Source organism: Streptomyces sp. CB02056, from assembly GCF_001905545.1.
In the GTDB taxonomy this organism is placed as follows: Bacteria; Actinomycetota; Actinomycetes; order Streptomycetales; family Streptomycetaceae; genus Kitasatospora.
This window is the reverse complement of sequence record NZ_LIPD01000012.1, coordinates 221204-277785: the sequence shown is the minus strand read 5'-3', so window position 1 is coordinate 277785 and position 56582 is coordinate 221204. Positions and strand designations below refer to the sequence as shown.

Sequence of the window (56582 nt, the reverse complement as noted above, 5' to 3'; positions counted from 1 at the left end):
CACTTCGTCCACTGGCGTGAGGAGCGGCGCCGCATCGAGGAGCGATTGGACCCGTACACCGGAGAGCCGCTCTCCTGGTCCTTCTGAACCACCCGGTGAACCCCGCACGGGCGGCCGGCCGTCGGACGGAACACAGGGACGTGGTCGGCGGGAGGGGCGCGGGGCGGGACCCGGCCGGTGACGGGCGCGGAGCCGGTCTGGACGGTCGGGCCTGAGGCGCGCCGATTTCGGCTGAACCGGTTCGGCCGTGCGGGCCGTAGCTCCCCACAGGAGTGTCATCGAGCACAGGGGATGCATGGTGGGCGAGGAGCAGCGCGGCGGGCCGGAGCGGAGGCCGGGCGGCTTCCGGCTCCCGGCGGTGAACTGGGCGTTGGCGGCCGAGGCGGACCAGGGGAAGCCGCTGGAGGCGCCCGTGAACGCGGAGACGGCGGCGCCGCCCGCGCAGCCGGGCGCCGGCGCTGGTGCCAGTACCGGTACCGGCGTCAGCGCCGGGGCCACGGGCGCTGCGACGAGCGGGGCGCGGACCGGTCCGAAGCCCGAGGCCGGGTTCAAGCCCGCGAGCCCCGCGCCGACGGTCCCGCCCGCGCGGCTGGGTGCCGGTCCCGAGGCCGGCGCCGGGTCGAAGCCCGTGAGCTCTGCGGCGCCGGTGCCGCCCGCGAGGTCGGGCGCCGAGGCCGGTGTCAGCGCCGGGTCCAAGCCCGCGAGTTCCGTGCCGGTGGTGCCGCCCGCGACGTCGGGTGCCGAGGCCGGGTCCAAGCCCGCGAGCCCCGCGCCGACCGTGAGGCCTGCGCAGCCGGGCGCCGGCGCCAATGGCGGTGCCAGTACCGGTGTCAGTGCCGGGGTCACCGGCGCTGCGACGAACGGGGCACGGCCCGGGCCGAAGTCCGAGGCCGGGCCCAGGTCCGCGAGCGCCGAGACGGCGGTGCTGCCCGTGCAGCCGGGCGTCGGTGTCGGCGCCGGAGTCGGTGTCAGTTCCAGGGCCACGGGCGCCGCGACGAACGGGGCGCGAACCGGACCGAAGCCCGCGTCCGGGCCCAAGCCCACGGTTGGAGCCAGGCCCCCGGCCGGGACCGGTATCGGGCCGGCGCCCCTGCCGTCCCCCGCCAAGGGCCCGACGGCACCCGTCGGCCCGGCGACCCCCGTGGGGCCCGTGGGTCCGGGGGATCCTGGGCCGCGCACCGGCCGGGTCTCCCGTCCGATGATCGCCGCGGCCGTCGCCGTCGGCCTGGTGCTGGTCGGCACCTCCGTGATGGTGACCCAGCGCAGCGGCAGCGACCCGCACGGACCGGCCCAGGCCGACGCCCCGCCCGCCAACGTCCCCGGCTTCGACGAGCACGGTGGCACCGCCGGCGGCGTCGCGCCCGACGGGCAGTCGGGCTCGGCGGCACCGCAGCCGGACGGTTCGGCCGCACCGGCGTCGGGCGACCAGGCGGCCTCGGCCCCGAACGGCACCGGCGGCGGCGCTGGTGGCGGGGCCGGCGGTGGCGGTGCCGGTGCGGCCGCTCCTCCCGGCGGCGGGGCCAACCCCGCTGGGGGCGGCGCGAGTTCGGGCGGTGGGGGCGATCGCGCGCAGGGCGGTGCGGCCGCCGCCTCGGGTGGTTCGGGCGGCGGTGGCCCGGCCGCCGGTGGCACGGGCGGCGGCGGTGCGGCCAACCCGGCGCCGAACCAGCCGGCCCCCAACCAGCCGGCCCCCAACCAGCCGGCTCCGAACAAGCCGGCTCCGAACCCGTCGGCGCCCCAGCAGCCCGCGCCCCCGGCCGCCAAGCCGCCCGCACCGGTCACCGTGATCGCCGGCCCGTACTGCTCGGGCGGCGGCCAGTACAAGACCAACGGCTGGTTCGACCAGGGCAGCAGCGGCTGGCGCAACAACTCCGGCGGCTACAGCGGCGACGGCTGCAACGGCACCTACGCCTCGATGCCGATGTCCGGCAACGCCAACAAGGACGACAACGGCAACTCGGTCGTCTGGACCTTCACCGTGGACAAGGTCACCAGCTGCACCCTGTCGGTCTACATCCCGGCCAGCGGCGACGTGAAGCAGGTCGGCGGCAACCCGAGCACCTACACGGTGCAGAGCGGTGGCGGCCAGGTGGGCTCGTTCACCATCAACCAGACGGCGAGCCGGGGCAGTTGGGTGAACAACGGGCCGTTCGCCTACCGCGGCCCGATCTCCGTCACGCTGCACAGCCGCGGCGTGGACTGGGGCGGCTCCACCGGCGCCCACCACGCCGCCAGTGCCGTCCGCGCCACCTGCACGGCCTGACCCCGGCGCGAACCGGGGCCCGGACCCGTCGAGCCACCGAACCGCTGAGTCACCAAACCACCGAGCGACCGAACCACAACGCCCCACGACGAAGGGAACCCCAGGCATGTCGCGCCCGGTGCTGACGGTCTGCGCGGAGCAGCGGGAACCCGGCTCCTACCGGACGATCGGCGAGGCCCTCCGGGCGGCCGGCGGCGGCGCGGTGATCTCGGTCCGGCCCGGCCGGTACGACGAGAACCTGGTGCTCACCAAGGCGGTGAGCATCACCGCCGCCGACGTCCGGGGGAGTGTGCGGATCAGCCCCCGGCGCGGTTCGGTGGTCCAGGTGCTCACCGAGGCCGTCCGGTTGACCGGTCTGGTGCTCCAGGGGCAGGACGACGAACTGCCCGCCGTCGACGTCCCGCGCGGCCGCCTCACCGTGCGGGACTGCGAGGTGATCGGCAACGCCTGGACCGCCGTGCTCACCCGCGGGCCGGGCGAACTCGCCATGTGCGGCAGCCGGGTCACCAACCCGGCCGGCGCCGGGCTGGTGGAGACCTCCACCGGCTCCAGCGTGATCGAGGACAGCGTCGTCGAGCACCTGGGCACCTCGGCCGTGGTCATCGGCGAGCGGGCCGACCCGACCGTCCGGCGCTGCGTGCTGCGCGACGCGCGCGGCAACGGCCTGTGCGCCAACGGCGAGGCGCGCGGCGTTGTCGAGGACTGCGAGATCTCCGGCACCGACAAGCCCGCCGTCGCCCTGGAGGAGCGGAGCAGCACGCGCCTGCTGCGCACCGCGATCCGGGACAGCGCGCTCGGCGTCTTCGTCGGCTCCGCCGCCCGGGTCGTGCTGGAGGACTGCACCGTCACCGCCGTGCGCGGCCACGGCTACGTCCTCACCGACGGCACCGACCCGCTGCTGCGCCGCTGCCGCGCCGTCCGCCCCCAGGGGTACGGTCTGCACATCGCGGGCCGGGCCCGGGGCACCCTAGAGGACTGCGAGGTCACCGCCCCCGCCGGGGTCGGCGTCCACGTCGGAGGGTCGGCCGGGCCCAGCCTGCTGCGGACGGTGGTGCGCGACGCCGGGACCGACGGTGTCGAACTCACCGGCGGGAGCGCCGCCGAGTTCGACCGCCTGGAGGTCCGCCGCGCGGCCGGCGTCGGCATCGTGGTGCGCGACGGCGCCGACCCGCTGCTGCGCCGCGGCACCGTCACCGCCGCCGGCCGCCACGGGATCGAGGTGCTGGGCGACGGGCGCGGCCGGCTGGAGGACGTCACCGTCGTCGACGCCGGACGGCACGGGGTGCGGATCGCCGACGGAGCCCACACCCACCTCGGCGGCGGCCTGGTGCGCGGCAGCGGGTCCTGCGGGATCTCGGTCGGCGCCGGGGGCGTCGCCATCCTGCGCGACGTCGAGTGCACCGGCAACGCCCTCGACGGCGCCAGCGTCGAACGCGGCGGCGAACTGGCCGCCACCCGCGCCCGGTTGGGGACCAACCGGCGGCACGGGCTGCACCTGCTGCCCGGCTCCCGGGCCACCCTGACCTCCTGTCGGCTCGGCGACAACACCGTGGACGGGCTGCGCTCCGAGTCCGCGGAGCCCGTCCGGCTCACCGACTGCACGGCCGCCGGGAACCAGGGCGCCGGGCTGTGGCAGACCGCGCCGACCGACCGCCTCGTGGTGGAGAACCTCGACAGCCGGGACAACCGCTCGCCGGACGCCCACGGCACGGCGGCCGCCACCACCGTCGCTGCGGACGCCGCCGGCGACGGTACGGAAGCCCCCGCGGAGGAGGCCGTCGGCCCGCAGGCCGTCCTCCGGGCCCTGGTCGGGCTGGAGGGCGTCAAGGAGCAGGTCGCCACCCTGGTCAACCTCGGCAAGCTGACCCGCCGCCGCGAGCAGGCCGGGCTGCCCGCCCTGCCGATGAGCCGGCACCTCGTCTTCGCCGGCCCGCCCGGCACCGGCAAGACCACCGTCGCCCGGCTCTACGGGGCGATCCTCGCCGAACTCGGCGTGCTGCGCAGCGGCCACCTGGTCGAGGTCGCCCGGGCCGACCTGGTCGCCCCGGTCGTCGGCGGGACGGCCCTGAAGACCACCGAGGTGGTCAGGGAGGCCCTCGGCGGGGTGCTGTTCGTCGACGAGGCCTACACCCTGTCGGCCGGCTCCGGCGCGGCCGGCCCGGACTTCGGCCGGGAGGCCGTCGACACTCTGGTGAAGCTGATGGAGGACCACCGCGACGACCTGGTGGTGATCGTCGCCGGGTACGAGGCCGGGATCCGCGGGTTCCTGGCCTCCAACCCCGGCCTGGCCTCCCGGTTCAGCCGCACCGTCGAGTTCCGGAACTACCGCGCCGACGAGCTCGCCACGATCGTCGAGCAGGCCGCCGGCGGACACGGCTACGAGCTCGCCGAGGGCACCCGGGAGGTGCTCGCCGCGCACTTCGACCGGATGCCCAAGGGCGCGGAGTTCGGCAACGGCCGGGCCGCCCGCAAGGTGTTCGAGGAGATGGTCGACCGGCAGGCCTCCCGGCTCGCCGAACTGGAGCACTTCGACAACGCGGCGCTCACCCGGCTGCTGCCCGCCGACGTCGGCGAGGAGTTCTCCCCGGCCGCCGCCGGCGAGGGGCGGGCCGGGGAGCCCGGCCTGCTCGACCGGCTGCGCGCCATGGTCGGCCTCGCCGCCGCCAAGGAGCAGGTCGAGGACCTGGTCAACCTGACCCGCCAGTCCCGGCGCCGGGTCGAGGCCGGGCTGCCCGCCGCCCCCCTCGGCCACCACCTGGTGTTCTCGGGCCCGCCCGGCACCGGCAAGACCACCGTCGCCCGGCTGTACGGCGAACTCCTCGCCGAACTCGGCGTGCTGCCCTCCGGCCGGCTGGTCGAGACCGCCCGCGCCGACCTGGTCGGCCGCTACCTCGGCCACACCGCCCACCTCACCCGGGACGCCTTCGAACGCGCCCGGGGCGGCGTGCTGTTCATCGACGAGGCGTACACCCTGACGCCCCGCGACGGCAGCGGCGGGGACTTCGGGCAGGAGGCGGTGGACACCCTGGTGAAGCTGATGGAGGACCACCGCGACGAGGTCGTGGTGATCGTGGCCGGCTACCGGGAGGAGATGCGCGGCTTCCTCGCCTCCAACCCCGGCCTGGCCTCCCGGTTCTCCCGGGAGGTCACCTTCGAGCACTACGCGGACGAGGAACTCGTCGCCATCGTCCGGGCGCGGGCCGAGACCGCCGGCTACACCTGCACCCCGGAGACCCTGGCCGCACTCGGCACCCTGTTCGGCACCGTCCCGCGCGACCGCTCCTTCGGCAACGGCCGGTTCGCCCGGCAGGTGCTCGAAGCGATGGTCACCCGGCAGGCGGGCCGGCTGTCCCGGGTCGACGTGGTGGACCTGGACGAACTCAGCCTGCTGCTGCCGCAGGACATCCCGGCCGAACGGTTCGGCACCCTCGCGTGACCACGCCGCCGCCCCGCCCCCGGGCGGCGGCCGACCCGGGCTCGGCCGCCGCCGTTGTTATCCTCGGCTGCCGCCCGGACCTGACCGTCGACCAGCCGGCCGAAGACCGGGAAGCCGCCGCCTCCCGTGGCCCTGGCCATCAGTACGGCCACGGCACCGTCGGCCCCGTCGCCGCTGCCACCCCGGCGCTCGTCCTCACCACGCGCCCCGCTCCACCCGACAGCGGCGCCGGCATCGAGGCGGGCCTCCTCGCCCTCACCGTCCTCGCGGCCGTCGCCCTGGCGGCGGTGGCCGCTGCCGTGGCCCCGCGTGCCCGGGGCCGGCGCCCGGGCCGTGCGGAGGCGAGCCGACGGGGCGCCGGTCCCGAGCCGATCGTCCGGCCGGGGCCGAGGGCCTGACGGGAGGAATCCGCTCGTTGTGGTGATCGGCGCCGTGGGACCATCGGGGCCCGTCGGGGACCGGATGCGCCCGGCGGGTGAGGAGCGGCACGGCACGGGAACGGAGGGCCCTGATGGCGGAGCGGCAGTCGCCGACGGCGAGAGAGCTGGTGCTCGGCTTCGTCGCCGCGCTCGACCGGGCGGAGGCGGCGTTGTGCGAGGCGGTTCCCCCGCTGGAGCGGGCGGACATCCTGGCGGCGGCGCGCTCGAGGCGGATCAGCGGTGCTCGGCCATGCCGTCGCCGATGAGGGCGGCGAGTTCCAGGTAGTCGAGGCGGGCCCGGGCGCGGAGGGCGGCGAGGGCGGCCGGGAGGGTGAGGGCGGCGCGGCAGCGGGTGCGGAAGTGGGGGAGGAGGTCGCGGTCGGCGACCGGGCGGTCGGTGGGCGGGGCGGGGGTGAAGGCGGCGACCGCCCCGCGGGCCAGGCCGTGGTGGCCGAGGGCGGCGAGGTGGTCGAGGAGGGCGTCGGCGGTGCGGGCTCCGGTGGCGGAGGCCGGGGCGCAGAGGAGCAGCCGGTCGGCGTGTTCGACGGCGGCGAGCCGGACCTCGGCCGGGGCGCCGGTGGTGTCCGCGAGGATCACCGGGTAGTGGCCGTCGGCCTCGCCGAGGGCCTCCCGCAGGGCGGCCGGGTCCGGCCGTACGGACCGCAGCACCCGGCCGCCCGTGCGGCATTCGCTCCCGGCGGGCCCGGCGGTGGTGAGGACGAGCACCGGGTGGGCCCGGTGTTCCGCGAGCAGGGCGCCGAGGAGGGCGGCGGCCCCCTCGGCGGGGCCGCCCAGGACGGCGATCCGGTGGCGGGTCCGCAGCGTAGCCCGGACGCGGTCGAGCAGGCGCCGCCGTCGTGCCTCCCCGCCGCCGGGTAGGGCGAGCCGCAGGGTGCGCGGGCGGTCGGAGTCGAGGCGCGGTACGGGCGGTGCGGGCAGCGGTGCGGGGGTAGGCGGGCTCGGCGGCAGGAACGGGAGCGGCGCCGCCGAGGACGGTCCGACGGCCGGCTCCCAGGTGGACGGCCGCCGTTCGGCGGGCGGGATCAGGACGGTGCCGAGCGGGTCCAGCGGGCGCGGGGGCAGCCGGGGCAGTGGGGGCAGCAGGGCGACGGGCTCGGGCCAGACGGCCGGCGAGTAGTCGGGTGCGGCCTGGGCGGTGCCGCCCGCGCCCGCGGTGCCGTCGGAGTAAGCCATCGGACGACCTCCCGGTCCCTGGTGCGCCGGACGGGTGCCTCCGGTCCGGCCGACCGTACGGTCTACCCGTACAGCCGGGAGTACGGCTGAAGGCTACCCTCCGGTTCAGCTGAACCGCTGGTGGTGGAGGGCCCGTTGAGCGGAACAGGGCGCACGGCGCGCCCCCTGTCGCTTCGGGAGGCCCGTAACGAGAAAACCCTCCGCCCGACCGGCTACCGATCGGTACCGTCATCGGGTGGCACCCGGCGTCCGCCGAGTGTCACCGAGTCGGAAGGAGCGTGAGTCCCGTGAACGGGACGGGGGAGGGCCGCGGCATGGCCGCGGACGGGCCGGAGGCGCGGGAGTTCGTCGCGGCCCTGGTGCGGGCCGGGGCGCCGAGCGCGGCCGGGCCGGCCGGGCTGGCGGTGCCCGAGGCGGCGGCGGAGCGGGTGATCGCGGTCGCCCGGCGGCTGGCGCTGCGTGCGGCGCCGGAGGAGCGGCCGCGGCCGGAGTCGGGGCTGCTGGGCGTGGCGACGGCGCTGGTGGTGGACGAGCACCCGTCGGCACCGGTGTGGTCGGCGGCGGAGCGTCAGCTGTTGGCGGGCTGGGTCGCGGTGCTGATCGAGCACCGGGGCGAGGACGGGGTGCGGGAGCTGCTCGGGGCGCTTGCCGAGGGCTGACACCGCGGCCCGGTGCGGCGCTCGGCGGGGGGCCGGGCGCCGAACCGGGCGGTGGCGGAAGAAGCCGCAGCTCACGGCCGCTAACGACCGGCCAACAGTCGTCGGCGCCCGCCAACGGTGGCACTCGGGGGCGGCCCGAGTGCCCCGCACGTGGGCGTTGGCGGATCCTTGGTGCGGACTTGGCGGGCTCCGGCAGTGTGCTGGTGCAGCCACCGCCGGGGATCTCCGGCGGTGCCCAGCACGCCCTGCCCGTGCTGCGTCCCCTGCCCGTGCTGCGCCCCCTGCCCGACCTGAGAGGTAGCGCGTGTCGAAGCCGTCCGTCGCCCAGCCCACGTCCGTCACCCCGCCGTCCGAGGGTCCGGCCGCCGCGCCGGAGGGCGCCACCGCCCCGGCCCGCCCGACCCTCGACCCCGACGTGCTCGCCGAGATCCACCGGCTGCACGGCGGCTACCTGCTGCGCGCGCTGCTGCGGGCCACCGGCGGGGACCGCGGCAAGGCCGAGGACATCCTCCAGGAGACCCTGCTGCGCGCCTGGCAGCACCCGGAGGCGCTGGCCGCCGGTGCGGAGGCGGCCCGGCCCTGGCTGTTCACGGTCGCCCGGCGGATCGCGATCGACCACTACCGGATGGCCGCCGCCCGCGCCAAGGAGGTGATCGGCGAGACGGTCGAGGACCGGCCGGTCGCCGACGACCCGTACGAGCAGGTGGTGGTGGCCCGGGACCTCGCGCTGGCACTGCGCCGGGTGCAGAAGCACCACCGCGAGGTGCTGGTCGAACTCCACCTCAAGGACCGCTCGGTGCTGGAGGCCTCGGCCCGGCTGGGGGTGCCGCCGGGGACGGTCAAGTCCCGCAACTTCTACGCGATCCGGGCGCTGCGCCCGGTGCTGGCGACGGAGCACGGGTACGCCCCGACGGTGCGCGGGGCGGCCTCGGCGGCCGGCTGACGGGGCCGTCCGGCTCTGGACGGACAGGAGCACCGGCCGACCGGGGCGCGGCCCCTCGCGCCGACCGTCCGGTTCAGTCGTCCGTCGCCCGCCGGCCGGTGCGGAGGTTGAGCGACTCCTCCAGGCTGGTGGTGAACTCGCTGCAGTGGCCCGCCTGCCGGTCGTGCGAGCGGAAGCGGTCCAGCGCCGTGCGCAGCCGGCCGCGCACCTCCGGTTCCCGTCCCCGGGCCAACAGGTAGGCGGCGTAGGACTGTTCGGCCACCGCGTGCAGGTACAGCAGGCCGGCCTCCTCGCAGGCGGCGAGCAGCCGGTGCCAGGCGAGGTCGGCGGCGTCGTCGCGGACGGTCGGCGCGAGGGCCTGCGCCTCGGTCAGCAGCGACCAGAGGTGGACCTGGGTGACGGGCGTGGCCGGCAGCAGCTCGCGGGCCTCCCGGGACCGGCGCTGGGCGCCCTCCCGGTCCCCGGCGGCCAGGCTCACCCAGCCCTGGTGCACCTTGGCGTCGACCAGCCGGCGGCGGTCGCCGGACTCCAGGGCGAGCGCCGTGGCGGCGGCGGCCAGCCGCTCGGCCTCGGCGGCGTGGCCGAGCATCGCGGTGACCAGCGCCAGCGTGGCGAGCGCTCGGACGTGCGCGGACGCGGCGGCGGGCCCGGTGGCGGACTCGGCCGCTGCGACCGCCTTCCGGGCCGCCTCCGCGGACTCCTGCCGGCGTTCCAGCGCGACCAGGGCCTGCGCCCGGCAGTTGAGCAGCAGCGCGACCGCGACGGGGTCGCCGCACCGTTCGGCCGCGGCCTGCCCCAGCCGGGCGCTGGCGAGCCAGTCGGTGAAGCGGCTGGCGCCGTAGTAGAGCGAGCCGCAGGTCAGCGCGAGCCGCCAGGCCCGGGCCGGGTCGGTGTCGGGGGACGCGACCAGCGCGGAGACCGCCGGCTCCTCGGCGTCGAACCAGTCGAGCGCGGTGCGGATGTCGCCGACGGCCGGGAGGGCCTGCGCCGGACCGGCGGGCGGGGCGGTGTCCTCCTGGCCGGGGTCGAGGAAGGACCCGCAGTGCCCGAGGGCCGTGAGGTAGTGGTCGGCCAGGCGGTCGCGCAGCAGCCGCCGGTGCTGTTCGGGCCGTTCGGCGAGCAGCCCGGCGCCGTACAGCCGGACCAGGTCGGTCCGGGCGTGGCGGCCGGGGGCGGTGCCGGTGAGCAGGTGGTGGGAGGCCAGCTCGCCGAGCACCCGGTGGGCGGTCGCGGTGTCGCTGCCGAGCAGGGCGGCGCCCGCCGGGGTGTCCACCTCGCGGCCGGGGTGGGCGGCCAGGGCGGTGAGCAGTTCGGCCGCGGGTTCGGAGAGCCGGCGGTGGGTCAGCCCGAGCCGGCCCGCGACGGAGAGCGTGCCGTCCGCGTCCAGGACGGCCAGCCTGGTCCGTTCGTCGGCGAGTTCGGCGACCAGCCCGGCGATCGTCCGGTCCGGCCGGTCGGCCAGGCGGGCGGCGGCGATCCGCAGGGCGAGCGGCAGGTGGTCGCAGAGCCCGGCGAGGCGGGCGGCGGCCTCCGGCTCGGCGCGCAGCCGCTCGGGCGTCAGGGCGCGCTCCAGCAGGTGCAGGGCGTCGTCCTCGGGCAGCGCGGCCAGGCGCAGCAGGGTGGCCCCCTCGACGGCGACCAGGCTCTCCAGCGAGCCCCGGCCGGTGACCACGGCGGTGCCGGCCGGGCCGGCGGGCAGCAGGTCGGCGACCTGGTCGGCGTCGGCGGCGTCGTCCAGCAGCACCAGCAGCCGCCGGCCCCGGGTGCGCTCGCGGTAGAGCGCGGCCCGGGCGGCGCGCCCCTCGGGGATGCCGTCCTCCGGTACGCCGAGTGCGCGCAGGAAGCCGGCCAGGACGGCCTCGGGCCGGGCGGGGCCGTCCGGGGCGAGGCCGTGCAGTTCGGCGTGGAGCAGTCCGTCCGGGAAGCGGTCGGCGACCCGGTGCGCCCAGGCGGTGACCAGCGCGCTCTTGCCGACCCCGGCCGGGCCGACCACCAGCACCGGGCCGTCCCCGGCGCGGCCGGTCCCGCAGGCCAGGTCGAGGCGGGCCAGGTCGGTGGTGCGGCCGACGAAGTCCGGGTGGCGGCGGGGGAGTCGGCGCGGCACCGGCGCGGGCTGCGGGGCCGCTCCGGGGGCCGGCGCAGCGGCGGGCGGCGGCTCCGCCGTACGGTCGTCGGCCAGCACCTCGGCGAGCGCCGCGCGCAGCGCCGGGCCGGGGTTGATGCCCAGTTCGTCGTCCAGCCGGACCCGGGCCTGGTGGTAGGCGGTCAGCGCCTCCGCGGACCGGCCCGCCTGGTGCAGGCAGCGCATCAGCATGGCCACCAGCTCCTCGCGCAGCCCGTCCAGCCGCACCCCGTGCTTCAGCAGCGGCACGGCCGAGGCCCCGGCGCCCTGGCCCAGCCGCAGCCCGGCCCAGCAGAGCAGGGCGGCGGTGCGGGACTGCCTCAGCCGGTCCACCGCGGCGTCCCGCAGGGGGGTTTCGGGCAGGTCGGCCAGCGCCTCGCCGCGCCACAGCCGCAGCGCCTCCTCCAGCAGCGCGACCGCCGTGGCGCAGTCGCCGAGCCCGGCCTGCCCCTCGGCCTCGCCGGCGAGCTCCTCGAAGCGCAGCGCGTCCACGGCGTCGGCCGGCCCGGTCAGCAGGTAGCCGGAGTCCCGGGTGTGCAGCTCGAACGGCGTGTCGGCGAGCACCTTCCGCAGCGCGGCGACGTGCCCCTGCACGGCCGCCCGGGCGGTGGGCGGCGGCTGCTCGTCCCAGAGCAGCTCGCACAGCTGGTCCATGGTGACCACGAGCCCCAACCGCAGCGCCAGCATCGCCAGGACGGCCCGCCGCTGGGCACCCGCCACGCTCGCGAAGCCGTCCGCCCCGACCCGCAACTCCACCGGCCCGAGCAGCCGAATCCGCACCGGTACCCCCCACCTCGCCCCAAAACCGCACATCACACCCGAAGCGGCCATCGGCCCTCGGGGTGGAGCAGTGTAGTGCGAGAACCTGTCCGGTCCACGCCGGACGGCTGCTCCCGCCCTCGGACGCCCGCCCGCGCGGGGCGCCCACCCCCGGTCCGACCGGGCTCCACGGGGCACCCCTGAGAGGGATGCCGGTGGGGCCGGTGACGGTTGCACCGGACGGCGGACACGGGGCCGTGCCGCTGTGCCAGGCCCGTCCGGAGCGGCGGCCGCGGGGCCGTGCCGCGGTGGCCGCTCGGCCAGGAGCCGCGGACGCGACGCCGGTGTCGTACCGGCCCGGTACCGTACGGCCGACGTCAAGGGCCCGGTCGGCCCTATCCTCGAACCAGCCGGGGAGTCGACGGATGGTGGGGGAGGGGAACGGGCGCGTGCACATCGATCTGCTCGGGCCGGTGGTGGTGCGGCGGGAGGACGGGACGGCGGTGACGCCCTCGGCCCCCAAGCGCCGGGCGCTGCTGAGCGCGCTCGCCGTACGGCTGAACCGGACGGTGGCCACCGAGGAGCTGATCGAGCTGGTCTGGGAGGGCTGCGCGCCGCCCACCGCGCGGGCCGCCCTGCAGGGCCACGTCGCCGCGGTGCGCCAACTGCTGGACGGCTCCGGGCTGGAGCTGGGCACCCGGGGGGCCGGCTACCTGCTGGCCGGTGAGCCCGACCGGGTCGACGTGCTGCGCTTCGGCCGGCTCTGCGAACAGGCCGGCGTGCTGCTCCCCGAGCCCGCCGCCCCGCTGGACGGTGCCCCGCCGGGGACCGCCCCGCCGGAGCCCGCCCCGATGGAGGCCACGCCGGTGGAGGCCGCGCCGGCGGACGGCGCCCCGCCCCTGCTGCGCGCCGCGCTGGACCTGTGGCGCGGCCCGGCGCTCGCCGACTGCGGCTCCGCCCTGCTGCGCGAGCGGACCCTCCCGTACCTGACCGACCTGCGGCTGCGCGCCCTGGAACGGCTGGCCGACGGCCTGCTCCGGGCCGGCCGGGGCGGCGAACTGGCCGCCGAACTCGCCGAGGCCGCCGACGGCCACCCCGCCCGGCAGACGCTGGCCGCCCGGCTGGTGCGCTGCCTGGAGCAGGACGGGCGGAGCGCCGAGGCGCGGGAGCGCTACGAGCGCGCGGTGGCCCGGCTCTCCCGGCCGCCCGGCCCGGAGCTGCGCCTGGCCGGCGAGCAGCCCGGCGTCCGACCCGCCGCCGACCGCCGGTTCGTCGGCCGGACGGACGAACTCGCCCGTCTGGACCAGGTGGTGCCCGCCGCCCGGGACGGCCGCCCGATCCTGGTCACCGGCCCCGCCGGGGTCGGCAAGACCAGCCTGGTCCGGCAGTGGACGGCCCGGCGCGGCGACGCCTACTTCCCGGACGGCGTCCTCCACGCCGAGCTGCGCGGCTTCGACCCGGACGGGCCGCGCGAACCCGCCGAGGTGCTCGGCGAGTTCCTCACCGCGCTCGGTACGGCCCCGGACGCCCTGCCCCGCGACCCCGAGGACCGCGCCCGCCGCTACCGCGAACTGGTCGGCGGCCGAAGGATGCTGGTCGTGCTGGACGACGCCGCCTCCTACGAGCAGCTCGCCCCGCTGCTGCCCGACCCGCCGGCCACCGACAGCGAGCCCGCCCCGGTCGCGATCGTCACCAGCCGCAGCCGGCTGCGCCACCTGGTGGTCCGCACCGGCGGCATCCCGCTGCCGCTGGGGGTGCTCGGCCCCGAGGAGGCCGCCGCCCTGCTCGCCCGCGTCCTCGGCGAGGACCGTACGGCCGGTGAGCCGGAGGCGGTCGCGGAACTCGCCGAGCGCTGCGACCGCCTGCCGCTCGCGCTGCGCCTGGCCGCCGCCCGTCTGGCCGCCCGGCCCGACTGGTCCGTGGCCGACCTCGCCGCCGAACTCGCCGACGAGCAGACCGGTCCGGCTGCCCTCTCCGGCACCGGCACCGCCGGCGGCCCGCTCGGCCTCACCGCCGCGCTGGACCGGACGTACCGCACACTGGCGCCCGACGCCGCCCGGCTGTTCACCCTGCTCGGCCTGCACCCCGGCGCGGAGCTCGACACCGCCACCGCCGCCGCCCTCGCCGACCTCCCGCCCGCCGCCACCCGCACCCTGCTGACCCGGCTGGACGCCGTCCACCTGCTGGAGGAGAGCGGCCCCGGCCGGTACGCCCGGCGCGAGCTGGTCCGCCGCCACGCCGCCGCGCAGGCCGCCGAACTCACCTGCGACGAACGGTTCCTCGCCCTCGACCGGCTGATCGCCCACTACCTCGACGTCACCGCCGGCTGGACGGCCGGCGGCGCGGCGACCGTGGGCGCGGGGGCCTGGTTCCGCCGCGAGGAGAGCGCCCTGCGCGCGGTGGTGGTCTGCGCCGAGCAGCAGGGACGGCCCGCCGCGGCCTGGCAACTCGCCCACCGGGCCTGCCGGTTGTACGAGACCACCGGCCACGACCGGACGCACTGGCGGGCCGTGGTCGAGGCCGGGCTGCGCGCCGCCCACACCGACCGGGACGAGGCGGCGGTGGCCCGGCTCGCCACCGACCTCGCCGTCCTGCACGTCGACCGCGCGGCCCACCGCACCGCCGCCGACACCCTGGAGCGGGCCGTCGCGGCCGCCGACCGGTCCGGCGACGCGGCGCTGCGCCACCACTGCCGCAGCCGGGTGGCCGCCGCGCTGCTGCGGGCCGGCCGGTACGAGCGGGCGGTGCCCATGCTCGGCGACCTGGTCGCCGCCGCCCGCACCCCGGCCACCGACCACCTGCTGGTCCGCTCGCTCACCGACCTCGCCGACGCGCTGGTCCTGGCCGACGACCCCGGGCCCGCCCTGCGCCACGCCGACGAGGCGGTGCGCGCCGCCACCGCCCGCTCCGGCGGCGCCGAGGCCGTCCTCGCCACCCACAGTCGGGCCCGCGCCCTGCACGCGCTCGGCCGCCGGGACGCCGCGCTCTCCTCGGCCCGGCTCGCCGTCGCCCTAGGCCGCACCGTCGGCGACCCGGCCCTCGAAGCCCGCTCCCACAACCTGCTCGCCGACCTGCTGGACGCCCTCGGGCGCACGGCCGAGGGCGCGGAGGCGAGGCGGCCGGCGTAGCGGCCCGGCGCAGGGGTCTGGGGCGGAGGTCCGGAGTGGCGGTCCGGCATGGACCGCGGCCGGCCGCCGGTGGCGGGAATCCGCTGTTCGACCAGCGGAACCACAGGCGGAACTACCGGCGTCCCACCCCTCGCGGAACCGCCCCCGCCCCGCCGCCCCGCCCGTACCCGTCCCTCCTGACCTGGGCGGATGCCCCGGGAGAGGGCGGAATAGGTGGAACCTGTCCGCCGGGGCATACTTCTGCCTGGAGCGCACCGCAGCGAACCGCCGGAGACGACTCCAGGCAGAAGTGCGGAACTGCGCAGGACCGAGCGAGTGGGGGCGGGGCATGGCGGCCGGGGGCGGCACGGACACGGACGCGAACGAGTTCAGCCGCCTGCTGGCCGGGCACCGGGTGGCGGCGGGCCTGACCCAGGAGGAGCTCGCCGCGGCCGCCGGGGTCAGCCTGCGCGCCCTCGGGGACATGGAACGCGGCCGCACCCGCGGACCGCAGCGGCGCACCGTACGGGCCCTGGCCGAGGCGCTCGGGCTGGACGGCGCGCAGGCGGACCTGCTGGACCGGGCCGCGCAGTCCGGACGCCCGCGCGGGGCGCGGCCGGCCCCGACGCCCGCCGGAGGCCGGGCCCGGCCCGGCCGGCCGGCCCCGCGCGAAGCCTCCGCCGACTCCACCGCCCGCGCAGCCGGCGCCCGCGACGACGCCCCGCCCGCGATCCCCGCCGAGCTCGGCCAGAGCGCCCTCGCGCTGCCCCGCGACATCGCCGACTTCACCGCCCGCGAGGACGCCCTCGCCCTGCTCGCCCGCCTCGCGGAGGACGAGCGCCCGGCCCACCCGCGCGTGGTGCTGGTCAGCGGTCAGCCCGGCCTCGGCAAGACCTCCTTCGCGCTGCACGCCGCCCACGCCCTGGCCGGGCGCTTCCCGGACGGCCAGCTCTCCCTCGACCTCGGCGGCATGTCCCCGCAGCCGCTGCCCGCCCGGGACGCGCTCGGGCAGGTGCTGCGCGCCCTGGGCGTCGCCGACGCCGCGGTGCCCGCCGGGACGGAGGAGCGGGCCGGCCTCTACCGGGCGCTGGTCCGTGAGCGGCGGCTCGTGCTGGTGCTGGACAACGCCGCCGACGAGAGCCAGGTGCGCCCGCTGCTGCCCGGCTCCGGCCCGGCCGTGACCATCGTGACCAGCCGCAACGTGCTGCCCGGCCTGGAGTCGGTGCACCGGCTGAGCCTGGACGTGCTGGCCCCGGCCGAGGCGGCCGGGCTGCTGGCCCGGATCGCCGGCCGCGAGCGGATCGAGGCCGCGCCCGACGCCACCGCCGAGCTGGCCAGGCTCTGCGGCTACCTGCCGCTCGCGCTGCGGATCGCCGGGCAGCGCCTGGTCGCCCGCCCGCAGCAGCCGGTCGCCCACCTGGTGCGCCAGCTCGCCGCCGAGGAGAACCGGCTGGACCTGCTGGAGACCGGCGACCTGGCCGTCCGCCCGGCCTTCGAGCTGTCCTACCGGCGGCTGCCCGCCGAGTCCCAACTCGTCCTCCGCCGCTGCGCGTTGACCGCCGGCCAGGACTTCACCGCGGAGATCGCCGCGGCCTACGCGGGCCGGTCGGCGGCCCGCACCGAACTGGTGCTGGAACAGCTCGTCGACGCCGGACTGATGCAGGCGGCCACCCCGGACCGCTACCGCCTGCACGACCTGGTGCGGCTCTACGCCGGCGAGCGGCTGGCCGCCGACGAGACGGGCCAGGAGCTGGCCGAGGCCCGCACCCGGGCCGGCCGCTGGATCCTCGGCCGGGCGGCCGAGTACGGCCTGCGGTTCGACCCCGACCACGCCACGGACGCGACCGGCACCGGCGGCACCGCCCCCGCGCACCTCACCGAGGCGGCCGCCTGGCTGGAGTACGAGCACCCGGAGTGGCTGGCCGCCCTGCAGCAGGCCCAGCGGGCCGGCCGCCACCGGGAGGTGGTGGACACCGCCGAGGCGATGCACTGGTTCTCCGACCGGCTGCTGAGCTGGGGCATCTGGGCCGAGGTGTTCCAGCTCTCGGCGGACGCCGCCCACGCGATCGGGGACGAGCGGGTCGAGGCGGTGCACGTCAACTACCTGGCCTGGACGTACGTCACCTGCCTGCACCGCTACCAGCGCGGCATCGAACTGGCCACCGAGGGGCTGGAGCTGGCCCGCGCGGTGGGCGACCGGGAGCAGCAGGGCTGGGCGCTGACCTACCTGGCCTCGGGCCTGCGCTACCTCCAGCGGCACCGCGAGGCGACCGACGCCTTCCACCGGGCGGCGGACGCCTTCGCCGAGGTGGCCAACCGCTCCGCGATGATCGGCCGGCTGGTCACCCTGCGGGGTGCCGCCAACTGCCTGCGGGAGTCCGGCCGGGCGGAGGAGGCGGTGGAGTCGCGCCGGCGGGCCCTGGCCGGGGCGCTGGAGCTGGTGGAGCGCTGGTCCTCGCCGCTGATCCACCTGCTGGCGGCCATGACCGCGCACGAACTGGGCCTGGACCGCGCGGCACTGAAGCGCTGGCCGGCCGCCGAGAAGGCCTACCGGCAGGCCCTGGTGCACTTCGAGGCGGTGGGCCGCCCGGACAGCATGACCAAGACGCTGACCGAGCTGGGCACCGCGCTGATCGAGCAGGGCCGCGCGGAGGAGGCCCGCGAACTGCTCACCGAGGCGCTCACCGACCTCAGCGCGGAGGGCCCCCGGGGGGCGGGCGCCCGGCACTGACCGGTTCCCTCCGGGGGCGGTGTCCGGCACTGACCGGGTGCCCTCCGGAGGCCGCGTCCCGTCACGCCGAGCGCCCGCCCCCGGCCGGACCGGAGCGAGCCGGAGGCGGGAGCGGGCGAGGGAGCGGGCCGTACGGCCGGTGTCAGATCCGGGTGTCCTCCACCACCGGCAGCGTGTCGACCGGGGCCGAGCCGACCGGGGCCGAGGCCGGCGCGAAGGCCGTCCGCGGGGCGACGGTGGGCTGCTTGCCGCAGAAGGCCGGCTCCAGGGTGTTCATCAGGCCCTGCGTCACCGCGCCGTTGTTGGAGGCGTTGGCGAAGACCACCACGCTGCGCCGCCCGTCCGGGGTCGTGAAGGACTGGGTGTTGAAGCCCTGCACGATGCCGCCGTGGCCGTACACGTCCCCGCAGGAGAGCGAGATGCGGCGCAGGCCCAGACCGTAGGCGATCTTCGCGGTGGGCGTGGGCAGGGCGGCGGTCATCTGCTGGAGCGAGGCGTCCGAGACGAGCCCGCCCTTGCCGCCGGCCATCAGCGCGGTGAGGAAGCGGTCGAGGTCCCCGGCGTCGGAGATGACGGCCCCGGCGGCCCACACCCAGGAGCCGGTCTGCGCGGTGGAGTCCAGCAGCGGCTTGGTGCGGTCGTCGTTGGTGAGGTAGCCGGTGACGTGGGTGCCGGTGATGCCCTGGTCGGGCACCACGAAGGAGGTCTTGTGCAGGCCGAGCGGCTGGATGATCCGCTCGTTCAGCACCTCCGGGAAGGTCTGGCCGGTGAGGTGCTCGACGGCCAGGCCCATCAGCACGTAGTCGGTGTTGGAGTAGGAGTAGCGGCTGCCGGGGGTCGACTGCAGGCCGTGCCTGACCGACATCGCGACCAGCGCGCGCGGGTCGTACACGGTGCTGCGGATGCGTGCCTCGAACGCGCTGGTGGTCTCCTCGCCAGCCTGCTCCAGCAGGTCGTTGGTGTGGTCGTAGACGCCGGCCCGGTGCTCCATCACCTGGCGGCCCGTCATGGTCCAGCTCTCCGGCAGGGTGTCCGCGGGCAGGTACTCGCGCAGCGGCCGGTCGAGGTCGATCCGGCCCTCCTGCGCCAGCTGCATCACGAGAACGGCGGCGAACATCTTGCTGTTGCTGCCGACCCGGAACCTCCACGAGGAGTTCATCGGGGTCCCGTCCAGGTCGGCCAGGCCGACGTTCACCGAGCGGGTCCGGTCGACGGCGCCGTGGTCGCTGATCACCGCGAAGGCGCCCGGGGCGCCGGCCGCGGTGGTGGCCTGGAGGGCGGTGCGCACACCGGTGAGGTCGGGGGCGGTCGGGTCGGTGGTGTCCTGGCCGGCGGCCGCGGCGGGCAGGGCACCGGTCGCCACCAGGACGGCGCCGGCGGCGGCCACCGCGAGCGGACGCAGAAGGCTGGTCTTCGCCATGTTCCTCGGTTCTCTCGTGAGCTGACGCGGCGTCGGACCACGCCGTTCGAAGATCACTATCACCGGACGGGGCGGTTGCTGGCAATGTGAACCGGTTCGCCCGCATTTCGCGTTGTCAGTGGCGGTTTCGGCGCGTCGGGGCGGTGGCACCGTTCGTTTCCCGCTCCGGGGCCAAGGTTTCACCTGCCGTCGTCTGCCCGCGTCACCCCGGGGGCCCCATGCTGTTCGGGCGCTTCCGCGCACTCCGGTGCGCCCGCCGCGCCGGCCTTCCCCTCACCGACCACGGAGCTTCCCCACGCCCCGGCCGGGCCGGCGGGGCCGGGGCGGCGTCCTGCTGCCCGCCGGGCCGTCTCCTAGCCGAGGAATTGTCATGACTTCGTCCACAAAGCCCCTGAACCCCCGCTCCCGCCGCACCGCGACCGCGATCGGCTCCGCCGTCGCCCTGCTCGCCGCCTCCGCCGGCCTCTGGGCGGCCACCGCCCCCACCGCCCAGGCGGCCGCGCTGCCCACGCCCGACCACATCGTCGTCGTGGTGATGGAGAACCACGCCTACACCCAGGTCATCGGCAGCAGCAGCGCCCCGTACCTCAACAACACCCTGAAGGCGGGCGGCGCCAACCTCACCCAGTCCTTCGGCATCACCCACCCGAGCGAGCCGAACTACTATGCGCTGTTCTCCGGCTCCACCCAGGGCACCGTCGACGACAGCTGTGTGACGGTCGGCGGCTTCCAGGCGGCCAACCTGGCCTCCGAGGTCATCGCCGCCGGCAAGACCTGGGGCAGCTACAACGAGTCCCTGCCCAGCCAGGGCAGCACCGTCTGCAGCAGCGGCAGCTACGCCCAGAAGCACAACCCGTGGTTCGGCTTCGGCAACGTCCCGGTCAGCTCGGCGAAGACCTTCGCCCAGTTCCCGACCGACTACAGCACCCTGCCGAACGTCTCCTTCGTGGTGCCGAACCTCTGCAGCGACATGCACGACTGCTCGGTCGGCACCGGCGACACCTGGATCAAGAACAACCTGGGCGCCTACGCCACCTGGGCGCAGACCCACAACAGCCTGCTGGTCGTCACCTTCGACGAGGACAACAAGCTGTCCGGCAACCGCATCCCGACCCTGGTCTACGGCGCCCACGTGACGCCCGGCAGCAGCAGCGCCACCACCTACAACCACTACAACGTGCTGCGCACCCTGGAGGACCTGGCCGGCACCACCGGCCACGCGGGCAACGCGGCCTCCGCCGCCGACATCACCGGCATCTGGAACTGACCGGCGGCGATCAGCCCTTGACCCCGGTTCGGGTTCGCGCCCGCGCCTGATCCCGAGCCCGGGCCGGTGGCCGTTCGGTCGGCGGCCCGGGCTCGGACGCGGTCGGCCGCCGGGCGCCGTACCGCCGCACGCCGGGCACCGCCGCCGTGCCCGCGCAGACCGCCGTCACCAGCCCCGCCGCCGCCAGCAGCGGCACCCGGTCGCCCCAGGCCCCGGCGGCCAGCGGGGCCAGGACGTAGCCGAGCGGGGCGGCGGCCAGCGAGAGCAGCCAGTCGTACGAGGTGACCCGGGCCAGCGTCCCCGGCGGGAAGTCCTGCTGGACCACCGTCTCCCAGAGCGGGTTGAGGAAGCCCAGCCCGGCCATCGCCACCGCCTGCGCGGCCACCGCGACCGGCGCCGGGGCGGGGAGGGCGAGCGCGAGCAGCGGCAGCCCGTACAGCGCGAGGGCGAGGTTGCCGGCCAGCACCGGACGGCGGGGCCGCAGCCGGGCGGCGGCCAGCGAGCCGACCAGCAGGCCCACCGCGCCAGCCTGGGTCAGCGCCACCCAGGCGCCGTCCCCGCCGAGCCGGGTGGCGGCGATCAGCGGGCCGAGGGTGAGCAGCACGGCGCTCGCGCCGTTCCACACCCCGTGGGCGATCAGGCTGGTCCAGTACCAGTCCCGGGAGCGCACCTCGCTCCAGCCCTCGGCGAGGTCCCGGCGCAGCGAGTGCGGGGCGTCGGGCACGGTGTCGTCGGGTGCGGGGTCGCCGGTCGCGCGGTCGACGCGGAGCCGGGCGAGCAGGGCGGCGCTCAGGACGAAGGAGGCGCCGTCCAGGACGAACGCCCAGCCCGGTCCGGCGGTGTACACCAGCAGTCCGGCGAGTGCCGGGCCGCCGAGCCGGGCGGCGCCGGTCGCGGTGCCGAGCAGGGCGTTGGCCCGCAGCCGCAGCTCGCCGCGGACGGTGGCCGCGACCAGCGGCGAGGCGGTGGGCATGGCGAAGGCGGAGGCGATGCCGCCGACGGCCGAGGCGGCCGCGACGTGCGACAGCCGGGGGTGTCCGTCGAGCAGTTCCAGGCCGACGAGCAGCTGGGCGAGGGCCCGGACGAGGTCGGTGCCGAGGGCGACCAGGCGGGGATCGAAGCGGTCCCCGACCACTCCGCCGACCGGCAGGAGGAGCAGCTTCGGCACCATCGCGCAGCCCAGGACCAGGGCGAGTGCGGCGGCCGAGCCGGTGGCGCGGGTGATGGCGATGGCGAGCGCGGCCGGGACGACGGCGTCGCCGAGCGTGGAGACCGTCCGGCCGATGAAGAGCAGGCGGAAGCCGCTCAGGCTCAAGGGGTGTGCTGTCACGCGCCGCACTGTATTTCGGTGTCGAAATTTCGGCAACGAATATTTCGACGCCGTCGTTTCTGTGGCGGTTTGTAGACTCCTTCCCATGGCCGAGCACCCTTCCGAACAGCACACTCCGCCCCGCGGCCGGACGGGGCCCCACGACCGGACGGAGCCCCGCGACTGGACGGACGGTCACGTCGACCGCTGGCAACCGGTGCTGCCCGACCTCGACCCGGTCATCGAGGCCTCCGTCACCCGGATGTGGCGGCTCACCCGCCACCTCGGCCGGGTCCGCGAACAGGGCGTCGCCGACTACGGCCTGCACAAGCACGAGTTCGACACCCTGCACGTGCTCGCCGGCCGCGGCGGCCACGCCGCCCCCTCCGACCTGCGGGCCGACCTCAACCTCGCCCCGGCCTCGGTCACCGGCCGGCTGGAGACCCTGGAGCGGCGCGGCTTCGTCCTGCGCACGCCGTCCACGGAGGACCGCCGGAAGGTCGACATCGTCCTGACCGAGGCCGGGCGCGCCGCCTGGCGCAAGGCCCTGGACGTGGTGGGCCGGGAGGAGCAGCGGCTGCTGGGGGTGCTGTCCGAGGAGGAGCGGCGCACATTGGCGGACCTGCTGCGGAAGGTGATGCTCGCTCAGGAGACGACGCCGGAAGGCTAGACGGCCGCCACCGCTCCCGTACCGGGGTCGACCCGTGGCGCCCGCCCCTGGTATCGACAGGGGCGGGCGATTCGAACGAGTGCCGGTGCCGGACGGTGTGGGGGCGCGGCCCCGGGACGGGCGGGGCAACCCGTACCGGCGATCACGCCCTGGCAGGACGGCCTGCCGCAGTTCGCGCTGACCGACTACGGGCGCAGCGCCGAGTGCGCGCTGGAGCGCACGTGCTCGGTGTGCGGGCGGTTCATGGAGCGCGGACCGGTCTGGCGGGTGGTCGGCGCCGCCGAGAGCGCGGCGATCGCCGGGGCGCTCGCGGCCGGGCAGCCGTACCGCAACCTCGCGCCCACCATGGAGGGCCCCGGCCACCGGGCCTGCATGCTGTACGCCGCCATGGTCTGCCCGTACCTGGCCCGCTCCAACGCCCGGCGGCGGGCGGGCGGGCGGGCGCGGCGGGTTCGGCGGGCTCGGGGGATCCGGCCGACGAGCTGACCTCGGCCGCCGTCCGGAGTGCGGTGCGCGGCGGCACGGGCGCGGTGGTCGGGTTCGGCGACTACGAGTACGCCGTCACCGGGACCCGGGTGCTGTTCCACTTCCTCGACGTGGTCGAGTTCCTGCCGCACGAGTCGGCCGACGAGCACCTGGCCGAGCTGCGCGCCGAGTTGGCGAAGCCCTCGTGGCGCTGGTGGCCCTCCCCGCTTTCGTGGCCCTCGCGGCCCGGTGGCCCGGTCGGCGGGAGGTGCCGGCCGGGCCGGGACGTGGGCCGGAGGGTCAGAGCGCCCGGTTCTGCGCCCAGTCGTAGAGCCGGTGGGCGCTGTCCCCGAGGCGGGTGGCGTACAGCGTGTTGACCGGGCCGCCCGCGAGCTCCTCGGAGGTGGTGGTGACGCCAACGAGGGTGCCGGTCCCGGTGGCCGGGTCGAACCGGGCGAAGTGGGGGCCGCCGCTGGCCCCGTGCGACATGTCGCAGGACTCGCCCCACAGGACCGGGGCCTGGGGGCCGGGGCGGGCCGGTCCGGCGCAGTGGATCATGCGCGAGCCGGAGTACGTGGCGGCGGGGTTGTTCAGCCGGTCCTTGGGATAGCCGAAGGTGTGGACGAACTCGCCCTCGGCGGGCGGGGTGAAGGCGATCCGCTGGGCACCGGTGACGTCGGCGATCCGCCGCCCCCCGGTCGAGGGGTTCGCCACCAGGACCCCGGTGTCGTAGCCGGCCACGGCGACGTCGTTCGAGGTCGTCCCGCCACGATCGGCGTCCCAGCGGGAGGAGGTGGCCATGGTCCTGATGCTGAAGCCGCCGAGCGGCTTGGTCCCGTTGCGGTAGCCGGGCACGAAGTAGAGGTTGTGGTTCCAGGTGTCGGCGGTCGCGGGGGCCCCGACGCCCCGCAGGCAGTGCGCCGCCGTGAGGAGGGTGCTGCGGTTGGCGCTGTTGACGACGGTCGCGGTGCAACTGCCGTCGTAGCCGTCGGAGAAGGTGAAGAAGAGCCGGCCGACGCTCCGGTCCACCGCTCCGCCGTGGGTCCACACGGCCCCGGGGTCCGGGGTGTCCGCGGGCAGCGGCCGCGGGTCGTCCGGCGTGTTGTCGTCCTCGGGCAGGGGCGTGATCTCGGGGACCAGGGCGCCCGCCAGCTTCATCCGGTCGGGCGTCCAGTAGGCGTCGATCCGGCCGCGCTCCTGCGCGGTCGCGGCGCCGGCGTGCGTCGTGACGGTCTCCCGCTCCGCGGCGAGGGCCGTGTTCGGCAGCAGCACCGCCGCCGTGGTCGCACTCAGCAGGAGGGCGCCCACGGCGGCGAGCCTGCGGGGCATGGCGCGGTCGGTGGTCGGTGTTCCGGGTGTCTTCGGCATGCACGGCACCGTAGGCACGGGATGTCAGGCTCCCGTGTGGATCGGGTCTCGGCCGGCCGTCGAAACGATCAGGTTCCGGTAACGGCGTCCCGGTCCTGTACCGGTGGCCGCCGCGCCGCCTGAGCCGGAATCAGGGCCGGTAGGAGGGAAGGTCCTTGACGGTGGACGCCTGGGTCGGCGCGGCCGAGCCGTCGGCGGGCAGGGTGCTGATGCCGTCCGGGGTGCGGACCGCGATGGTCCTGCCGTCGGGGGACCAGGCCAGGTCGCGGATGACGGTGCCGAAGTCGACTTCGACCTCGACGAGGAGCTTCGCAGGGCGGGGTCAGCAGCGGATGCGGGCCGTGTCACAGCCGTGGAACAGGACGGGCCCGCGCCGTGGCCCGCGCGGGGTGCCGGTTCAGAGGCCGAGGTCGGTGAGGCCCGGGTGGTCGTCGGGGCGGCGGCCGAGCGGCCAGTGGAACAGCCGCTCCGCGGCGGTGATCGGCAGGTCGTTGATCGAGGCGTGCCGCTCGGCCATCAGGCCGTTCCGGTCGAACTCCCAGTTCTCGTTGCCGTAGGAGCGGTACCAGTGGCCGTCGCCGTCGTGCCATTCGTAGGCGAAGCGGACCGCGATGCGGTCCCCGCCGTACGCCCAGAGCTCCTTGATCAGGCGGTAGTCCAGCTCGCGCTGCCACTTGCGGGTGAGGAAGTCGGCGATCCGGTCGCGGCCGGTGAGGAACTCGGAGCGGTTGCGCCAGCGGCTGTCCGGTGTGTAGGCGAGGGCGACCCGTCGGGGGTCGCGGGTGTTCCAGGCGTCCTCGGCGGCCCGGACCTTCCGGTGGGCGGTCTCCTCGGTGAACGGGGGCAGGGGCGGGCGCTGCTCGGTGCCGGTCTCGGGCATGGATGCTCCTCGGAATGGGCGTTCCGTCGGTGAGAACGATCGTTCTCGCTGTTGTGGCTACAGTAGGAGAACCATCGTTCTCACGCAAAGGGCACGGCAGATGGAGCAGGAAGACCCACGGACCCGGATCCTCGACGCGGCCGAGGAGCTGTTCTACGGGCAGGGCGTCCAGTCGGTCGGCATGGACGCCGTCCGGGCCGCCTCCGGCGTGACCATGCGCCGCCTGTACCAGCACTTCCCGTCCAAGGGCGAGCTCGTCGAGGCCTACCTGCTGCGCCGCGACGGCCGCTGGCGGGCGAACCTCGCCGTGTACGTCTCGCGCACCGGAGGCTCCCCGAGGGAGCAGCTGCTCGCGGTCTTCGACTGGCTCGGCCGGTGGTTCGCCGAACCCGGCTTCCGGGGCTGCGCCTTCGTCAACTCGCTCGGCGAACTCGGTGCCGTCAGCCCCGCGGTGGTGGCCGCCGCCCGGCACCACAAGGAGGAGTTCGGCGGCTACCTCGCGGGCCTGGTCGAGGCCGCCGGAGCCCCGCCCGCCACCGCCGTCCACCTGACCCTGCTGGCCGAGGGGGCGATCACCAGCGCGGCCGTCCACGGGGATCCGACGGCCGCCGCCGACGCCAGGGAGGCCGCCCGGCTGCTGCTGGACGCGGCGCCGGCCCGGTAGCGGGAGGACCCGGCGCGGACGCCGACCGTCCGGCCCGCGGCCGTCACCAGGGCTGTGGTGCAGGTGGGTTGTGGCACCGGATGGCACCGGGTGGTGCTGGTGGGGCGTCGTCGGATACGAGCGTTCCGGGCCGAACCGCACCGGGCGCGTGCTTTTCGCTCGAACGCGCGTTTATCGCCCATTGATCGACACCGCCTAGCCTCGGGTGCATGGACGAGAGAACGGCCGAGCGGCCGGGGGCGTTGCCCGAGGGGCGGATGACGGAGCAGGACACCGAGCGGTTCCGGCAGCTGCTGGCGCGGCTGGAGGACTCGCTGGCGGTGGACCGGAAGACGGCGCGGCGCGATGCCTGAGTGCGCCGAGCCGGGCCCGGTGGCGGTGCTGCCGGTGGCGGTCCCGCCGGTCGAGGTCCTGCCGCTCTGGCGGCGGGGCGAGGCCGGGCAGGACCGGAACGCGGACCGGCCCGGGGTGCTGCGGGGGCACCCCGGGCCGGTGGCGGCCGGTCGGTCCGGTCGGTCCGCTCAGGACGGTCAGGCCGGCCGGTCCGGTCAGGACGGGAGGGCCGGCGCGGAGCCGGCGGGCTGACCGGTCAGCTGCAGCCGCAGTCGCAGCAGCAGCCGTCGCAGCAGTCGCACCCGTCGCAGCAGTCCCCGTCACAGCAGTTGCAGCAGTCGCCGCAGCCGGGGTCGCCGCAGTCGCAGCAGTCGTGGCGCTGGCAGAAGCCCTCGCGGCGCTCGCGGCTGAACGGGTCCTCGTGGTCGCAGCAGAGCAGCTGGCAGGTGCAGGCCATCAGGGCCCACATCGCGCACCCGGCGAGCAGGTTGCGGGGGTTCGGCGGCTTCTGGCCGGGCGGGGTGAAGCCCGGGCCCTGCGGCACCCACGGCGGGATCGGCGTCTGGCCCGGGGGCGTCTGCTGTGGCGGCGCCTGGTGCGGGTGCTCGCCCGTGGTGGTGCCCGCAGTGGCGCCCGCGGTGTCCGGGCGGCGGCAGCTCGCCGTGTGCCGGGCGCGCCCGAAGACCCGCTCCACCGCGCGGTCGGTCTCGTGTCCGAGCAGGACGTGCACGAGGGTGCGGTCGGTCAGGTCGACCTCGCGCAGCGCGAGCCGGATGCCGTGGACGGCGTCACGGCAGAGCCGTTCGGCCTCGGCGCGGTCGGTGCCGGTGGCGGTCAGCGGGTTCCAGGCGCCCGAGGCCGCGTCGGCGGCCTGGTCCTCGGCGGCGTCGAGGAGATGGGCGAGCCGGCCGAACAGCCGCCCGGCCTCGGCGAGCGGGGCGGCGTTGCCGGGGCGCCCGGCGATCACGGCGGTGTGCGCGAAGGCGGCCGAGGTGGCGGTCTCGGTGGGCTCGGTGACCAGCAGGACGGAGCCGCCGGGGCGCAGCGAGCGCTCCAACTCGCCCTGCCGGGAGGCGGCGTCGAGCAGTACGGCGGTGTCGAAGCCGACGGCCGAGGCGCTGCCCGCGCTCTGCCGGTCCCAGCGCCGGGTGACGGCACGGGCTCCGGCGGCGACCGGGCGGCGGGCGAAGACGCCGTCGCGGTCCTCGACGTGGTCGCGGATCTTGACCGAGGCGAGCGCCAGCGAGACGGCGGCGGCGAGCCGGGCGCCCTCGCCCTTGGCGACGGAGGCGGTGCGCATGCCGCGCAGCGGGCACGGTCCGGCGGTGCGGCGCCAGGAGGAGTCCTCCCGGGCGGCCTGGGCCTCGACCAGGACGGAGATGATCAGACCGTCGTAGTTGGTCGCCGTCCGGGCGAGCTGTCCGTGGTCGTCCCGCAGCGCGAGGCAGAGCCCGCACAGGTGGGCCATCCAGGAGGTCTGCAGGCGCTCGGACAATCGATGCCTACACGGTCTGATGATGCCGAACACGCTGGTCCCCCTCGCCTTACGGGCCGCCGACCGGCCACGATTCGCCGCACATCATATGATCAGCGCCCCTCCTGGAAGCCGAGGTCCCGTCAAGCCGCCGCCCGACGGCCGGGCGCGCACCCCGCCCGGCGTCCGCGTGCACCTCGCCCTGCCCGGTGTCCGCGCGCACGCCACGCCCCGCCCCGGCGTCCGCGCGCACCTCGCCCCGGCTCGGGGCGCCGCGTGCGCCGGGGCGGGGCTGCCGCCCGAAGGCTTCCGACGACCCGGGGCCCCGGGGCCGACCCCGGTGAGTGGATCTCATATCCGGGATAGCATCGCGAATATGGGAATCGACGCGGCCGCCGACGAGCGGCTGGCACAACGACTCGCCGAGCTGAGGCTGGAACGCGGGTGGACCTTGGAGGAGTTGGCACGGCTGGCGGACGTCAGCCGGTCGACGCTGTCCCGGGTGGAGCGGGCGGAGGTCAGTCCGACGGCCGCGCTGCTCGGGCGGCTCTGCGCCGTGTACGGGCGGACCATGTCCCGGCTGCTCGCCGAGGTGGAGTCCGGTCCGGCCCGGCTGGTGCGGGCCGGGGAGCAGCAGGTGTGGCGGGACGGGACGACGGGGTTCGTCCGCCGGTCGGTCTCGCCGCCGCACGGCTCGCTGCGCGCGGAGATCATCGAGGGCCGGCTGCCGGCCGGCGCGGACATCGCCTACGACCGCGCCTGCACGCCCGGCCGGGAGCACCACCTCTGGCTGCTGGAGGGGAACCTGGAGCTGACCGTGGACGGTGAGCCGCAGCCGCTCGGCCCCGGCGACTGCCTGCGCTACGTCGGCAGCACCAGCCGCTTCCGCAGCCTCGGCCCGGGCGAGGCCCGGTACGCGCTGGTGGTGGTCGAGCCGTGAGCGCCGCCACCGGGCCGATAGCGAAGGAGCCCGAGGAGAGCCCCGGGAACGGCGGGGCGCCCCAGGAACCCGGGAAGCCCGGGGGACCCAAGGAGCGCTTCGACGCCGCCGGGCGCCGGGTGCTGCTGGTCTGCGTCGCGGGCGGCTTCACCACGCTGCTCGACCAGTCCGTCCTCAACACCTCCATCCCCGCCCTGCGCGAGACCCTGCACGCCGGGCCCGCCGACCTCCAGTGGATCGTGGCCGGCTACTCGCTCGCCTTCGGCCTCGCGCTGATCCCCGGCGGGCGGCTGGGCGACGTCAAGGGCCGCAAGTGGTTCTTCGTCACCGGCCTCGCCCTGTTCACCCTGGTCAGCCTGGTCTCCGCGACCGCCACCGAGCCCGGGGTGCTGATCGCCGCCCGGCTGCTCCAGGGCGTGGGCGCCGGCCTGGTCAACTCCCAGATGATCGGCACCCTCCAGGACGTCTTCGACGGGCAGCTGCGGGCCCGCGCCCTTGGCATGTACGCCGTCACCGGCGGCCTCGCCTTCACCCTCGGCCCGCCGATCGGCGGCGCGGTGCTGGCCCTGGCCGGCCCCGAGCACGGCTGGCGGCTGACCTTCCTGCTCAACGTCCCCTTCGGCCTGGCCACCGTCGCCCTGGCGGCCCGCCACCTGCCGAAGCCCCGCCCCAGCGCCCGGAACGCCGACCTCGACGTCCTCGGCCTGCTGCTGGTCGGGGCGCTCACCCTGGCCCTGATGCTGCCCTTCGTCCGGCCGCCCGGCTGGACCGGCTGGCTCGCCTTCGCGGCCGCCGCCCTGCTGCTGCTCGGCGCGCTCGCCTGGTGGCAGCGGCGCTACGCCCGGTCCGGCGGCCACCCGCTGATCCACCCGGCCCTCACCCGCTCCGCGCCGTACGCGCTCGGAACGGCCACCGCGATGGCCCAGTTCGGCTCCTCGCTCGCCGCCTCGCTGGTCCTGACCATGTTCCTCCAGGACGGCCTCGGCCTCTCCCCGATGGGCGCCGCGCTGGTCGCGCTGCCCTCCGCCGTGGCCATGGGCGTGGCCTCCGCGCTCGCCTGGCGGGTCGTCCAGCGCTACGGCCGACGCACCGTCACCGTCGGAATGGTCGGCTCCGCGCTCGCCATGCTGCTCAGCGGACTGCTCGCGCACTGGGCGCCCGCCGCCGTGCTGCCCTGGCTGCTGGCCCTGCTGCAACTGCTCGGCGGCGCCTCGGTGGGCCTGATGGGGTCCACCAACCAGGCCTATGTGCTGCGCCACGCGCCCGCCGAGGCGGCCGGGGTGAGCGGGGCGATCCTGCAGATGGCCCAGCGGATCGCGGCGGCCGTCGCGGTCTCGGCCCTGTCCGGGGTCTACCTGCGGGAGACCGTCGGCGGCGGCGGGCACCGCTCCGCCTACCTGACGGCGAGCGTGGTGTGCGCCGCGGTGGCCGGACTCGCCGTCCTGGCCTCGGTGTTCGCTGGCCGCGCCACGGCCCGCGAGCAGCACGACGGCGGACCGGTCGCGATGAGCCGAGGGCGAACACCGGTCCGCTAGGCGGTGGTCGGCGCGTACCGTGGCGGGCATGACCGACGTACGGACCCGGACCGTGGACCTGCCCGAGGTGACGCTCGCCTACCGCGAGAGCGGACGGCCCGGCGGCCCGCCGCTGGTGCTGCTGCACGCCCTCGGCGAGCGGGCCGCCGACTGGGACACCGTCCTGCCGGAGCTCGCCCCCGGCCACCACGTGTACGCGCTCGACCTGCGCGGCCACGGCGACAGCGCCCGCACCGCCGCCTACGCGCTGGAGGCGATGCGGGACGACGTGCTGGCCTTCCTCGACGCCCTCGGGCTCGCCCGCGTCGACCTGGTCGGCCACTCGATGGGCGGCGCCGTCGCCTACCTGCTCGCCCAGGCCGCGCCGGAGCGGATCGACCGGCTGGTCCTGGAGGAGATCCCCGCGCTGTACCCGCGCCCGGCGAGCGCGCCGGCCGAGGACCCGGACCCGGACGTGCACTTCGACTGGGCGGCGGTCCGGGCGGTCAAGGCCCAGCTCGACGACCCCGACCCGGCCTGGCGGGAGGGGCTGGCCGGGATCACCGCCCGCACCCTGGCCGTCGCCGGCGGCCCGGCCAGCCACGTCCCGCAGGAGCGGATCGCCGAACTCGCCCGGCTGATCCCGGACTGCCGCCTGGTCACCGTCGAGGCCGGGCACCTGGTGCACGGTGCCCGGCCCGCCGGGTTCGTCGCCGCGGTGGCGCCGTTCCTGGCCCGCTGAGCCGCCGGGCCGCTGCCGTCGAGTGAGGCGGACACCGGGTGGGGCGGGCGGCGGATCGGTCAGACGCCGTGCTCGACGGGCAGCCGCCCGTTGCGCACCGCCGTCAGCAGGTCGGCGTGGTCGGCCTCGGTGCGGTCGGCGTAGGCCACCGCGAAGGCGGCGACGGCCTCGTCCAGTGCCTCGCTCTTGCCGCAGTACCCGGCCAGCAGGCCGGGGTCGGCGGTGTGCGAGTGTGCCCGGGCCAGCAGGGCGCCGGTGATCCGGGCGTAGTCGTCCAGCTGGCCAGGCAGCAGCGCCGCCGGGTCGACACTGCCCTTGCGGTTGCGGAACTGCCGCACCTGGTACGGGAGTCCGTCGACCGTGGTCCAGCCCAGCAGGGTGTCGCTGACCACCTGCATGTGCTTCTGGCCGAGCACCACCCGGCGGCCCTCGTGCCCGTCCGCCGCGGGCCGCGGCCCGGCCGGCAGGTACGGCAGCAGCGCCGACGGGCGGGCCTCCTTCACCTGCAGCACCAGCGGCTGGTCCCGGTGGTCGGTGAGCAGTACCACGTACGAGCGGGTGCCCACGCTGCCGGTGCCCACCACCCGGAACGCCACGTCCTGCACCCGGTAGCGGGACAGCAGGGTGCGGACCTCGGCCGGAACCGTCTCGACGTACGGGCCGAGCGCGTGCGCGACGGCGCGGGCGGTCGCGTCGGTCACCTCGGTGAGCACCGGGGGAGCGGCCGTGAACCGCCAACCGCCGTCCGCGGTACGGGCGGTGCTGCGGGCGGCGAACCGGGCGCTGGTGTTGCCGAGCGCCTTCGCGCCGACCTTGCGCAGCACCTCGGCGAGGTCGTGCGCCTCGGCGAAGGAGACCAGCTGCTCGTCCGCGATGGCGTTCCAGGCGTCCAGCCCGGGCAGCTTGGCGAGCGTGCGCACCGTCCGGCGGTAGGAGCCCGCCACGTGCTGGGCGGCCTCGCGCGCGGTGGTCTCGCTCGCCCCGGCCTCCCGGGCGGCCAGCACCAGGCTGGCGGCGAGCCGCTTGAGGTCCCACTCCCAGGGGCCGGGGACGGTCTCGTCGAAGTCGTTGATGTCCAGCACGATCTGGCCGCGCGCGTCGCCGTACAGGCCGAAGTTCGCGGCGTGCGCGTCCCCGCAGAGCTGCGCGCCCACCCCGGTCACCGGGGTGCCCGCGAGGTCGGCGGCCATCAGCCCGGCCGAGCCGCGCAGGAACGCGAACGGGCCGGCGGCCATCCGGCCGACCCGGATCGGCACCAGCCGGGCTATTCGGCCGGCGTTGGAGGCCTCCAGCGCGGTCACGGCCGTCGGCCGGTCGGGTGCGGGCGCGAACTCCGCGTGCCGCTCCCGGGGCACCCGGGTCCGCAGCTCCTTGCCGCGCTCCCGCGCCCGGCCGTCCTGCGCCGGGGCGAACCCGGCCACCGCGAACCCGCGCCGGGTCCGCTCGTCCCGCCCCGCCGCCGACCCCGACCCGGCCGCCTCGGCCCCACCCACGTGCGCCACTGTCCCCGCCCGTCCCTTCCGGTCCTCGCCCCGCCCGCGACCTGCGCGGACGTTTCATCGGGGGGAGTGACGTACGGGGTGGCGCGGTGGTTCCGGGAGGGGAGGGTCCGCTTGCGGGTCGCGGGGGTGGTGCGGGGGCGGCGGGGCGTGCGTGGGGCGCGGGGCCGGGGCGGAGCCCGTGGGGCGCGGGGTAGCGTGGGGCGGGTGAACGATCTCGGGGGGAGCGGTTCCCGGGCGCTTCGGCGCACGCGCCTGGCGGCCGCGTCGGCGGCGGTGCTGACCGTGGCGGCCGGGCTGGGTGTGCGGGCCGTGTTCGGCGGGGACTTCGCCAAGTGCGCCGGGGACGCGCTCTACACCGTCCTCCTGTACGCCCTGCTCGTGCTGGCCGCGCCGAGGCTGCGCCCCGGCCGGGCCGCCGCCGTGGCCGCCGCGCTCAGCTGGGCCGTGGAGCTGTTCCAGCTGACCGGACTGCCGGACGCCTGGGGGCGGCACAGCACCCTGGCCCGGCTGGTGTTGGGCTCGACCTTCAACCCGCCGGACCTGCTCTGGTACCTGGTCGGCGCGGGCTGCGCCGGGGTGCTCCACCGGGTGCTGCGGACCTCCCGGGTCGCGGCACCCGGCGGAGCCGTCTGAACGCGGCTGCCCGGGCCGGGCGAGCGGCCTGACGGACCGTCAGAGCGGGAGCAGGTCCGGCCGCTTGGGCTCGACGTGGTCGCCCGAGGACTCGCCGCGCAGGCGCCGGCCGACCCAGGGCAGCAGGTACTCGCGGGCCCACTGGATGTTCTCCCGCCGCTGGTCGGCGGGGGTGAGCGCCTGGGCGTCCGGCCACGGGGCCTCCGGGTCCTGTGCGGTGCGCAGGCCCAGCGAGCGGGCGGCCAGCAGGGCGACCCGCTGGTGCCCCTCGGGGGACAGGTGCAGGCGGTCCTCGCTCCACGCGCGGCGGTCCTGCACCGCGCGCAGCGACCAAAGGTCGGCCACCTTGCAGCCGTTGCGGTCGGCGACGGCGCGCATGTGCCCGTTGTAGGTGGCGATCTTGCCGCGCAGGTGCTTCAGCAGCGGCACGTCCTTGGTGTCGAAGCCGGTGCAGATCAGCACCGTCCCGGCGCTTTCGGTGAGTTGGACGACGGCGGCCTCGAAGCGCTCGGCCACCTCGTCCGGGTCGGCGCCCGGTCGGAGGATGTCGTTGCCGCCCGCGCAGAAGGTGACCAGGTCGGGCTGGAGGCGCTGGACCTGCGGCACCTGCTCGGCGGTGATCTGGTCCAGCAGCCGGCCGCGCACCGCGAGGTTGGCGTAGCGGAAGGCGCCCGGCGGGCGCCCGTCGGCGAGGATCCCGGCGAGGCGGTCGGCCCAGCCGGCGAACCTGCCGTCGACGCCGGGGTCGTTCAGACCCTCGGTGAAGCTGTCGCCGATGGCGGCATACGAATCGAGGTCAAGGGTCTCCTGGAGATTCGGCATGAAAGAGATAGTTCACCCAATCAAGTGACCTACGCCACCGTAGGTGACTCCGGCGGCACGTGAGATGGACCACGTGCCCCCGTGGGCCCTACGAACCCGGGGGCAGCTCCCATACGGTCACGTCCAGCGTGGTCCGGCCGTCGTTTCCCACGCTGCGCGCCGTGAAGTACCCGACTCGCATCTTCGCCGTCCCGAAACACGCCATGGAACCGGGCCGCACGGTGACGGTCTGCTGCCCGAGGACGGTGTTGAGCTTGTGCCGGCAGTCCTCCCGGCTGGGTGGGTTCGGCCCGGGCCAGGGGATGACCGCCTGGCCCGTGACCTGGTTCTGTTCGCACCCGCCGACGCATTGGAGCCTGAGGTCTCCGGTGGGCGAGGTCCCCGGCGGCACCGAGTCGAGCCCGTATCCCCAGATCATCCGCCCGCTGGTCATGCCGGTGTCGAGGGTGAGCTGTCCCTGCCACTGGACCGGCACGGACACCGGTCCGGACGCGGGTGCCGGGCTCGGGGCCGGGGTCGGCTCCGGAGGCAGCACGGGCTCCGGAGGCGAGGGAGCCGGTGGGGAACCCGGCGACGCGGAGGAGACGGGGGGCGACGGCGATCGGCCGTCCCGGGCCAGGTCCGCGCCCGAGAGCTGCCCCCGGACGAGCAGCAGGCCCGACCCGAGGCCCACCAGTGCCCCGAGGAGCAGCAGGCCGATCCAGAGGGCCCGCCGATCGGGTGGCGGCGGCTGGGGAGGATGGATGTTGGCCACGCCGGCCTGGACCACGTTGCCGTGGATGGTGCTCTCGCCGATCCGGCTCGTGGCGTTCACGTCTCGGTCGTCGTTCCCCAACGCCTGCCCCCGACTGCCGGTCCGCCGTCCACTCGGATGCTGTCTACCCCCGGGGCGTCCGGGCGGAACTCCGGCCGGACTCCGGACGACCCGAGGCGCCGGGCCCGCCGGTGGCGCGGTCCGCCGGCCGACGCCGGAGGGTCGGTGCGCCGGTGCCTGCGCCGGGTGCGCGGGGGCGTGCGACCGCTGGGAGCGCCCACCCGGGTGTGCGAACGGTTCCGTCGGGGCAGCCGCCTTGGGAACGAAGGTGTTCGGCCCCGTGAACCCCGAACTCCGTGCGACGAACTCCCCGCGATCCAAGGATGGTTGAGCCATGCTCACGCAGACCCCGGAGCGCCACGCCCGGCCTCGGCGCTACCTGATGTGCCGGCCGACGCACTTCACCGTGGACTACGCGATCAACCCGTGGATGGACCCCGCCCAGCCCACCGACACCGCGCTCGCCCTGCGCCAGTGGGAGCGGCTCTACTGGACGTACCGCCGGCTCGGCCACACCGTCGAGCTGATCGACCCGGTGCCCGGCCTGCCCGACATGGTGTACGCCGCCAACGGCGCCACCGTCCTGGACGGCCGCGCCCTGGTCGCCACCTTCCGCTACCCGGAGCGGGCCGCCGAGTCGGAGGCCTACCTGGCCTGGTTCCGCGAGCGCGGCTACCGCGAGGTGCGCCGGGCCGGGCACGTCAACGAGGGCGAGGGCGACCACCTGGTGGTGGGCCGCCGGGTGCTCGCCGGGACGGGCTTCCGCACCTCGCGCGCCGCGCACGCCGAGGCCGGGGAGCTGTTCGGCGTCCCGGTGGTCAGCCTGACCCTGGTCGACCCGCGCTTCTACCACCTGGACACCGCGCTGGCGGTGCTCGCCGACGACCACGTCATGTACTACCCGGAGGCCTTCGACGCCGACAGCCGTTCGGTGCTGCGCGCGCTCTACCCGGACGCGATCCTCGCCGACCGGGCCGACGCCGAGGTGTTCGGGCTCAACGCGGTCTCGGACGGCCGCCGGGTGCTGCTGCCGGAGGCCGCCAAGAACCTGGCCGGCCGGCTGACCGAGCACGGCTACCAGCCCGTCCCGGTGGACGTCTCGGAGCTGCTGAAGGGCGGCGGCGGGGCGAAGTGCTGCACCCTGGAGCTCAGGCCGGAGTGACGGTGTCGCCCCCCGGCGCCGCCCCGGATGCCGTCCGGCTCCGGCGCCGCGGTGACCAGCAGCACCTCCAGGGTGCGCGGCCCGTGCACCCCCTCCACCCGGTCCAGCTCGATGTCGCTGGTGGCGGACGGCCCCGAGATCCAGGTCTGCGGCCGCACCGGATCCAGCCGGGGCAGCGCGAGCGGCACCGAGGCGACGACCTGCTCCGGGGCCCGCACCACGCAGACGTGGTGGTCGGGGACGAGCGAGAGCAGCCGTCGCCCCTGGCCCGGTCCGGCGTCCAGCACGATCGTCCCGGTCTCGGCGACGGCCAGCGCGCAGCCGGTCACCACGCTGTCCACGGCGTCCAGCCGGGCGGCGGTCAGCGTCCCGTCGTCCGGGAGGAGTTCGACCCCCTCGGCCTCGGCCGCGGTGAGCCAGCCGGTCGGCAGCCCGGCCGGCACCACGACCGTACGGCTGCCCCGCTCCACCAGCAACCCGGCGATCCGGCGCGGCAGTTCGTCCTCGTGGCAGCGGTGCACCAGGGCCCGGTAGTCGGCCAGGTTGCGGTGCAGCAGGTCGAGCACCGCCGCCGGGTCGTCCGTCGGAACGTGCGCCGTCAGGTAGTCGCGGGGCAGCGGCTGTTCGGCCACCCCGGCGGCGTCGCCGAGGGCAGCCCGGATCCGGCCGAGCACCAACTCCCGGGAGTTCGACGGACGTTCGGGCCGGTCGGGCCGGTCGGATGCGGTCATGTGCGGTTCCTCCGCCACCAGTCGCGGAACGGTTCGGCCGGCACCTCCGGCAGGTCCCGGGTGTCGGTCCAGGCCCGCCCCGGCCCGGGTAGCCGGCGTGGGTGCAGCGACCGGGTGCGCCCGGCCAGCCGCTCGGCGGCGGCGAGCGCCGCCGGGTGGTCCAGCACGAACCCGGCGGCGGCCATCGCGGCCCGCTCCAGCGGGTGCCCGCCCTGCTCGGCGACCCGCTCGCGCAGGTGCACCAGCACCTCGGGGATGTCGATCGCGACCGGGCAGACCTCGTAGCAGGCCCCGCAGAGCGAGGAGGCGTACGGCAGCGAGGCGTCCACCGGGCTCGCGGTGCCGCGCAGTTGGGGCGTCAGGATGGCGCCGATCGGCCCCGGGTAGACCGAGCCGTAGGCGTGCCCGCCGGCCCGCTCGTACACCGGGCAGACGTTGAGGCAGGCCGAGCAGCGGATGCAGCGCAGCGCCTGGCGGCCGACCTGGTCGGCCAGCGCGGTGGTGCGGCCGTTGTCCAGCAGCACCAGGTGGAACTCGGACGGGCCGTCGCCCTCCGTCGTCCCGGTCCAGAGCGAGGTGTACGGGTTCATCCGCTCGGCGGTGGAGGAGCGGGGGAGCAGCTGGAGGAAGACCTCCAGGTCCCGCCAGGTCGGCACGACCTTCTCGATCCCGACCACCGAGATCAGCGTGCGCGGCAGGGTGAGGCACATCCGGCCGTTGCCCTCGGACTCGACCACCACCAGGGTGCCGGTCTCGGCGACCATGAAGTTGGCGCCGGAGACGGCGACTTCGGCGCGCAGGAACTTCTCCCGCAGGTGCAGCCGGGCGGCCTCGGCGAGTTCGGCGGGCGAGTCGGTGAGGCCCCTGGGCGCCGGGCGGCCCCAGGAGGCCATCCGGTCCGCGAAGACCTGCCGGATCTCCGCCCGGTTGCGGTGGATCGCCGGCACCAGGATGTGCGAGGGCCGGTCGTCGCTCAACTGCACGATCAGCTCGGCGAGATCGGTCTCGTAGGCGGTGATCCCCTCGGCCGCCAGCGCCTCGTTGAGCTCGATCTCCTGGGTGGCCATCGACTTGACCTTGACGACCTCGGTCCGCCCGGTGGCCTTGACCAGTCCGGCGACGATCCGGTTGGCCTCCTCGGCGTCGGCGGCCCAGTGCACGGTGCCGCCGGCCGCCGTGACGGACTCCTCCAACTGCACCAGGTAGCGGTCGAGGTGGCGCAGCGTGTGGTCCTTGATCGCCTTCCCGGCGGCGCGCAGCCGGTCCCAGTCGGCGAGTTCGGCGACCGCCCGGGCCCGCTTGTCGCGGATGGTGCGGGTGGCGTGCCGCAGGTTGGCGCGCAGCCGCTCGTCCCGTACGGCCTTGGCGGCGGCCTGCGGGAAGGCGGGCATGCCGAGGAACGTACCGCTCACACGGGCCTCCAGGGGTGCTCCTCGGTACTGGCCAGGATCTCCGCCAGGTGCAGCGGCCGCAGCGGCGCGCCCTGACGGCGCAGGGTGCCGCCGAGGTGCAGCAGGCAGGAGTTGTCGGCGCCGCAGAGCACGCGGGCGCCGGTGCCGAGCGCGTTGGCGATCTTGTCCTCGGCCATGGCCGCCGAGACCGCCGAGTTCTTGACCGCGAAGGTGCCGCCGAAGCCGCAGCACTCCTCGGCCCCGGGCAGCTCGACCAGCTCCAGGCCCTCGACGGCGTCCAGCAGCCGGCGCGGGCGCCCGCCGAGGCCGAGCAGGCGCAGGCCGTGGCAGGAGGGGTGGTAGGTGACGGTGTGCGGGAAGTACGCGCCGACGTCCTCGACGCCGAGCACGTCGGTCAGGAACTCGGTCAGCTCGACCACCCGGGGCACCAGGTCGGTGGCCAGGTCGGCGAGTTCGGTGCCCCGGCCCTCGGTCGCCGCCCTGGCGCCGATCCGGGGGTAGTTGTCCCGGACCATCGCCACGCAGGAGCCCGAGGGCGTCACCACGTGGTCGTACCCGGCGAACGCCTTCGCGGTCCGCCGGACCAGCGGCTCGCAGCCCCTGCGGTAGCCGGTGTTGTACTGCGGCTGCCCGCAGCAGGTCTGCCCGGCGGGGAAGTCCACCGTCACGCCGAGCCGTTCCAGCAGCCGGACGGTGGCCACCGCCGTGGCGGGGAACAGCGCGTCGTTGACGCAGGTGGCGAACAGCGCGACCCGCATCCGGGCTCCCTTCTGCCGAACCGGATCCCCGCCGGACGCCCGAACCGCCGGACGGTCGAACCGCCGGATGCCGAACTGCCGGACGCCGGAAGTCGAACGGCACCGGACCGCTCGTGATCGTACCGAGCGGACCGGTGCCGCGGTGGGACTTCGGCCGTGCGACCTCGACCGGGGACGTCAGCCGCCGGGACTCAGGGGCTCAAGGCCTCAGGCGCCGAGCCAGAGGTCCGGCCCGAACACCTCGTAGTGGATGTCCGCCGCCGGGACGCCCGCGGTCAGCAGCTGCTCGCGGACGGCGCGCAGGAAGGGGAGCGGCCCGCAGAGGTAGGCGGTGGTGCCGGCCGGGACCTCGACGGTGGAGAGGTCCACCAGGCCGGTGCGCTCGGCCGGCCACTCGCCGAGCGGCCGCTCGTAGAAGACGTGCGAGTCCGCGTTCGGCAGGTCGGCGGTGAGCCGTGCCAGCTCGGCCCGGAAGGCGTGGCTCAGCTGGTCGCGGTCGCCGTGGACGGAGACGATCCGCCGGGTGGAGCCGGTGGTGGCGAGGTGGTCGAGCATGGCGGTCATCGGGGTGTTGCCGATGCCGGCGGAGGCGAGCAGCACCGGGCCGTCGCCGTCGGCCAGGGCGATGTCGCCCAGCGGGGGCGCCAGTTCGACGGGGTCGCCGGCCTTCAGGTGGTCGTGCAGGTGGCCGGAGACCTCGCCGCCGTCCTCGCGCTTGACGCTGAAGCGCAGCGCGCCGTCGGCGCCGCCGGAGAGGCTGTACTGGCGGATCTGCCGGGCGCCGTCGGCCAGTTCGGTGCGCACCGAGACGTACTGGCCGGGGCGGAAGGCCGGGACGGGGCGGCCGTCGGCGGGGCGGACCAGGTAGCTGGTGACGGCCTCGGTCTCCTGGTGGCGGGCGATCACGGTGTAGGGGCGCCACAGGTCGGCCGGGTCGCCGCCGGCGGCGGCCTCGGCGCGCAGCCGGTCCTCGACGGCGATCAGCGCGTTGGCCATCAGCCAGTAGACCTCGTCCCAGGCGGCGGCGACCTCGGGGGTGACGGCCTCGCCGAGCACCTCCACGATGGCGGCGAACAGGTGCTCGTGGACGATCTTGTACTGGCTGCTGTCGATGCCGACCGAGACGTGCTTGTGGGCGATGCGGGCGAGCATCGCGTCCGGCCGCTGGTCCGGGTGGGCGATCAGGGCGGTGGCGAAGGCGGCTATCGAGCCGGCCAGCGCCTCGCGCTGGGTGCCGTTGGCCTGGTTGCCCCGGTTGAAGAGGTCGCGCAGCAGCTCCGGGTGCGCGGCGAACAGCCGGTCGTAGAAGCGCGGGGTGATGTCGCCGATGGCGGCGCCCACGACGGGCAGGGTGGCCTCGATGACCTCGGTGGACTTCGCGGACAGCATCAGTCGGGCTCCTAACTGGTATCTGAGATTCGCATTAAAGGCTGTGAAAGAGGCGCGCGGCCCCGGTGGGCCGATCGGCCGGTGGGTCCGGCGGTCTCGGTGGGTCCGGCGGTGCCGGTGACGCCGGTGGGTCAGGCGGTGTCGGCGGGTCTCGCGGTGAGGCTGAGCAGGACCGGCCCGGTGGGGGAGGCCACCAGGTCGTCGATGGAGAGGTGGTCGAGCGCGGCGAAGAACGCCTCCTGGGCGCCCCGCAGTGCTCCGCGCAGCCGGCACGCGGCCCGCAGCGGGCAGGGCGGGTCGTCCTCGCAGCCGACCACGTCGCCGACCCCTTCCAGCTCCCGCAGCAGCAGTCCGAGCGAACCGGTCCGCCCGGCGAAGGTGAGCATCAGCCCGCCGCCGCGACCGCGCCGGGCCTCCACCACCCCCAGGTGCTGCAGCCGGCTGACCACCTTCGCCGCGTGGGTGTACGGCACGCCGACGGACGCGGCCACCTCGCGGGTGGTCGGGTTGTCGCCCTCGCCCAGGACGGCCAGTCGCATGGCGATCCGCAGGGCGATGTCGGTGCTCTTGGTCAGCCTCACGTTCGGAACGCTATCGAATGCGACTCCGCAACTCCAATTTTCTGCACGACGTCGATCGAGACCCCGGTCACGTCGATCCGGAGCCCTCGGCCCGGTCGGGGCCGTGGCGGGTTCGTGCACCCTCGCGCGGCGATCGGATCTGAACATTTGGCGACATTAGTAGTCACTCCCTGACGGAAAGTCAGGGCGGCTTCTACGCTTCCCCCGGCTCCGAACCCACCACAGCACCACCACACGTTCGTCCGTGCCGAGCAGCTGGAGAGACCCGTGAGAACACCCCGCACACCCCGTCGTACCCGGACGGCCGTGGCCGCGATATCCGCGACCACGGCCGCACTGCTGTCGCTGCCCGCGACCGCCGAGGCCGTCACACCGCCGCCGGCCGTCGCCGCGCACCTGGCGGTGGCGCCGTACCCGGCGGGCGTCGCGCTGACGCCGGACGGCGGCCACGCCTATGTGACCAGCCAGAGCAGCGGCGCCGTCAGCGTGCTCGACACCACGAGCAACACCGTGTCCGGCGGCTTCACCGCCGGGTCCGGCTCGTACGCCGTGGCCGTGTCGCCCGACGGGCACCGGGCCTACCTGACCCACCACCTGGACAACACCGTCAGCGTCGTGGACACCGCGACCGACGCCGTCACCGCGACCGTCCCGGTCGGCGCCCAGCCCTGGGGCCTCGCCCTCGCGCCGAACGGCTCCCGCGCCTACGTGAGCAACGCCGCCGCCAACACCGTGAGCGTGCTGGACACGTCGTCCGACACCGTGACCGCGACCGTGCCGGTCGGCGCCGAGCCGCACGGCCTGGCCGTCTCCCCGGACGGCGCCCGGCTGTACGTCGCCGCGTCCGGCGCCAAGGCCGTCACCGTGGTCGACACCGCGAGCGGCACGGTGAGCGGCACCGTCCCGGTCGGCCACGGCGTCTTCGGCCTCGCGCTCAGCCCGGACGGCACCCGGCTGTGGACCGCCGACGGCGACGACGGCACCGCCGCCGTGATCGACACCGCGGCCGGTACGGTCCTCGGCACCGTCGCCGTCGGCTCCGGCCCCTACGCGGTGACCGTCTCCCCGGACGGCACGGCGGCCTACGTCTCCAACTACGCCGACAACACCCTGAGCGTGGTGGACACCGCGAGCCGGACGGTCACCGCGACCGTCCCGGTGGGCGCCAGCCCGTACAGCCTGGCCCTGACCGCCGACGGGCGGCACGGCTACCTCGCCGACTTCACCGGCAGCGCCGTCGACGTGGTGACCTTCCCGCTGCCGGTGCCGGACGTGACCGCGATCAGCCCGAACGGCGGCTCCGGGACGGGCGGCACCGCGGTGACCATCACCGGCACCGACCTGGCCGGCGCCACCGCCGTGACCTTCGGCGCGGCCGGCGCCGCCACCTCGTTCAGCTGCACGAAGACCAGCTGCACCGCGACCGCCCCCGCCACCACTCTCGCCGGAGCCGTGGACGTGCGGGTCACCGGGCCCGGCGGCACCAGCGCGGCCGTCGCCGCCGACCGCTTCACCTACACGGCTCCGGCCGCCCACCTGGGCGTCGCGCTCACCGCGACCCCGGTCACCGGGCTGCTCTCCAGCCGGGTCGACTACACCGTCACCCTCACCGGCCAGGGCCCCGACCCGGTGACCACGGCCACCGTCGCCGCCGACCTGCCCGCCGGGCTGACCACGACCTCCGGCGACTGCACCGTCGCCGCCGGGAAGCTGAACTGCGCGCTGACCGCGCCGCTGGCCAAGGGCGCGAGCACCACCCGGCACTTCTCGGTCGGCGTCGGCCTGCTCACCCTGCTCCGCAGCTGGGACGTCACCGTGGCGCGCACCGCCGGGGCGCCCGCCGACCCGTCGCCCGCCACCAGCCGGGCCACCCGCAGCTGCTCCGCGGTGCTCGGGCTGCTGATCACCTGCAAGTAGCGCACGGGCAGCCGCCCCGGGCCCCGCCGGAACCCTCCGGCGGGGCCCGGGGCGCGAAAAGCCCTGGACCAAGTGTCCGATCCGGACGTACAGTCCAGGCATGTCCTCGGAAAACCCCGACCCCCGCGTACGGACCTGGTCCCCGGTCTGCCGCGCGGTGGCCCTGCTGCTCGGCCCGTACGCCGAGGTCGTACTGCACGACACCGCCACCGACCGGGTCCTCGCCGTCTGGAACCCGATGACCCCCCGGGCCCCCGGCGACCCGTCACTGCTCGGCGAGCTCGACGGGATCGACCCCTCCGCCCCCGACGTCTACGGCCCGTACGCGAAGCTGCTGCCCGACGGACGCCGGCTCTCCTCCGTCAGCGCCGTACTGCGCGACGACGACGGGAAGCCCACCGCGGTGCTCTGCGTCAACCTCGACCGCGGCCCGCTGGAGCAGGCCGCCGCCCTGCTGGCCGGCTTCGCCGCCCCCACCGCGCCGCGCCCCGAACCGCTCTTCGAGCGCGACTGGACCGAGCGGATCAACGACGTGGTCGGCGGGTACGTCCGCGCCCAGGGCCGCCCGCTGGAGCGCTTCACCCGCGAGGACCGGCTCGCCGTCCTGGGCGAACTCGACCGGGCGGGCGTGTTCGCCGTCCGGCGCGCCGTCCCCGTCGTCGCCACCGCGCTGCGGATCTCCCGCTCCAGCGCCTACAGCCTGCTCGCCGAGCTCAAGCAGCACCCTGCGGGCCCCGGCGAGGAGGACCACCAGTGACCCGGCTCCCCGACTTCCGGCTCGAAACCCACTTCTCGCGCTGGGAGTTCACCGCCCGCCACCACCTCACCGCCTCCGACGCGCAGACCATGACGATGGCCGAGCTGCTCGCCCTGGCGGGCCCCGAGGACCGCGAGGCCTGGGACACCCTGGCCCTCGGCTACACCGAGACCTTCGGCGACCCCGGGCTGCGCCGCGCCGTCGCCGGGATGTACGAGCGGGTCGGCGAGGACGACGTGATCTGCTTCGGCGGCGCCCAGGAGGGGCTCAACCTCGCCATGCAGGTCCTGCTCGAACCGGGGGACCACGCGGTGGTGCTGACCCCGAACTACCAGTCCGCCGAGACCGTCCCGCTCTCGCTCTGCGAGGTCACCGGCGTCGCGCTGGACCCGGAGCGGGACTGGGCGCTGGACCTGGACGCGGTCGAGGCGGCGCTGCGGCCGAACACCAGGGTGCTGTCGGTCAACTTCCCGAACAACCCGACCGGCACGGTGATCGACGCCGCCGACTTCGTCCGGCTGGCCGAGCTCTGCGACGAGCGCGGTGTCCGGCTGTTCTCGGACGAGGTCTACCGCGGCCTGGAGCGCGACCCGGCCCGCGCCCTGCCGCAGGCCGCCGACCTCTCCGAGCGGGCCCTCTCGCTCAACGTGACCTCCAAGTCGCTCGGCCTGCCCGGCCTGCGGATCGGCTGGATCGCCTGCCGGGACCAGGAGCTGCGCTCGCGCCTGGAGCGGGCCAAGCACTACACCACGATCTGCAACTCGGCGCCGAGCGAGGTGCTGGCCCGGATCGCGATCACCGCCCGCGACCGCATCCTGGCCCGCAACCGCGCGATCATCGCCGGGAACCTGCCGCTGTTCGACGCCTTCTTCGCCGAGTTCGCCGACCTCTTCGAGTGGCGCGCGCCGGACGGCGGCTGCGTCGCCTTCCCGCGCTACCTGGGCCCGGACGGCGTGGAGGAGTTCTGTACCGCGCTGGTCGAGCAGGCGGGCGTGCTGCTGCTGCCCGCCGGGATCTTCCGCTCGGAGCTGACCCCGACCCCGGCCGACCGGTTCCGGATCGGCCTCGGCCGCCGCGACCCGGGCCCGGGCCTGGCGGCCTTCGCCGACTGGCTCCGCAAGCGCTGAGCGGCGCTTCCCGTGCTGAGCGGTGCTTGCGGAACTGAGCGGTGCTCCCCACGCTGAGCGGCGCTCGCGGTACTGAGCGGCGTCTCCGTACGGCGAAACGGCCGGGGCGCCGGCCACCGAGGGGAGTCGGTGGCCGGCGCCCCGGCCGTCACGGCCGCTGCCCGGGAGCGCTCAGAGCTTCTGCCAGGCCGGCTTGGCCGCGTAGGTGTCGCGGAAGTAGTCGGCGAGCTTGAGGCGGGAGGCGGCCGCCTCGTCCACCACGACGGTGGCGTGCGGGTGCAGCTGCAGCGCCGAGGCGGGGACGACCGCGGAGAGCGGGCCCTCGACGGCGAGCGCGACGGCCTCGGCCTTGGCCTCGCCGGTGGCGAGCAGGACCAGGTGGCGGGCCTCCAGGATGGTGCCGATGCCCTGGGTGATGACGTGGTGCGGGACCTCGTCGAGGCTGTCGAAGAAGCGGGCGTTGTCCTCGCGGGTCTGCCGGGTCAGGGTCTTGATCCGGGTCCGGGAGGAGAGCGAGGAGCAGGGCTCGTTGAAGCCGATGTGGCCGTCCGTGCCGATGCCGAGCAGCTGGAGGTCGACGCCGCCGGCCTCGGCCAGCGCGCGGTCGTAGGCGGTGGCCGCCGCGGCGATGTCGGAGGCGTTGCCGTCCGGGCCCAGGAAGGAGTCCTCGGTCAGGCCGAGCGGCTCCACGACCTCGCGCAGCACCACCGAGCGGTAGGACTCCGGGTGGCCGGCGGGCAGGCCGACGTACTCGTCCAGCTGGCAGATGCGCGCCTCGGCGGCGTCCAGTCGGCCGTCGCGGACCCGCTCGGCCAGGGCCTGGTAGATCGGCAGCGGGGTCGATCCGGTGGCCACGCCGAGCAGGGCGTCGGGCTTGTCGGTCAGCAGATCGGTGATCGCCGCGGCGATGAGTTCGCCGGCCGCACGGGCGTCAGGGACGATCACGATTTCCATACTGGGTCCACCGTTCTGAGGCGAGGCTGAGGTCTAGACCTCCAAGGTCTAGACCAGTTTGCCGTGAAGGGGTGCCCCAGGTCCACCCGGGTCCGCGTTCCGGATGATCTCCGCCACCGCCTCTTCTGCCTGATCGGGACGGCTGCCGCCCGATCGGGACGACCGGGGCCGGTCGTCGGGACGGGATGTCCCGGCGGCCGGCCCCGGTGGTGGTGCCCTCTACTGCTTCCCGCCCCCTGGTCGTCCGGACGGCTGCCCGGTCGTACGGACGGCGTGGGGGTGGCGGGTGCGGTGCCTCGGCGGCCCCGCGATCAGAACGGGCGGGTACAGGTGGTGACCTGCTTGGCGACGTCCAGCGCGGGGCCGGCGGTCGCGCAGATCATGCGGGGGGCGCCGGCGGTCACCCGCGGGGTGACCGCCTTGGCGGAGCCGAACCGGACGGTGGTCGCGGAGGCGACTGCCTCCCAGGGGCTGCCCCAGGCGGCCTGGGTGCGGACCTCGACCCGAACCAGCGTCAACTGGCCCGGGTCCGCGCTGACCTGGGCGACGCCGACGATGCCGGCGCCGTCGGCCTGGTGCGAGATGCAGGGCTGGTTGAGCACCGTGGCGCAGAGCGCGGTGTCGGTGTCGGACGTCGCGGTGGCCGCTATGGCCGGGGCCGCCGTCAGGCCGGCGATCCCTGCCGCCGCCATCACCACAGCTGCGATCCGAGCGCGCATGATACGAACCTCCTTGGAAATTAAGGGAATCTCACTCCTTGAGATGAGTCTTGCACACATCGTGAACGTGTTGTGTGTGCGTTGCGTCACACTCATGGTGACCGTTCAACTACATCCTGCAACCATTCCTCATCTGTTCAGCACACGGACAACTCCAGTCCTGACGGATGATCAGTTCATGGGTGGAAAAGGGCGGTTCCTCACCCGTCTGGGTGGCGGGTTTGCCCCCGGGGCGAATAGGACGGATACCATCGACCCCATCCCACGGAGGTATCGACCCGATCCCACGGAGGTGCCGCGTGGACACGGTCATCGTCCAACTGCCCGGCCCCGGGCCCGGGATGAGGCCCGGTGGGGCCCCCGGCCTGCTGCGGATGGGCCCGGGCGAGACCGCGGTGTTCGGGCGCGGGGAGCCCGGCCGACCGGTCCCCATCCCACTGCCCGACCAGGGCGTCTCCCGCCGGGCGGGGGAGGTGGTCGCGGCCGAGGACTACTGGCGGCTGTCCAACTTCAGCACCTCGGCCACCTACGTGGTGGAGAACCTGGAGGGCGCGGGGGAGCACGTCAAGGTCGCGCCCGGCCGGCTCGGCGCCCCCGTCCCGTTCGAACTCTCCCGGGTGCTGCTGCCCGCGCTCGGCGAGCCCGCGGCCTTCAAGGTCTTCGCCCCGCAGCACGCCTACCTCGACGGGCGGCCCGGCGGCGCCGACGGCGAGCACACCGTCAGCCCGTTCGCCCTGGACCCGACCGCCAAGTACTTCCTGGTCCTGCTCGCGCTCTGCGAGCCCCGGCTGCGCTCGCCCTCCGCCGCCGCCGTCCCCGGGGTGACCGAGGTGCTCGCCCGGCTGCGCGCCCTGCCCGGCTGCCGCGGGCTGAGCCGCTCGGCGGTCAACTACCACATCGACTACCTGGTGGAGGCCAAGCTGCGGCTGCGCGAGCCGTACGAGGAAGGGTCGGCCGGCGGCAAGCGCGAGGAACTGGTGGCGCTGGCGCTGAAGTTCGACCTCGTCCGGGAGGAGCACCTGGCCCTGCTCCCGCCCCGGCGCCCGGTCGCCCGGCCGTGACGCCCGGCGCCCCGTCCGAGCCGTCGCCGCGGTCCGAGCCGGAGCCGGAGCCGTTGCCGCGGTCCGAGCCCGAGCCGGAGCCGGGTTCCGACCCCGGGCCGTCCGGGGGCCCGTCCTTCGCGGTCCCGGAGGGCTACCCGATCGCCGGCTACCGCCTCGGCGCCTTCCTCGGCGCGGGTGCCTGGGGCAGCGTGTACGCCGCCGAGGGCCCCGACGGGAGCCAGGCCGCCGTCAAGATCCTCGGCGCGGCCCGGTTCGCCCCCGGCCAGCGCCGGACCGTGGCCCGGATGGCCCGCAGCGAACAGCGCTTCAGCCGCCGCGCCGATCACCCCCACCTGATCCGAACCCTCGCCGTGGCCACCGTCGAGGACCCGGACCATCCGGCGCTCGACGGTGCCGTCGCCCTGGTGATGGAACGCGCCGCCGGCAGCCTCCAGGACCTGCTGGGCGAGGCCCGCCCCGGTGCGGCGGTGCCCGGCGCCGAGCGGATCCTGGCCGAGGTCTGCGCCGGGCTGAGCCACATGCACCGGGTCGGCTGGGTGCACGGGGACCTGAAACCGGCCAATGTCCTGCTGATGCCCGACGGCACCGCGAAGATCGCCGACTTCGGCCTCACCGCCGAGCTGGAGGGCACCCACGCCTACGCCCCGCCGCTGGGCTCGCCCGACCACGTCCCGCCCGAGTGGTGGTCCGAGCGCACCGGCGCCCGCGGCATCGCGCTGCGCCCCAGCGCCGACGTCTGGGCCTTCGGGGTGATCGCCCACCAGGTGCTCACCGGCGGCCTGCACCCCTTCCTCGGCGCCACCAGCCGGGCCCGCTCGCTGGCCGCCCAGGCGTACGCGCGGGGCGCCGCGCCGCTGCGGCTGCACGAGGCGCTGCCGGTGCGCTGGCGGCCGGTGGTCGCCGCCTGCCTCGCCCCCGGGCGGGAGGAGCGGACCCGGACCGGCCCGGCCGGGCTGGCGGCGCTGGTCGCCCGGGCCGCCGCCGTTCCGGGCCGGGGCCGTCGGGCCGCTGTCCGGGTCGCCGTCCAGGCCGCCGTCCGGTCCGGCGCGGGCCTGCTCGCCTGCGGGCTCGCTGTCCTCGTCCTGGCCGGTGGCCCGGAGTCCGGCGGTCCGGGCGCGGCTGAGCGCGCGGCGCCCCCGCCGCCCGGCGCGATCCCGGCCGGATCGGACGTCCCGGTGGCCTACCGGGGCATGATCGAGACCGCGGCGCGGCGCTGCCCCGAGCCGGAGGTCACCCCGGTGCTGCTGGCCGCCATGCTGAAGGCCGAGAGCGGCTTCGACCCGAAGGCCGCCCGCCCGGAGACCGGCGAGTACGGCATCGCCCTGTGGACGCCCTCCGTCTTCGAGGCCTGGGGCAAGGCCGCCACCCACGCCGGTCCGAAGTCGTACTGGGACCCGGGCGACGCGATCGCCGCGATGGGCAACTACGCCTGCTGGCTCGACCAGCAGATAAAGCGCCACGGCTTCACCCACGACCTGCCCGCCCTGGTCGCGGCGGCCTACCGGACCAGCGACAAGACCGTGGCGACCGCCGGGGGCGTCCCGGAACGGCTTCGGCGACATGTCGACAAAGTGCTTCAGTACCTTCACGGCTACGGTGGGTGACTGCCGAATTGGGATGAGTTATGCCACATCCCTATGTATCCGGCGCGGGCACCCGGGTGACGGGCCTCCGGTCTGGGATCCTCGGCGGCATGATCACGAAGCTCCGCGCGGCTCTCGCGCAATGGACCGTCGTCGTCCCGGTGGTGTCGTTCCTCGTCCTCGCCCTGACCTGGCACAAGGAACTCCCCGGCTGGGTGGTGGCGGTGGTCGCCTGCTTCCTGGTGGGCGCCGTGCTGTCGGCCGTGCACCACGCGGAGGTGATCGCGCACTGGTCGGGGGAGCCCTTCGGGTCACTGGTCCTCGCCGTGGCGGTCACCGTGATCGAGGTCGCGCTGATCGTGACGCTGATGGCCGACGGCGGGGACAAGTCCTCCACCCTGGCCCGGGACACCGTCTTCGCCGCCGTGATGATCACCTGCAACGGCATCCTCGGACTGTCCATCCTGGTCGCCGCCGTCAAGTACCGGACCGCCGTCTTCAACGCCGAGGGCACCGGCGCCGCGCTGGCCTGCATCGCCACCCTCGCGACCCTCAGCCTGGTACTGCCGACCTTCACCACCAGCTCGCCCGGCCCCCAGTTCTCGACCACCCAGCTCACCTTCGCGGCCACCGCCTCACTGGTGGTCTACGGCCTGTTCGTGGCCACCCAGACCGTCCGGCACCGTGACTACTTCCTGCCCGTCACCCCCGAGGGCCGGGTGCTGGCCGAGGAGGAGCACGCCTCACCGCCCACCCTCCGGGCCGCCGGGATCAGCCTGCTGCTGCTCGCCGTCGCCCTGGTGGCGGTGGTGGGCCTGGCCAAGGGCGTGTCGCCGACCATCGAGAAGGCGGTGGACGACGCCGGGCTGCCGCACGCCGTGGTCGGCGTCGTGATCGCCATGATGGTGCTGCTGCCGGAGACCATCGCGGCGCTGCGCGCGGCCGTCCGCAACCGGGTGCAGACCAGCCTCAACCTCGCCCTCGGCTCGGCGCTCGCCAGCATCGGCCTGACCATCCCGGCGGTCGCGATCGCCTCCACCTGGCTCTCCGGCCCGCTCGTCCTCGGCCTCGACCCGGCGCACATGGTGCTGCTGAGCCTGACCATCGTGCTGCTCACCCTCACCGTCATCCCGCGCCGGGCGACCCCGCTGCAGGGCGCGGTGCACCTGGCGGTGCTGGCGGGGTACGTGGTGCTGGCGCTGAACCCGTGAGGGCCCGCCGGCCGTAGTCGACAGTGGAAGCCCCTGCCACGTTCCCCCGTGCGGTCAGGGGCTTCCGCCGTTCCCGGGGCCGGATCGGGTGGTGCCGGTGGTGTCAGTGGTGTCAATGGGATTAGTGGGACTGGTGGTGAACCCGGGAGGCGGTGCCAGCCGTGGTACCGGATGAGGGCCCCGGTCCGCCCCCGTGGTCGGGGCCCTCGTCGAACCCGGCGCGACCGCCGTTGATCCCCCCGAGGGGTCCGCGCCGCGGAACGACGGAGAGCCCCTGGTCCCGCTGCTGCTCGCGGGCCGGGGGCTCGGTTGCGTCCGGGCCCCGGCGTGGCGGGTGGACCCGTACGGCAGGGGTGGCCGGTATTGGCCGGTTCGCGGGGCGGCCTGCGTGTCGGGGCGGCGGGCGGGCGCCGGGGTTCTCTATCGTCCGTCCGGAACCGCCCAGTCCGAGGACTCCGTCGCGCGGACAGCCGATCCGACCCGTGGGAGAGTGCGATGCCCGGCCCAGAGCAGACCGTCCGGCCCGAGGAGACCGTCCGTGGCGGGGAGGCCGTCCAGGACGGGGGGAGCGCCGACGTCATCGTGGTCGGCGCCGGACCGGCCGGCTCCACCGCCGCCGCCCACCTCGCCCGGACCGGACTGGACGTCCTGCTGCTGGAGAAGTCCGCCTTCCCGCGCGAGAAGGTCTGCGGGGACGGCCTCACCCCGCGCGCCGTCAAGCAGTTGACCGACCTCGGCATCGACGTCTCCGAGGAGGCCGGCTGGCTGCACAACCGGGGCCTGCGGCTGATCTCCGGGCACCGCTCGGTGGAGTTCGACTGGCCCGAGCTCTCCGCCTACCCCGGGTACGGACTGGTCCGGCGCCGCGCCGACTTCGACGAACTGCTCGCCCGCAAGGCCGCCTCGCTCGGAGCCCGGGTGGTCGAACGCGCCAATGTGACGGGCCCGACGCTGGACGAGCGGACCGGCCGGATCACCGGCGTCATCGCCAAGCTGGGCGAGGAGCGCCGGCCGGTCGCCTACCGGGCCCCGGTCGTGGTCGCCGCCGACGGCAACTCCACCCGGCTGTCGGTGGCGATGCGGCGCTACCGCCGCACCGACCGCGCGATGGGCGTCGCCTACCGGACGTACTTCACCACCCCGAGGCACGACGACCGCTACCTGGAGGTCTGGCTCGACCTGCGCGACCCCGACGACCGGGCCCGGCGCCAGTTGCCCGGCTACGCCTGGGTGTTCGGCATGGGCGACGGCACTGCCAACGTCGGCCTCGGGGTCCTCGACACCGCCGGGACCGAGGCGGACTGGCGCGAGGTGCTGCGGCGCTGGTGCGACGGCCTGCCCCCGGAGTACGGCTACACCCCCGACGCGGTCACCGAGCCGATCCGCGGTGCCGCCCTGCCGATGGGCCTCAACCGCGCGCCCCACTACGCCGACGGTCTGCTGCTGATCGGCGACGCGGGCGGGACGGTCAGCCCGGGCACCGGCGAGGGCATCGCCTACGCGATGGAGTCAGGCCGCTACGCCGCCGAGACCATCGTCCAGGCCCTCGCCCGCCGCACCGACCGCGGTCGCGAACTCGCCCTGCGCGCCTACCCGCAGGCGCTGCGCTCCGCCTACGCGGGCTACTTCGCGCTCGGCCGCCTGGCCGCCGACCTGCTGGGCCGCCCGAAGCTGCGCGGCGCGGCCGGGGCGGCCGGGCTCGGCCACCCGGCGCTGCTGAAGGCGGCGTTCCGGCTGATGGCCAACCTGACCGAGCCGAACTCCAAGGACGCCCTCGACCGGCTGCTCCACCTGCTCGGGCGGGTCGCCCCGGGGAAGTGACCCGGGCGCGCCGGACCGCTCATCCTCGCGGACGGGCGGTCCCGGTGTCCCGGCTTTGGCCGAATCCGCCGAGTCGAACGCGCAGTCGCACTGATCATGTTGACGAATGATCAGATGATCCGATTGCCTGGTGTCGAACCAGCCACGGAGGGTGAGCAGAACGCTCCTCCGTGGCTCCTTTTTCGACCGCTGACCCGTTCGACGGAGACACCGTGCGCCTTCGCCTTCGCCTGCTCGTCGCGCCGCTCGCCGCGGCCGCCGCCCTCACCGCCGTGACCGTCCCCGCCGCCGTCGCGGCCCCGGCGGCCACCCCCGCCGACCAGTGCTCCGCCGCCTTCCGCCACGACGACGCCCGCCTCGGCCCGGCCGACCTCCCGACCGCCGGGCCGGTCGGCCGCCAGCTCGTCGGCTACCAGCGCACCGGCGGCGCGGGTGAGCAGGACTTCCTGGCCAAGTACTACGACCCGGCCGGCAACGGCGGCAAGGGCGGCTGGATATACCCGCCGGCCGACGGCTACGTCACCCTGCCCGACGGCAGCCCGATCGAGTTCGACCTCACCCTCTACCCGAACCAGAACATCGACCGCTACGGCAGCGAGTACGGCGCCTACCTCGCCCCCGAGGGCCTGCCCTACGCCAGCCGCGCGCTCCCGCCGCAGAGCCTGGACGGCACCCCGCCGGCCGCCTGCAACTACCACGACTACAAGGTGGTCAAGGCCTTCACGGTGCACGCCGGCCCGATCGCTCCCTGGTTCAACCAGCCCGGCTGGGGCCTCCAGTACCAGCTCGACGCCACCCTGCTGCCCGGCGGCCCGGCCAAGCTGAACGTGCTCTGGCTGGTGGAGAACGGCTACCTGGCCCGGATCTGACCGCGCCCCGTCCGCCCGCCCGCTCCGTCCACGAGGGCGGAGCGGGCGGGCGAAGTCGGGCACCGGAATATTCGCTGGCGGGCCCCCGGGAGCGGGGGATAGGAAGACGGGATGACCATCAGCGATCCCGGCACCGCCCAGCGGCTGTTCCGCCCCACCGTCCTCGACCTCGGCGACGCCGTGCTGCGCCCGTGGGGGCCAGGCCTCGACGTGGCCGGCGGAATCGTGCCCGCCCTGCTCGCCGCCGCGGCGGACCCGGCCGTCGCCCGCTGGAACCCGCTCAGCGCCACCGGCCCGGTCGACCCGCAGGCCTACCTGGAGCGCTGCGAGGCAGGCTGGGCCGACGGCAGCGCGGCCTCCTTCGCCGTGATCGACGCCGCCGACGGCAGCCTCTGCGGCAACGCCTACCTGGGGTGGAGCAACCGGGACGACGGCGTGGCCATGGTCGGCTACTGGCTGCTCGCCGCGGCCCGCGGGCGGGGCCTGGCCACCCGGGCCACCACCGCCGTCACCCGCTGGGCAGTGGAGCGCGCCGGCGCCCGCCGGATCGAGCTCTACCACGCCGTCGGCAACGAGGCCTCCTGCCGGGTCGCCGAGCGGGCCGCCTTCCCGTACGAGGGCACCCTGCGCGCCTCCTACACCTACGGCGGGGGCGTCTACACGGACGAGCACCTGCACGCCCGGCTGGCCTCGGACCCGTTCACGGACTGAGCGCCCGGCCGCGGGCCCCCGGCCGGCGGAACGGCTCAGCCCCGGACGGTTCCGCCGCGGACCGCGTACGCGTGGGCGGTGGACTCGGCGAAGCGCTCCTCCTGCATGGCCGTCAGCCGCTGGACGACCAGGACGGCGAGGACGGCGGCGACCACCTCCAGCACGTCGGAGGCCAGCAGCCAGCCGAGGGCGGTCTGGTAGTCGTCCGGGTACTTCGCCGAGTTCAGGTAGTTGGCGCCGAACCGGCCGGTCGCGTTGGCCAGCCAGAAGGTGGCCCACCAGAGGTTGACCAGCGGCTGGGGGTGCGGCAGGCGCACCCCGGAGGCGTCCGGCCGGGCGCTGGCCGTCCAGGTGTCGACCGTGATCCGGAACGGGAACCAGAGGGCGACCACGGGGGTGAACCAGCCGCCGATCGCCCAGCCGCGCTTGAACCGGTGCCCGCTCGGGTCGAAGACCTCCGCGTTCACCCGCACCCGGTGGAACCAGGTGATGAAGGCGACCGCCGAGGCCAGCAGGGTGAGCGTCTGGACCAGGCTGACGTTGTCGTAGAGCAGGGCCGCGTCCGTCAGCGCGGACTCGTCGGCCAGGTCGGAGTCGGCGGCGAACTCCCCCGCCTCCCCGTACAGGCGGAAGCCCGCGGCGAGCGAGGCGAGGGTCGCGGTGCCGCACACGGCGAGCAGGACGGTGGCGGCGGTGGAGCTGGGTCTGGGCGAGCGGTACAGGGCGGGCGAAGGCATCGGGGACGGACTCCTGGACTGGACCAATGTGACGGGGCGACACCCTAGGGCCTGCGGGCAGCCCCGGACCAGCGGCTTTTCGCGGACCGCACCGCACGACGGGCCCCGGCGCGCGGCCGCCGCCCCCGCCCCGGCCCCGGCCCGCGCTCCGGAGCGACGGCGCACGCGCGGAGCGGCGGTCCGGGCGGCGCGAACCGACGGCCGCGCGGCGCCCCGCCGTGGCTCCTTGCCACGGCCCCCCGCCGCGGATCCACGGGGCGCAGGCTGCGCGCGCGGCGGGGGAGCGACCTAACCTGGAGGAGAGCGTTCGGTGCGTCGCCCGCGAACGGAAGCGGTGGTCATGACGGTGGTCTCGGCGGCTCTCTTCGGTACCGACTGGTGGCAGCCCGCGCTGCCCGGCGGTGCCGAGTTGCTGCGCGAGTGCGCGGTACGGGGCTGGACGGTCGTGCTGACCGGCCCCGGGCCGGCCGGGGCGCCGGCACTGGCCGTGGCCGACCCCGGGGGCGACCCGGTGCGGGCCGCGCTGGACCTGGTGGACGGCAGGCCCTCGCACGCCGTGGCCGTCGCCGGGAGCGTGCGCGAGGTCCGGGCGGCGCGGCGGGCCGGGGTGCCGTGCGTCGCCCTGGCGGCCGGCCGGGACACCGGCCCCGAGCTGCGGGCGGCGGGCGCGGCCGAGGTCCACCGCGACGCCGCCGCCCTGTTGAGCGTCCTGGACGACAGCCTGCTCGCCCGCCCCCGGGCGTTCGGGCCCGTCGGCGCCGGAACAGGCGGTGCCCGGAACGGTTAGCGCGAGCCCGTACCGGGCAACCGCCCGGGTGCGAGCACGTCACCCGAAGTGTCGGAGGTGACCGAGATGGACGGACCCGCGTTGAGCGGATGGGAGCGGCGGCTCCTCGAGGAGATCGAGTCCGATCTGCGTCAGGACACACGGCTCGACCGGAAGCTGAGCACCATGGGCGCCGAGCCGCCGAGCCGGGTCCGGGGCGTGCTCCGCGGCATCGGGCGCAGGTTCTCGGCGGGGGTCGTGCTGACCGCCCTGGTGATGACGATGATCTGCCTCGGCGTGGGCCTGCGGACCCCGGCCACCGCCGTACTGGTCGCGCTTGGCGTGGTCTGGGCGGCCACCGTGGCGGCCGCGTTCGCCGCCTCCGAGCTGCTGCGCCGCCGACGCGCCGGCCGCGGCGGCACCGAAGCGGTGGACCCGGCGGAGGTCCGGGAGCGCCGGGAGCGCCGCGAACGGCGGCCCTGGGACCGTCCGGAGGCGTGACACCATGACCACCGACCTGTGGGAGTACCGCCCGGGCTCCCATCCCGCCGCCGACCTCACGCTGGTCGGGTACGAGGTGCTCGCCACCGACGGCCCGGTCGGCCGGGTCGAACAGGACGCCGGGGACCACCTGCTGGTCGACGCCGACCCCTGGGTGCCCGGCACCCGGGTGCTCGTCCCGGCCGGGCTGGTCGCCCGGCTCGACCACCTCGACCGCGCCGTCCACCTCGACTGCCCGCGCGCCAGGCTCAGCTCCGCCCCGCCCGCGGCCGTCGACCTGACCGCCCCGCACCCGCGCTGAGCGACCACGCCATGGGCTGGCCGTCCACCACGCTCACCGGACGCGTGATCGCCTTCCTGGTCGCACCGTACGGGGCCGAACAGGTCGAACTGACCGACCCCTGGCAGGCCGTCGCCGAGTCCGGCGGCACCCCGCGGCTGCTGTCCACCGCCGAGGGCCGGGTCCGCACCGTCCGGCACCACGCCGAGGGCGACACCTTCGCCGTGGACGCCCTGGTCGCCGAGGCCGACCCGGCGGCCTACGACGGGCTGGTCCTCCCCGGCGGCGTCGCCAACCCCGACCGGCTGCGCCTGGACCGCCCGGCGGTCGCCTTCGTGCACGCCTGCTGCGCCGCCGGCCGTCCGGTCGCGGCGATCTGCCACGCGGCCTGGACGCTCATCGAGGCCGACGCCGTCCGCGGCCGCACCCTCACCTCCTGGCCCAGCCTGCGCACCGACCTGGTCAACGCCGGCGCCCACTGGGTGGACGAGCCGGTCCACGTCTGCCACGACGGCCCCGGCCCGCTCGTCACCAGCCGCAAGCCGGGCGACCTGCCGCTGTTCGACGACGCCTTCGTGACGGAGTTCGCCCACGCGGCGGCGAAACGGAGGCGGTGAGCAAGGGGAGCGAGGGCGGGGTCAGTCGCCGCGGAGGCGGAGGAAGGTGGCGGACGGCGGGCGGCCGGTGAGGGTGAACTCGGCGCGGAGCGGGGCGGTCAGCGGGTGGACCTCGCCGTGGTCCGGGTCGGTGGCGGGCGGGCCGAGCAGGGGGCGGGCGAGTTCGGCGACCTCGCGGGACTGGACCGGGGTGAGCCTCGGGGTGGTCAGGAACACCCGGCCGTCGTCCAGCTGGAGGATCAGCGCGTGCGGGTGGGCGGCCGGGCCGGTGACGGCGCGGACGGTGGCGTCGAGGGTGTCGCCGCGGCGGTACTTGACCCAGACCCGGCCCGCGCCGCGCGGGCGGTACGGGGCCGCCGCGGCCTTGCAGACCAGCCCCTCCACCCCGGTGTCGGCGAGCCGCTCCGTCCACTCCAGCGCCTCCGCCCGGTCGGTGGTGGCCATGACCGGCCGGATCGGCGGCGG

At 75.8% G+C, this 56582-nt stretch carries 49 protein-coding genes and 1 pseudogene (2 of these 50 running past the window's edge); 31 read left to right on the top strand and 19 right to left on the bottom strand.

All coding sequences use genetic code 11. The annotated features are described in order from the left end of the window. From AMK13_RS30480 to AMK13_RS30465, 4 genes are all read left to right on the top strand, one after another. Positions 1-87 carry the end of a hypothetical protein gene (locus tag AMK13_RS30480; protein WP_198959472.1) on the top strand. 531 nt of this gene lie to the left of the window's left edge, so only the last 87 of its 618 coding nucleotides appear in the window; its start codon lies beyond the left edge, outside the window; its stop codon occupies positions 85-87. Positions 88-1198: 1111 nt separating this feature from the next. Next, on the top strand, positions 1199-2263 hold the full coding sequence (locus AMK13_RS30475; RefSeq protein ID WP_074004947.1) for a hypothetical protein: 1065 nt from the start codon (positions 1199-1201) through the stop codon (positions 2261-2263). Between the two features lie 106 nt (positions 2264-2369). Next, entirely contained in the window at positions 2370-5699 is a 3330-nt protein-coding gene (locus AMK13_RS30470) for a right-handed parallel beta-helix repeat-containing protein (RefSeq protein ID WP_074004946.1), read from the top strand. Beyond that, positions 5696-6097: a hypothetical protein gene (locus tag AMK13_RS30465; RefSeq protein WP_074004945.1), complete on the top strand. Its 402-nt coding sequence runs from the start codon at positions 5696-5698 to the stop codon at positions 6095-6097. The genes AMK13_RS30470 and AMK13_RS30465 overlap by 4 nt, the downstream gene beginning before the upstream one ends. A gap of 255 nt (positions 6098-6352) precedes the next feature. Here the strand turns inward: AMK13_RS30465 and AMK13_RS46095 are convergent, their stop codons facing one another. Further along, positions 6353-7312 carry a hypothetical protein gene (locus tag AMK13_RS46095; RefSeq protein WP_074004944.1) on the bottom strand — a complete coding sequence of 320 codons (960 nt, stop codon included), beginning with the start codon at positions 7310-7312 and terminating at the stop codon, positions 6353-6355. Positions 7313-7599: 287 nt separating this feature from the next. Between AMK13_RS46095 and AMK13_RS30455 the strand changes: the two genes are divergently transcribed. Together AMK13_RS30455 and AMK13_RS30450 are read left to right on the top strand one after the other, a co-directional pair. Next, on the top strand, positions 7600-7971 hold the full coding sequence (locus AMK13_RS30455; RefSeq protein ID WP_074004943.1) for a hypothetical protein: 372 nt from the start codon (positions 7600-7602) through the stop codon (positions 7969-7971). A 304-nt stretch (positions 7972-8275) separates the two neighbouring features. After that, a complete protein-coding gene (locus AMK13_RS30450; protein WP_074004942.1) occupies positions 8276-8914 on the top strand; it encodes a sigma-70 family RNA polymerase sigma factor in 639 nt (212 codons plus the stop codon). A 73-nt stretch (positions 8915-8987) separates the two neighbouring features. Here the strand turns inward: AMK13_RS30450 and AMK13_RS30445 are convergent, their stop codons facing one another. Next, positions 8988-11816: an AfsR/SARP family transcriptional regulator gene (locus AMK13_RS30445; RefSeq protein WP_074004941.1), complete on the bottom strand. Its 2829-nt coding sequence runs from the start codon at positions 11814-11816 to the stop codon at positions 8988-8990. 428 nt (positions 11817-12244) lie between these two features. On the opposite strand from AMK13_RS30445, the gene AMK13_RS30440 reads away from it, so the two are divergent. Further along, on the top strand, positions 12245-14923 hold the full coding sequence (locus AMK13_RS30440; RefSeq protein ID WP_158077760.1) for an AfsR/SARP family transcriptional regulator: 2679 nt from the start codon (positions 12245-12247) through the stop codon (positions 14921-14923). 328 nt (positions 14924-15251) lie between these two features. Continuing rightward, entirely contained in the window at positions 15252-17633 is a 2382-nt protein-coding gene (locus AMK13_RS30435) for an ATP-binding protein (protein WP_074004939.1), read from the top strand. A gap of 142 nt (positions 17634-17775) precedes the next feature. Here AMK13_RS30435 and AMK13_RS30430 read toward each other — a convergent pair whose 3' ends face one another. Continuing rightward, positions 17776-19053, bottom strand: coding sequence for a serine hydrolase domain-containing protein (locus AMK13_RS30430; RefSeq protein ID WP_074004938.1), 1278 nt, complete (start codon positions 19051-19053; stop codon positions 17776-17778). 370 nt (positions 19054-19423) lie between these two features. Here AMK13_RS30430 and AMK13_RS30425 point away from each other — a divergent pair, with 370 nt between their 5' ends. Continuing rightward, positions 19424-20320, top strand: a complete 897-nt coding sequence (locus tag AMK13_RS30425) for an alkaline phosphatase family protein (RefSeq protein WP_074004937.1) — start codon at positions 19424-19426, stop codon at positions 20318-20320. A 10-nt stretch (positions 20321-20330) separates the two neighbouring features. On the opposite strand, the gene AMK13_RS30420 is transcribed toward AMK13_RS30425, so the two are convergent. Continuing rightward, positions 20331-21650 (bottom strand): MFS transporter, encoded by a 1320-nt coding sequence (locus AMK13_RS30420; RefSeq protein ID WP_074004936.1) that lies wholly within the window; start codon positions 21648-21650, stop codon positions 20331-20333. Positions 21651-21735: 85 nt separating this feature from the next. On the opposite strand from AMK13_RS30420, the gene AMK13_RS30415 reads away from it, so the two are divergent. Beyond that, positions 21736-22299, top strand: coding sequence for a MarR family winged helix-turn-helix transcriptional regulator (locus AMK13_RS30415; protein ID WP_079272614.1), 564 nt, complete (start codon positions 21736-21738; stop codon positions 22297-22299). Between the two features lie 243 nt (positions 22300-22542). Then, on the top strand, positions 22543-22785 hold the full coding sequence (locus AMK13_RS44280; protein WP_074004935.1) for a hypothetical protein: 243 nt from the start codon (positions 22543-22545) through the stop codon (positions 22783-22785). Positions 22786-23064: 279 nt separating this feature from the next. Here the strand turns inward: AMK13_RS44280 and AMK13_RS30405 are convergent, their stop codons facing one another. Together AMK13_RS30405 and AMK13_RS30400 are read right to left on the bottom strand one after the other, a co-directional pair. Then, on the bottom strand, positions 23065-24132 hold the full coding sequence (locus AMK13_RS30405) for a trypsin-like serine peptidase (RefSeq protein WP_074004934.1): 1068 nt from the start codon (positions 24130-24132) through the stop codon (positions 23065-23067). Between the two features lie 397 nt (positions 24133-24529). Then, positions 24530-25012 carry a nuclear transport factor 2 family protein gene (locus AMK13_RS30400; RefSeq protein WP_049657712.1) on the bottom strand — a complete coding sequence of 161 codons (483 nt, stop codon included), beginning with the start codon at positions 25010-25012 and terminating at the stop codon, positions 24530-24532. A gap of 100 nt (positions 25013-25112) precedes the next feature. On the opposite strand from AMK13_RS30400, the gene AMK13_RS30395 reads away from it, so the two are divergent. Both AMK13_RS30395 and AMK13_RS43755 read left to right on the top strand, forming a co-directional pair. Then, positions 25113-25676: a TetR/AcrR family transcriptional regulator gene (locus tag AMK13_RS30395; RefSeq protein WP_049657711.1), complete on the top strand. Its 564-nt coding sequence runs from the start codon at positions 25113-25115 to the stop codon at positions 25674-25676. A gap of 209 nt (positions 25677-25885) precedes the next feature. Continuing rightward, complete coding sequence (locus tag AMK13_RS43755) at positions 25886-26029, top strand: hypothetical protein (RefSeq protein ID WP_158077759.1); 144 nt, start codon at positions 25886-25888, stop codon at positions 26027-26029. A 236-nt stretch (positions 26030-26265) separates the two neighbouring features. Here AMK13_RS43755 and AMK13_RS30385 read toward each other — a convergent pair whose 3' ends face one another. After that, entirely contained in the window at positions 26266-27537 is a 1272-nt protein-coding gene (locus AMK13_RS30385) for a DUF5685 family protein (protein WP_074004932.1), read from the bottom strand. A 322-nt stretch (positions 27538-27859) separates the two neighbouring features. Between AMK13_RS30385 and AMK13_RS30380 the strand changes: the two genes are divergently transcribed. From AMK13_RS30380 to AMK13_RS30370, 3 genes are read left to right on the top strand one after another with little or no spacing between them, the layout of a single operon-like run. Next, positions 27860-28423: a helix-turn-helix domain-containing protein gene (locus tag AMK13_RS30380; RefSeq protein WP_049659259.1), complete on the top strand. Its 564-nt coding sequence runs from the start codon at positions 27860-27862 to the stop codon at positions 28421-28423. Continuing rightward, entirely contained in the window at positions 28420-29958 is a 1539-nt protein-coding gene (locus tag AMK13_RS30375; protein WP_241853093.1) for an MFS transporter, read from the top strand. Before AMK13_RS30380 ends, AMK13_RS30375 begins: the two co-directional genes overlap by 4 nt. A gap of 28 nt (positions 29959-29986) precedes the next feature. Continuing rightward, complete coding sequence (locus AMK13_RS30370; protein WP_049659260.1) at positions 29987-30679, top strand: alpha/beta fold hydrolase; 693 nt, start codon at positions 29987-29989, stop codon at positions 30677-30679. Positions 30680-30738: 59 nt separating this feature from the next. On the opposite strand, the gene AMK13_RS30365 is transcribed toward AMK13_RS30370, so the two are convergent. After that, complete coding sequence (locus AMK13_RS30365; protein WP_198959471.1) at positions 30739-32172, bottom strand: DUF2252 domain-containing protein; 1434 nt, start codon at positions 32170-32172, stop codon at positions 30739-30741. 213 nt (positions 32173-32385) lie between these two features. Here AMK13_RS30365 and AMK13_RS30360 point away from each other — a divergent pair, with 213 nt between their 5' ends. Next, positions 32386-32814: a ribosomal maturation YjgA family protein gene (locus AMK13_RS30360; protein WP_049652467.1), complete on the top strand. Its 429-nt coding sequence runs from the start codon at positions 32386-32388 to the stop codon at positions 32812-32814. A 39-nt stretch (positions 32815-32853) separates the two neighbouring features. On the opposite strand, the gene AMK13_RS30355 is transcribed toward AMK13_RS30360, so the two are convergent. Both AMK13_RS30355 and AMK13_RS30350 read right to left on the bottom strand, forming a co-directional pair. After that, the gene (locus AMK13_RS30355; RefSeq protein ID WP_074004931.1) at positions 32854-33636 is read right to left on the bottom strand and encodes an SGNH/GDSL hydrolase family protein; all 783 of its coding nucleotides are present in this window, start codon (positions 33634-33636) and stop codon (positions 32854-32856) included. An 88-nt stretch (positions 33637-33724) separates the two neighbouring features. Continuing rightward, complete coding sequence (locus tag AMK13_RS30350) at positions 33725-34450, bottom strand: hypothetical protein (protein ID WP_074004930.1); 726 nt, start codon at positions 34448-34450, stop codon at positions 33725-33727. Between the two features lie 334 nt (positions 34451-34784). On the opposite strand from AMK13_RS30350, the gene ddaH reads away from it, so the two are divergent. Continuing rightward, a complete protein-coding gene (gene ddaH / locus AMK13_RS30345) occupies positions 34785-35612 on the top strand; it encodes a dimethylargininase (protein ID WP_049652461.1) in 828 nt (275 codons plus the stop codon). 50 nt (positions 35613-35662) lie between these two features. Here the strand turns inward: ddaH and AMK13_RS30340 are convergent. The 5 genes and pseudogenes from AMK13_RS30340 to AMK13_RS30320 form a co-directional block, all read right to left on the bottom strand. Continuing rightward, positions 35663-36343, bottom strand: a pseudogene (locus AMK13_RS30340) (LutC/YkgG family protein); the annotation flags it as partial. Beyond that, positions 36340-37755, bottom strand: a complete 1416-nt coding sequence (locus AMK13_RS30335; protein WP_074004928.1) for a lactate utilization protein B — start codon at positions 37753-37755, stop codon at positions 36340-36342. The gene AMK13_RS30335 and the pseudogene AMK13_RS30340, both read right to left, overlap by 4 nt. After that, positions 37752-38513, bottom strand: coding sequence for a (Fe-S)-binding protein (locus tag AMK13_RS30330; RefSeq protein WP_074004927.1), 762 nt, complete (start codon positions 38511-38513; stop codon positions 37752-37754). The genes AMK13_RS30335 and AMK13_RS30330 overlap by 4 nt, the downstream gene beginning before the upstream one ends. Before the next feature lie 207 nt (positions 38514-38720). Beyond that, positions 38721-39902 (bottom strand): globin domain-containing protein, encoded by a 1182-nt coding sequence (locus AMK13_RS30325; RefSeq protein ID WP_074004926.1) that lies wholly within the window; start codon positions 39900-39902, stop codon positions 38721-38723. Between the two features lie 131 nt (positions 39903-40033). Beyond that, positions 40034-40483, bottom strand: a complete 450-nt coding sequence (locus AMK13_RS30320) for an RrF2 family transcriptional regulator (RefSeq protein WP_049652449.1) — start codon at positions 40481-40483, stop codon at positions 40034-40036. A 306-nt stretch (positions 40484-40789) separates the two neighbouring features. On the opposite strand from AMK13_RS30320, the gene AMK13_RS30315 reads away from it, so the two are divergent. From AMK13_RS30315 to AMK13_RS30305, 3 genes are all read left to right on the top strand, one after another. Further along, positions 40790-42400 (top strand): beta-propeller fold lactonase family protein, encoded by a 1611-nt coding sequence (locus AMK13_RS30315; RefSeq protein ID WP_074004925.1) that lies wholly within the window; start codon positions 40790-40792, stop codon positions 42398-42400. A 100-nt stretch (positions 42401-42500) separates the two neighbouring features. Beyond that, positions 42501-43157 carry a helix-turn-helix transcriptional regulator gene (locus tag AMK13_RS30310; protein WP_049652446.1) on the top strand — a complete coding sequence of 219 codons (657 nt, stop codon included), beginning with the start codon at positions 42501-42503 and terminating at the stop codon, positions 43155-43157. Further along, a complete protein-coding gene (locus AMK13_RS30305; RefSeq protein ID WP_074004924.1) occupies positions 43154-44284 on the top strand; it encodes an aminotransferase class I/II-fold pyridoxal phosphate-dependent enzyme in 1131 nt (376 codons plus the stop codon). Before AMK13_RS30310 ends, AMK13_RS30305 begins: the two co-directional genes overlap by 4 nt. A gap of 171 nt (positions 44285-44455) precedes the next feature. On the opposite strand, the gene nagB is transcribed toward AMK13_RS30305, so the two are convergent. Further along, positions 44456-45238: a glucosamine-6-phosphate deaminase gene (nagB, locus tag AMK13_RS30300; protein ID WP_049652442.1), complete on the bottom strand. Its 783-nt coding sequence runs from the start codon at positions 45236-45238 to the stop codon at positions 44456-44458. Positions 45239-45549: 311 nt separating this feature from the next. Then, the gene (locus AMK13_RS30295; protein ID WP_143204672.1) at positions 45550-45957 is read right to left on the bottom strand and encodes a hypothetical protein; all 408 of its coding nucleotides are present in this window, start codon (positions 45955-45957) and stop codon (positions 45550-45552) included. A 299-nt stretch (positions 45958-46256) separates the two neighbouring features. Between AMK13_RS30295 and AMK13_RS44275 the strand changes: the two genes are divergently transcribed. The 6 genes from AMK13_RS44275 to AMK13_RS30265 all read left to right on the top strand — a co-directional run bounded on the left by AMK13_RS44275 (position 46257) and on the right by AMK13_RS30265 (position 53216). Further along, the gene (locus tag AMK13_RS44275) at positions 46257-47018 is read left to right on the top strand and encodes a serine/threonine protein kinase (protein ID WP_074004923.1); all 762 of its coding nucleotides are present in this window, start codon (positions 46257-46259) and stop codon (positions 47016-47018) included. 53 nt (positions 47019-47071) lie between these two features. After that, on the top strand, positions 47072-48625 hold the full coding sequence (locus tag AMK13_RS44270) for a serine/threonine-protein kinase (RefSeq protein WP_198959470.1): 1554 nt from the start codon (positions 47072-47074) through the stop codon (positions 48623-48625). Positions 48626-48714: 89 nt separating this feature from the next. Next, positions 48715-49815, top strand: coding sequence for a calcium:proton antiporter (locus AMK13_RS30280; protein WP_074004922.1), 1101 nt, complete (start codon positions 48715-48717; stop codon positions 49813-49815). Positions 49816-50310: 495 nt separating this feature from the next. Further along, positions 50311-51636 carry a geranylgeranyl reductase family protein gene (locus tag AMK13_RS30275; protein ID WP_074004921.1) on the top strand — a complete coding sequence of 442 codons (1326 nt, stop codon included), beginning with the start codon at positions 50311-50313 and terminating at the stop codon, positions 51634-51636. A 212-nt stretch (positions 51637-51848) separates the two neighbouring features. Beyond that, the gene (locus AMK13_RS30270; RefSeq protein ID WP_074004920.1) at positions 51849-52505 is read left to right on the top strand and encodes a TNT domain-containing protein; all 657 of its coding nucleotides are present in this window, start codon (positions 51849-51851) and stop codon (positions 52503-52505) included. A gap of 111 nt (positions 52506-52616) precedes the next feature. Continuing rightward, positions 52617-53216: a GNAT family N-acetyltransferase gene (locus AMK13_RS30265; protein ID WP_074004919.1), complete on the top strand. Its 600-nt coding sequence runs from the start codon at positions 52617-52619 to the stop codon at positions 53214-53216. A gap of 35 nt (positions 53217-53251) precedes the next feature. Here the strand turns inward: AMK13_RS30265 and AMK13_RS30260 are convergent, their stop codons facing one another. Next, entirely contained in the window at positions 53252-53953 is a 702-nt protein-coding gene (locus tag AMK13_RS30260) for a DUF4328 domain-containing protein (protein WP_074004918.1), read from the bottom strand. A 310-nt stretch (positions 53954-54263) separates the two neighbouring features. Here AMK13_RS30260 and AMK13_RS30255 point away from each other — a divergent pair, with 310 nt between their 5' ends. The 4 genes from AMK13_RS30255 (at position 54264) to AMK13_RS30240 (ending at position 56117) form a co-directional block, all read left to right on the top strand. After that, positions 54264-54740, top strand: a complete 477-nt coding sequence (locus AMK13_RS30255; RefSeq protein ID WP_143204671.1) for a hypothetical protein — start codon at positions 54264-54266, stop codon at positions 54738-54740. 66 nt (positions 54741-54806) lie between these two features. Then, the gene (locus AMK13_RS30250; protein ID WP_143204670.1) at positions 54807-55220 is read left to right on the top strand and encodes a DUF3040 domain-containing protein; all 414 of its coding nucleotides are present in this window, start codon (positions 54807-54809) and stop codon (positions 55218-55220) included. A 4-nt stretch (positions 55221-55224) separates the two neighbouring features. Continuing rightward, a complete protein-coding gene (locus tag AMK13_RS30245) occupies positions 55225-55521 on the top strand; it encodes a hypothetical protein (RefSeq protein WP_074004915.1) in 297 nt (98 codons plus the stop codon). An 11-nt stretch (positions 55522-55532) separates the two neighbouring features. Then, positions 55533-56117, top strand: coding sequence for a type 1 glutamine amidotransferase domain-containing protein (locus tag AMK13_RS30240; protein ID WP_074004914.1), 585 nt, complete (start codon positions 55533-55535; stop codon positions 56115-56117). Positions 56118-56138: 21 nt separating this feature from the next. On the opposite strand, the gene AMK13_RS45310 is transcribed toward AMK13_RS30240, so the two are convergent. Next, positions 56139-56582, bottom strand: the 3' portion of a protein-coding gene (locus tag AMK13_RS45310) for an ATP-dependent DNA ligase (RefSeq protein ID WP_241853099.1). It continues 411 nt past the right edge of the window; the window shows 444 of its 855 coding nt (coding positions 412-855); its start codon lies beyond the right edge, outside the window; its stop codon occupies positions 56139-56141.

Coding starts and splice junctions, on each gene's coding strand:
- AMK13_RS46095 (WP_074004944.1), bottom strand. CDS start 7,312: ATGGCTTACTCCGACGGCACCGCGGGCGCGGGCGGCACCGCCCAGGCC.
- AMK13_RS30415 (WP_079272614.1), top strand. CDS start 21,736: ATGGCCGAGCACCCTTCCGAACAGCACACTCCGCCCCGCGGCCGGACG.
- ddaH (WP_049652461.1), top strand. CDS start 34,785: ATGCTCACGCAGACCCCGGAGCGCCACGCCCGGCCTCGGCGCTACCTG.
- AMK13_RS30245 (WP_074004915.1), top strand. CDS start 55,225: ATGACCACCGACCTGTGGGAGTACCGCCCGGGCTCCCATCCCGCCGCC.
- AMK13_RS30425 (WP_074004937.1), top strand. CDS start 19,424: ATGACTTCGTCCACAAAGCCCCTGAACCCCCGCTCCCGCCGCACCGCG.
- AMK13_RS30435 (WP_074004939.1), top strand. CDS start 15,252: ATGGCGGCCGGGGGCGGCACGGACACGGACGCGAACGAGTTCAGCCGC.
- nagB (WP_049652442.1), bottom strand. CDS start 45,238: ATGGAAATCGTGATCGTCCCTGACGCCCGTGCGGCCGGCGAACTCATC.
- AMK13_RS30470 (WP_074004946.1), top strand. CDS start 2,370: ATGTCGCGCCCGGTGCTGACGGTCTGCGCGGAGCAGCGGGAACCCGGC.
- AMK13_RS30280 (WP_074004922.1), top strand. CDS start 48,715: ATGATCACGAAGCTCCGCGCGGCTCTCGCGCAATGGACCGTCGTCGTC.
- AMK13_RS44280 (WP_074004935.1), top strand. CDS start 22,543: ATGGAGCGCGGACCGGTCTGGCGGGTGGTCGGCGCCGCCGAGAGCGCG.
- AMK13_RS30310 (WP_049652446.1), top strand. CDS start 42,501: ATGTCCTCGGAAAACCCCGACCCCCGCGTACGGACCTGGTCCCCGGTC.
- AMK13_RS30325 (WP_074004926.1), bottom strand. CDS start 39,902: ATGCTGTCCGCGAAGTCCACCGAGGTCATCGAGGCCACCCTGCCCGTC.
- AMK13_RS43755 (WP_158077759.1), top strand. CDS start 25,886: ATGGACGAGAGAACGGCCGAGCGGCCGGGGGCGTTGCCCGAGGGGCGG.
- AMK13_RS30395 (WP_049657711.1), top strand. CDS start 25,113: ATGGAGCAGGAAGACCCACGGACCCGGATCCTCGACGCGGCCGAGGAG.
- AMK13_RS30405 (WP_074004934.1), bottom strand. CDS start 24,132: ATGCCGAAGACACCCGGAACACCGACCACCGACCGCGCCATGCCCCGC.
- AMK13_RS30430 (WP_074004938.1), bottom strand. CDS start 19,053: ATGGCGAAGACCAGCCTTCTGCGTCCGCTCGCGGTGGCCGCCGCCGGC.
- AMK13_RS30355 (WP_074004931.1), bottom strand. CDS start 33,636: ATGCCGAATCTCCAGGAGACCCTTGACCTCGATTCGTATGCCGCCATC.
- AMK13_RS30370 (WP_049659260.1), top strand. CDS start 29,987: ATGACCGACGTACGGACCCGGACCGTGGACCTGCCCGAGGTGACGCTC.
- AMK13_RS30240 (WP_074004914.1), top strand. CDS start 55,533: ATGGGCTGGCCGTCCACCACGCTCACCGGACGCGTGATCGCCTTCCTG.
- AMK13_RS30380 (WP_049659259.1), top strand. CDS start 27,860: ATGGGAATCGACGCGGCCGCCGACGAGCGGCTGGCACAACGACTCGCC.
- AMK13_RS30265 (WP_074004919.1), top strand. CDS start 52,617: ATGACCATCAGCGATCCCGGCACCGCCCAGCGGCTGTTCCGCCCCACC.
- AMK13_RS30275 (WP_074004921.1), top strand. CDS start 50,311: ATGCCCGGCCCAGAGCAGACCGTCCGGCCCGAGGAGACCGTCCGTGGC.
- AMK13_RS30250 (WP_143204670.1), top strand. CDS start 54,807: ATGGACGGACCCGCGTTGAGCGGATGGGAGCGGCGGCTCCTCGAGGAG.
- AMK13_RS30400 (WP_049657712.1), bottom strand. CDS start 25,012: ATGCCCGAGACCGGCACCGAGCAGCGCCCGCCCCTGCCCCCGTTCACC.
- AMK13_RS30475 (WP_074004947.1), top strand. CDS start 1,199: ATGATCGCCGCGGCCGTCGCCGTCGGCCTGGTGCTGGTCGGCACCTCC.
- AMK13_RS30330 (WP_074004927.1), bottom strand. CDS start 38,513: ATGCGGGTCGCGCTGTTCGCCACCTGCGTCAACGACGCGCTGTTCCCC.
- AMK13_RS30260 (WP_074004918.1), bottom strand. CDS start 53,953: ATGCCTTCGCCCGCCCTGTACCGCTCGCCCAGACCCAGCTCCACCGCC.
- AMK13_RS30295 (WP_143204672.1), bottom strand. CDS start 45,957: ATGCGCGCTCGGATCGCAGCTGTGGTGATGGCGGCGGCAGGGATCGCC.